Consider the following 57,671-nt stretch of genomic DNA (forward strand, 5'->3'; position numbering starts at 1 on the left):
GCCGGCGGAACGCTGGGCGTCGGCGGGCAGGGCGGCCGGCCCCCCGCACCGGGGCCGCGCCAGCACGCAGGCGCGGCCGAGGAGCCGGCGGCTGCCGGCGGACGGCCGAGGCCGCGGGGCCGGGCCCCGCGCCGCCCCACCGGGCGCGAGCGGCACGACGAGAAGATCACCGTGTACGTGTCCGCCGAAGAGCTGATGGACCTGGAGCACACCCGTCTCGTCCTCCGGGGCGAGCACGGCCTGGCGGTGGACCGCGGCCGGATCGTCCGGGAGGCCATCGCGGTCGTGCTGGCGGATCTGGAGCAGCGGGGCGAGGCCAGCATCCTGGTGCGGCGGCTGCGCGGGCGCTGACGCCCGGGGCCGCCCGTCGGCCCGTCGGAAGCCGCTCCGGCACTCCGGCGCGGCGGAACTCCGGCGCATCGGGCCCAGCGGCACTCCGCCGGCCCGGTGGGGCCTGCCGGGGTCGTCGGGCTCCGTCTTCGGGGCCGCCGTCGTCGGCGCTCACCGATGTCCCGTGAGTGGTCCGGGCTTCCGGACGGTGCCCCGGTCGCGGCCGGGCCGACCCTGGACCGCGTCCTGGCGGCTCCTGAGCCACCCCTGAGCGGCGCTGAGCGGCTCCCGGGCCCCTGGGGGCGCCCCGGCGCGCGGAGGGCGCCTGGGGGCGGCCGAGGGCCCGGAGGACGGGCGCGCCGACCTCGTCGGCCGCCGGTAGGCCGGTAGGGGCGTGGAGCCCCCGTCGAGCGTTCCGGGGCCCGGGGTGGGTCCGGGATGGGTCCCCGGCGGGTCCGGGGTGGGCTTGCGAGGGGTCCGGCGGCCGGTGAAGTACTCCCGGCGGCGTGCGCGGCGGGTGCGGCGTGTCGGTGAGCCCCCGCACGGAGCGGGCGGTGGCACCGGGTGAAGATGGACCGCCATGTCGAGTACGCCCGAACCCTCCGCCGTCGCCGGGACCGCCCGGTCGGTCGAGGCTGTCGCCGCGCCTGCCGCGATGGCCACCGGGGCAGGCGCCGGGGCGGGCGGCGGTGAGCCGCAGGGTGGCTTCCGGGTACGGCTGCACAACTTCGAAGGCCCGTTCGACCTGCTGTTGAGCCTGATCGCCAAGCACAGGATGGACGTCACCGAAGTGGCGCTGGCGACCGTCACCGACGACTTCATGGCCCACATCAGGGCCATGGGCCCGGACTGGGACCTGGACGTCACGACGGAGTTCCTGGTGGTCGCCGCCACACTGCTCGACCTCAAGGCGGCCCGGCTGCTCCCGGCGGCCGAGGTCGAGGACGAGGAGGACCTCGCCCTGCTGGAGGCCCGGGACCTGCTCTTCGCCCGGCTGCTCCAGTACCGGGCCTACAAGCGGGCGGCTGCGCTGTTCGGCGACCGCTGGGCTGCCGAGCTGTTCCGCCGGCCCCGGTCCGTCGGCCTGGAACCGCGGCACGTCCGGCTGCTGCCCGAGGTCGTGATCGGCATCGGCGCCGAGCGGTTCGCACAGCTGGCGGCCCGGGCGATGGTCCCCAAGCCGAAACCGGTGGTCTACGTCGACCACATCCACACACCGCCGGTGAGCGTGCGCGAGCAGGCGGGCCTGGTCGTCGGGCTGCTGACCGTGCTGGGGGAGGCGACCTTCCGGCAACTGGTCGCGGACGCGCCGGACGACCTGGTCGTCGTCGCCCGGTTCCTGGCGCTGCTGGAGCTCTACCGGGAGCGGGTGCTGGCCTTCGAGCAGCCGGAGGCGCTCGGGGAGCTGGTCGTGCGCTGGGTGGCCGAGGCGGACCGCGGGGCGGTCGACGTGACGGACGAGTTCGACCGGCCTGCCGGTGAAGGGCGGGCTGCGGACGTGCGGGCCGCGGACGTGCGGAGAGAGGAGGGCCCGCGATGACGGTCGGGGCCGATGACGGACGGCGGGTGCCTCGGCGGCCGCTCGGGGTGCCGGGGCAGCCGCGGGCCGAGGAGTGGCTGGAGCCTGCGCCCACCGTCCCGGTGGAGCCCGCTGCCGGGACGGAGGGGCGGACGGTGGACGGAGCCCCGGCGGGTGCCGGCCCGGTGACCATCGGCGGCCTGGCGGGTGCTGGTACTGGTGCGGGTGTGGCGGCGGGTACCGGCTGCGTCGGCGGTGCACCTGTCGAGCCGGTCGTCGTGCACCAGAAGTCGGCTCCGTCGACTTCCGGTGCGGCGGAGCGGCCCGGCCCGGAGATGCCGGGGAGCCCGGACGGGCGGGACGGAGTCGTCGGCGCTGAACCGTGGCGGTCCGTGCCGACGGTTCCGACGGCGGACGGGCCCGGACTGCGGGCGGAGCTGGAAGCGATCCTGATGATCGTCGACGAGCCCGTCGGAGAGGTGCACCTGGCGTCCGTGCTGGAGCGGTCGCGGGCGGAGGTGGCGGCGGCGCTGTCCGGGTTGTCCGCCGAGTACACCGCACAGGGCCGGGGCTTCGACCTTCGACTGGTGGCCGGTGGCTGGCGGTTCTACAGCCGGGCCGTGTGCGCACCGGCCGTCGACCGCTTCGTCCTGGACGGCCGGCAGGCCCGTCTGACACAGGCCGCGCTGGAGACGTTGGCGGTGGTCGCCTACCGGCAGCCGGTGTCCAGATCGCGGGTCTCAGCCGTCCGCGGTGTGAACTGTGACGGCGTGATGCGTACCCTGGTACAGCGAGGACTGGTGGAAGAGGCCGGATCCGAGCCCGAAACAGGTGCGATCCTGTATCGGACGACGAACTACTTCCTGGAACGGATGGGGCTCCGCGGCCTGGACGAGCTGCCGGAGCTTGCTCCCTTCCTGCCCGAGGTCGACGACGTGGAAGCGGAGTCCCTGGAGGGCACGATGATCGCGGAGGCGGTCGCCGCCGCTGCCGTGCAGGCCGTGGACGGCAGTGGCGAGGCCGGTCGGGCTGCGCCTGATCGGTAGGGGGCGGTGAGGTCGGCCGAAACGACCGCACATCCCAGACGGTAAACGACGTACGGACACTTTGATGCGTAGCAGTGGCAACGGCAGGAACAGCAGCGGCGGCGGCAGCGGTCGCGGCGGACAGGGCGGGGGCCGGGGCGGCTCCTACGGGGGCAGCGCCGGTCGTAGCGGGTCGGGCTCGCGCGGCGGTTCGTACGGCGGTGGGTCCGGTGGCGGGTCCGGTTCGTACGGCGGCTCGGGCGGGGGCTCCGGCGCGGGCTCGTCGCGTGGCGGCGGCTCGTACGGCGGGGGCTCCGGCTCCTCGCGCGGTGGCGGCTCGTACGGCGGCGGGTCCGGTGCGGGTTCGTCGCGCGGTGGCGGCTCGTACGGCGGGGGCTCCGGCTCCTCGCGCGGTGGCGGCTCGTACGGCGGCGGGTCCGGTGCGGGTTCGTCGCGTGGCGGCGGCTCGTACGGCGGGGGCTCCGGCTCCTCGCGTGGTGGCGGCCCCTCGCGCGGCTCCGGCCCCTCGCGCGGCGGTTCGGCCTCGCGCGGTGGTTCGTACGGCGGCGGGTCCGGGCGTGATGACCGTCGCGACGACCGTCGTGACGACGGTCGCTTCCCCGACCGGCCGCTGCGGCCGGAGGAGCGGAAGTACGACCGCCCCGAGTTCGGCGGCGGCCCCAACGCCACCCCGGCCCGCGGCGGCTTCTCCGGCCGTCGGCCCAACCCGGCCCCGCGCCCGCGCCGCGAGGGGCAGGGCGCCCCGGGCGACCCGCGCCGCCAGCCGCAGCGCTCGCGTGAGCTGCAGGCCCGGATCGAGGACGCGGTGCTCGCCCGGCACGACAAGCCGGCCGTGAAGCTGCCCAAGACCTTCGGCGAGCCCGAGGGCGAGCGACTGCAGAAGGTGCTGGCGCGTGCCGGCATCGGCAGCCGGCGCGCCTGCGAGGAGCTGATCGACCAGGGCCGGGTCGATGTCAACGGCAAGCGGGTCACCGAGCAGGGCAAGCGGGTCGACCCGGAGAAGGACGAGATCAAGGTGGACGGCCTGACCGTCGCCACCCAGTCGTACCTGTTCTTCGCGCTGAACAAGCCGGCCGGCGTGGTCTCCACGATGGAGGACCCGGACGGGCGGCAGTGCCTCGGCGACTACGTGACCAACCGGGAGACCCGGCTGTTCCACGTCGGCCGCCTGGACACCGAGACCGAGGGCATCATCCTGCTCACCAACCACGGTGAGCTCGCCCACCGCCTCACCCACCCCCGGTACGGCGTGACCAAGACCTACCTGGCCGCGATCCAGGGGCCGATCCCGCGCGACCTCGGCAAGAAGCTGGCGCAGGGCATCGAGCTGGAGGACGGGTTCGCCCGTGCGGACAGCTTCAAGGTGATCTCGAACGTCGGCAAGAACTACCTGGTCGAGGTGACCCTGCACGAGGGTCGCAAGCACATCGTCCGGCGGATGCTGTCGGAGGCCGGCTTCCCGGTCGAGAAGCTGGTGCGCACCCACTTCGGTCCGATCGCGCTGGGCGACCAGAAGTCCGGCTGGCTGCGCCGCCTCACCAACCCCGAGGTCGGTCAGCTGATGCACGAGGTCGGTCTGTAGACCGGTCGATTTCGGTGAGGTGCGTGCCGCTCCCGCGGGCGCCCCTCGCCGAGCCGGTCCGCAGAGTCCGCACCGGAGACGGTGGACCTGTGGACGGGTCCCCCTCGTGACGTGTTTCCGTGAGGGCCTCCCCGCCGTTCGGCGGGGAGGCCCTCACGCCGTTCGGCGGGTCCTGCTGTGAAGCGGGCCGCATCGTCCGGTGATCGTCTTGTCAGCGTCATGATCCGTGGCCGAAGATTGCCACCTGTCCGCGATCCGCCGAGTGGCGGGACTGCGCCACCGGCGCAGGGGCGAGAGGCGAACGGGGAGCGACGCCGTGTCCGATGCACCACTCAGCGCTCTGGGGCTGGCCACGCCGGACGGACGGGTCTACGCGGCGTTGGTGGCCAATCCACAGTCGACGGCCGAGGACCTGGCCGCCCTCTGTGACCTGAGCCTCCAGCAGAGCGTCCGCGCGCTGGACCGGCTGGCACAGCAGGGCATGGCCACCCGGGCCCCGGTGGACCGCCACCGCTTCCTGCCGGTCGCGCCCGACGTCGCGATCGGCACCCTGATAGGCCACCGCGAATCCGAACTGCGCCACGCCAGGGCCGAGATGCACCGGCTGATGGACGCCTTCCGGGAGGCCTCGCGGTACACCGACCCGGCCCACTCGGTCGAGGTGCTGACCGGTGGCGAGGCCATCGCGCAGCGGCTGGAGCACATCACCGAGACCAGCCAGTACCAGGTGCGGGGCTTCGACTGCCCGCCGTACATCCAGGACCCGGTGGCCAACATCCCCCTCCAGCGGCAGCGGATGAAGGAGGGGCTGCGGTTCCGGACCGTCTACGACCGGGAGGCGGTGGCCTGGCCCGGGCGGCTGGAGAAGAACATCCTGGCCGGGGTCGCGGACGGCGAGGAGGCGCGGGTCCGGCCGGTGCTCCCGATGAAGATGATCATGTCGGACGACCGGATGGCGATCATCCCGATCAGTGTGGGTGACAGCGTCCTCGACGCCGCCTACGTGATCCACCCCTCGGCGCTGCTCCAGGCGCTGGACACCCTGTTCGAGGCGGAATGGGAGCGGGCCGTCCAGTTGCAGGCGGCGATCGGCGCCACGGAGGAGACACCGGAGCCGGAGGCCGACCACCGCAAGCTGCTCGGGCTGCTGGCGGCCGGCCTCACCGACGAGTCGATCGCCCGGTCGCTCGGCTGGAGCGCCCGGACCACCCAGCGGCGCCTCCAGAGCCTGATGCGCGAGCTGGGCGCCACCACCCGCTTCCAGGCCGGCATGGCGGCCCGGGAGCGGGGGTGGTTGTGACGCGGCCGGGTGGGGCGCGGTCGGCTGCGCGGCGGGTGGCCGGGCCGCGGCCGGGGGCCGGTCAGGGAACCCCCGGCCGGGACGTCGCCGGCCGGTGAGCCGCAGGCCGGTGAGCCCCCGGCCGGTGAGCCGCAGGCCGGGGCGTCAGCTCCAAGGGGTGAGGCCCGCCCAGCGGCCGTCCGGCCCGCGTTCGACCTTCTCCAGGCCGACCACCGCCGTCCGGTTCAACCGGCCGTAGATGTGCGGGAACAGCACGCCGGGGGAGGCCCCGGGCGGCGGTGCGCCGTGCGGGGCCTCCCACTTGACCATCGGTTCCACCAGCGACTCCTCGATCAGCAGCACCATCAGCGGTTCGGGGGCGTCGGCGTAGAAGGCGTTGGCCACGGCCAGCACGGTCTCCTCGTCCGCCGAGCAGTGGATGAACCCGTCGGTGAGCAGCGAGGCCGTGGCGTACGGCCGGCCCGGGTCGGCCAGCCAGTCGTCCAGGGGAGCGAGGTGCAGGATCATGTTCCTGTTGTACCTGAGCGGACGTCATGGCGACGGTTCGCGCGGGTCGGCCGGGTCGCGGGCGGTCGGACCGAACGAGGCCAAGCCAAGGGGGGCCGGGCCACGGGTGGTCGGGTCGCGGGCGGTCGGGTCGCGGGCGGTCGGGTCGACGGCGGGGCCGGGGACGCGGGGCTCACAGGCCGGCCACCTTGGCGGAGGCCGAGATCTCGTACACCAGTGTGACGGCCCGGCGGGCGCCCGGGCCGAGCGGGACGTCCCAGCGGACGATGCCCTCGGAGTCGAAGGCGTCCGGGGCCGGCGAGCACTCCTCCTTGCGCAGCCGCACCTCCACCGCCGACACCTCGGAGACCGGCACCCGTTCGCGCACCGCGACCAGCTGCTCGTCCCGCTCCTCCGGCCCGGAGAACCGGGAGAGGTAGAGCCGGACCGTGCGGGTGGTGACCGAGCGCTGGCCGAGGCCGGCGGTGGACTGCCGCTCCTCCGTCTCCCGGACCACCCGGTAGCCGTCGGAGCTGCCGAACGAGAGCTCGGTGTCGGCCCCCGTGGCCGTGAACGGCAGCTCACCGCGCCCGGTGAAGCCGCTGCCCCGGACCAGCTCGACCGGCCCCGCGAGCAGCGCGTGCCCGGCCGCGTTGCGGAACCTGACCACCTGGGTGACCAGCGGCGACAGCTCCGGCGCGCACGCGTACTCGCTGCGCGCCGGGCCCGTGAAGGTGCCCAGCGGCACCCGGTGCGCCCGCCCGTCGGACGGCACGGTGGCGGGTGCCGGGGCGGGTAGTACCCGCACCTCCCCGCCGTCGTCCACGCCCGGCACCGCCCCGGACGGGCCGAGCGTGGAGACCTCCTCCTCACGCAGTTCGACGTCGACGGTGCGCCGCTCCTCGGTGGTGCGCTCGCGCAGCATCAGCAGGTCCTCGACGAGCGCGGGCGGTTCGGCCGCCAGCGCCGAGCGTGCGGTGGAGAAGGTCAGCCGGGCGCCGGTCCAGTCCTCCCCGGTGCGCTGCCAGACCACCGCCTCCGACTCCAACCGCAGCTCGCCGTCGGTCAGGGTCGCCCGGTAGGAGGGCCGCCAGAGCGCGCACGGCACCAGGTGGCTCACGGTCAACCGGGCGGGCCCGGCCGCCGCGGCCTCGACGGTGAGGTCGAGGTGCGCGACCAGCTCGGCCGGCTGCTCCTCGGCCTGGTCGAGGGCGGTGAGCGCCTGGGACCGCTGCTCCTCCAGTTCGCGCAGCCGCGAGCGGGTGGCCCGCAGCTCCTCGCCGTACCGCTCCCGTTCGGCGTCCACCCGGGCCAGTTCGCGCGCCCAGCGGGTGCGCTCGACCTCGCCGGCGCCCGCGCCCTCGCCGACCTCGCGCAGCAGGTCGGCGGAGAGCTGGGCCAGCAGGCCCAACCGGGCCTCCAGCCGTTCGAGCAGCCTGCCCTCCGCGCGGGTGTGCTCGTCCAGCCGGTGCAGGCGGTGGCGCAGTTCGGAGTCGTCCGGGCCGGGCGGCAGCGGTGAGCGTGGGGTCCAGGCGCGCACGACGCGGGCGTCCAGGACACGGACGCCCGGGGTGTCGGCCTCGGCGCGCAGGGTGCGGTCGACGGCCAGGGCGGTGAGCGGGCCGAGGCGCAGCCGCTGGATGCCGGGCGCCAGCTCCAGGGTGATGGTGCGCTCGACCTGGCTGCGGTCCTCCAGGCAGGTGACGGCGGTGACGGGGAGAGGGTGGACGGTGGCGGCTCCGGTGCCCCCGGGGGCGGTGACGGCGGGGACGGTTTCGGCAGGGGCATTGAGGGCGGGGGCGTTGACGGCGGTGGCGTCGGCCGCGGCGGGATCGATGGCCGTGCGACCGGGGGCGGGTGTCCTCGGGAGGGGGGTGTCGGTCATCTCGTTCAGTTCCTCCGGTTTCCGCCGACGATGGCCTTTCCGGCCGGGATTCTGATCTGGTAGCCGCCGTCGAGCTCGGCCCGGCCGCCCGGCGGCAGCTCGACCCGCCACAGCCGGCTGCTGGGCGGGCACTCCGGCGAGGGCTCGGTCGGGGCTCGCCAGTCGGCCCGCTCCTCGATCCGGATCTCGGAGTCGGAGCTGACCGGCACCCGTTCGCGGACCTCGACGGTGACCGGGCGGCCGAGCCGGTTGGCCAGTTCGACGTGCACCCGGTGGTCGAGCACGGTGCTGCTGTTCAGCATGCCTGCGGTGGACTCGCGAAGCTCGGTGCGGCGCGTCACCTCGACGGACTCCGCGACGCCGATACCGAGTCGGCTCACCCCGCCGGGGGCGAGGGTGGGCAGGGCCGCGGTGAGCAGGAAATCATCGTCGACGGTCACCTCGACCGGGCCGGCGAGCACCGCCCGGTCGGTCGGGTTGGAGACCAGCAGGGTGGCGTAGACCTTCTCCTCGACGGCGGGGACGGTCACGTACTCGGGACGGACGGACACCGGGATCTCGTCGATCGTGACGGTGTGCCAGGTGGCGTCCGAGGGGATGTCGGCGGGCGCGGCGGCGTCGAAGCGGTGGTCGAAGGAGCCGGCCGACACCCGCGGGGGCACAGCGTGCCGGGGCAGCGCCAGATGGTCGATGCCCGCGACGAGGTGGCCGACACCCGGCCGGGCGGAGGGCCGCGGCGCGGACCGCTGCAGGGTGCCCCGGACTCCGGAAGCGGAGTCCGGACCCAGCAGGACGAGCGCCGGGTAGTCCAGCAGCAGGGCGTCGGGGACCGGCGGACCGGCGGGCGCCCCCGGGCCGCCCTCCTCGTACCCGCCGGCGGCGGCCGAGTCGAACCGCAACAGGACGTCGTCGCCGGCGTCGAGGCCCTCCGGTGCGGCGGCCCGTCTGCGGCTCGCGCTCCCGCCCCGCGCCCCGCGGGCACGGGAGGCGACCGGAGCCGGCGGGGGCGGGGGTGCGCCGTACCCGGCGAAGCCGAGAGCCGGCGGGGCGGCGTGCGGTTCGTCGTAGGCGGAGAGGAGGCCGCCGGCCGGGGCGGCTCCCGGGGCGGCGGGCGCCGGCGGAGGCAGCGCGACGGCCGGGGCGACCGGACCGGCGAGGCGGGGCCGCGGGGCGGTTCCGGCGATCAGTGGGCGCGGCAGCCCGGGGCGCGGGCCGACCGCGTCGTAGCCGGTGAACAGGTCGGCCAGGCCGCCCGGGGGCTCGCGCCAGCCGGAGGGCGGCGGGGCGGGCTGGCTGCGGCCGATCCGCAGCGAACGCAGCTTGGGCAGGTCGGTGCGGCGGTCCAGGTCGGCGGTGGAGAGGGCGAGCCGGACGCCGCTCCAGTCCTCGCCGGTCAGCTGGGCGACGGAGGCCCGCAGGACCAGTCGGCCGGTGTCGACCCCCTGCGCGTACGACAGCCGGTAGGAGGGCACCCAGCGGGCGGTCCGGACGGTGTACTCCAGCTCGATGTCCAGGTCGGTGGCGGTGGCGGTGGCGGTGCTGGTGGGGGTGGCGGTGCCGGGGGTGTCGTGGTCGCTGCCCGGGGGCGTCGCCGTGAGGGTGAGCAGAACGGTCGCCGAGACCTCGACCGGCCGGGCCGGGCCGGCCGTGGACGAGCGGTTCAGTTGATCGGTGAGCAACTCGGTCTCGTGATGGGCGAGTTCGATCTCGCGCGTCAGCTCCTCCGCGCGCTGCTGGAGCCCGGCGAGGCGTTCGTCGACGAACTCGGCCAGCTCCAGCCAGGCATCGGCAGGCGTCCGGCGGAGCGGTTCGTCGCGGCGCCGCTGCGGTGGGACGGCGCGCAGCGCGGCGGTCTCGGCGATGGCGGCGAGGATCAGCCGCTGGCGCTCCCGGACGGCGTGCTCGCGCTCCCGGGCCTCGTTCAACTTCATTCGGAGCTCGGGGAGTTCGCTGGGTTCGCGAAGTTCGGCGACCGGTTCGAGGCGGGCTTCCGTGACGGCGGTGCCGGCCGGGCCGGAGAGCACCCGGGCGCGCAGCGAGTGCCCTTCCAGGGCCGTGGGCAGCCCCGTCAGCCGGAGCCGTCCGCCCGGCGGTACGGCCACCCGGGCCCGGCGGCGGCAGACCGCGCCGACGGCGTGGACGACGACCGAGTCCAGCACGGACGGCACGGACGGCACGGACGGCACGGACGGCACTGCGGGGACGGTGCGGACGGGCGGTGCGGGCGGTGCGGTGGGCGCGGTGGGGTCGACCGGACCGGAGTCGGCCGGGTAGGACGGGGGGCTGGTGGGAGTGGAGGATTCCGGCCGTTCGCCGTGGTCCCCGTCCTGCGGTCGATGCTGGTCGCTGCTGTGCTGATCGTTCACCCGGCCAACCCCTTCGTCTCGTACCGTCGGCGCCGATCGCGCCAGGGCCTCCCCTTGGGCGGCCCATCCTGCCGTGCGTCGGCGCTCCCGTCCCCGGATTTCGCGGTGCGCGGCGTACGGGCGCCGTGGCGTGCGCTCCGTGGCGTGCGTGCCGTGGCCCGAGTGCCGGGGAGCCGGGCGCTTTCGCGCGGGTCGTGTGTGGGGACGGGCGGGAGGGCCGTCCGGTTGCGGTCGCGGTTGCCCTCGTGGCTGCCCTCCCGGTTGCCCTCGGGGGCGCGGTCGCGGTCGCGGTGTCCGTGCGGACGACGGGGATACGAGAGGATGGGGCGGACGTGTCCGACCGATCCGGCGCCGTCCGGAGCCGTTTCGTCCGGTGCGGTCCGTCCGGGCCGTCCCGGGCCCGTACCGCTCCGCCCGGTTCCGTTGTCCCGCTTGCCCGTTCGTTCTGCGAGGAGAGCCAACCCGCCATGCGCACAGCCGTCGTCGTCGGTACCGGACTCATCGGCACCTCCGCCGCGCTCGCCCTCACCGGAAGAGGTCTGACCGTCCATCTGGAGGACGCGGATCCGGACGCCGCCCGCACCGCCGAATCGCTGGGCGCCGGCATCACCGAACCGGCCGACGGTCCGGTCGACCTGGCGATCATCGCCGTCCCGCCCGCGCTGGTCGGCAAGGTGCTCGCCGACTGCCAGCGCCGCGAACTGGCCCGCTTCTACACCGACGTCGCCAGCGTCAAGGCCGGCCCGCGTGCCGACGTCACCGCGCTCGGCTGCGACACCGTCCACTACATCGGCAGCCACCCGATGGCAGGGCGCGAACGGTCCGGCCCGCTGGCCGCCCGCGCCGACCTGTTCGAGGGCCGCCCGTGGGTGCTCACCCCCACCGCGGACACCGACACCGAGACGCTGAACACCGTCCTCGAACTGGTCGCGCTCTGCGGGGCCATGCCGATCGTCATGGACGCCTCGGCGCACGACCGTGCGGTCGCCCTGGTCTCGCACGCCCCGCAACTGCTCTCCTCGCTGGTCGCCGCGCGGCTGGAGAACGCCGACGAGACCGCCATAAGGCTCTCCGGCCAGGGTGTCCGGGACGTCACCCGGATCGCGGCCTCCAACCCCGGGATGTGGGTGGACATCCTGTCCGCCAACGCCGGCGCCGTCGCCGACGTGCTGGACGAGGTGGCCAACGACCTCGGCGAGACCGTCGGCGCGCTGCGCGCGCTGCAGGCCGCCGAGGAGCGCGAGCGGCGGGGCGGTGCGGCCGGGATCGAGGCCGTCATGCGGCGCGGCAACACCGGCCAGGCCCGCATCCCCGGCAAGCACGGTGCGCCGCCCACCCGGTACGAGACGGTCGCCGTCGTCCTCGGCGACCAGCCGGGCGAGCTGGGCCGCCTCTTCGGCGAGGTCGGTGCGGCAGGCGTCAACATCGAGGACGTGGACATCGAGCACTCGACCGGCCAGCAGGTGGGATTCGTCCAGCTGTCGGTGGCGCCGGGTGCGGTGCGGCCGTTGACGGCGGCGCTGCGGGCCAGCGGGTGGAGCGTGCGGGACTGAGCCTCCCCCGGAGCGGCCCCTCCTCCGGGGAAGGGCGCCGACGAGCCCGCTGGTGGATACGTTCGTGCGGGACGAAGCCGGGTAGCGGGCCTTCCCGGGCGTGCCGCCCGGGAAGGGGCCGGCGGTGGCGGTGCGGGGCCGTTTCCACGGTTCGGCGGCGGTGCGGGCGCCGAGCGCTGTCCTGCTGCCGGGCCTGGCTGATGAGGACCTCGTCGTGGGGCCGGAGGAGGTCGGGGCGCTCCGGGCGTAGTGCGAGGCCGTCCGGTGGGCGCTGCCCGGGCTCGCGGCCGCTTGCGGCTACGACGCCTCGCCCCCGACGGTTCGCCTCGACGGTTCGCCTCGACCATGTCGAGGCGGAGGTTCGGCGGGCGGCGGGGGCCGACGACGACGGCGCGATCGTCCGGTAGACCGTGCCGGGTGCGCCGCCCGCGGACCGGGAGCGTCGGGCGGCGGTGCCGGGGCGGCTCTGGCCTGCCCGTGGACCGGCCCGGGCACCGACTGGGTCGGGGTCGGGCGGCGGTCCATTAACCTTGGGGGAGACACTCCCCCGGCTTCCCCCTGGTTCGGGTCGCCATGCGCAGAGATTCAGAGAGAGGTTCGTGCCGTGGATACTGCCGACCGAGCGCACGCCCCGGTCGTCGTTGCCATCGACGGACCCTCCGGCTCCGGCAAGTCGACCGTCTCCCGGGCGGTCGCCGCCCGGCTGGGGCTGAGCTTCCTGGACACCGGTGCGATGTACCGGGCGATGACCTGGTGGATGCTGGCCAACGACGTCGACGTCGACGACCCCGAGGCAGTGGCCGTCGCCTGCGGCAAGCCGGTGATCGTGTCCGGCACGGACGCGCACGGCCCGACCATCACCGTCGACGGTCAGGACGTCGCCGGTCCGATCCGGGGCCCCGAGGTGACCGCGCACGTCAGCGCCGTCGCCGCGGTTCCGGCCCTGCGGACCCGCCTGGTCGAGCTGCAGCGCGGCTGCGCCGAGGTCGCCGAGCGCGGCATCGTCGCGGAGGGCCGGGACATGGGAAGCGTGGTCTTCCCCGACGCGACCGTCAAGATCTTCCTGACCGCGTCGGAGACGGCCCGCGCCGAGCGCAGGGCGGCCGAACTGCGTGCCAAGGGCGTGGACGAGGCGACCATCACCGCGATGGCCGCCGACCTGGCCCGCCGGGATGCGGCCGACTCCTCGCGGACGACCGCCCCGCTCACCCAGGCCGCGGACGCGGTCCGGGTGGACACCAGCGAGCTCACGCTGGAGCAGGTGATCGACACGATCGCCGCCCTGGTGGAGGAGCGGGCCGGGTTCTCCGCGGTCTGACCGGGGCCGTCGGCCTCCGGGCCGACCGTCCGATCCACCCGGTGACGTCGTCGCCGGGTGATCACCACCGATGAACGGGTGCCGCACCGGCACCTGGACGAACGGGTGCCGGCACGGCACCCGGACAACAATCGCGCTGCCCCGGTGGGGCAGGTACGCACGGCACGCCCCTGGGAAGGGCCGGGCCGGGAAACGGACAACACGAACATGACCGCAGAGCACTCCACCGCCGGACACGGCGAGCTGGACGCCGCCGAGTACGCCGAGTTCATGGCGCTCGCCGCCGAAGAGGGATTCGACCCCGAGGACGTCGACGGCCTCGGCGACGGCAGCCACCTGCCGCTGCCGGTGCTGGCCGTCGTCGGCCGCCCGAACGTCGGCAAGTCGACCCTGGTCAACCGCATCATCGGCCGCCGTGAGGCCGTCGTCGAGGACAAGCCCGGCGTCACCCGCGACCGCGTCAGCTACGAGGCCAGCTGGAACGGCCGCCGCTTCAAGGTCGTCGACACCGGCGGCTGGGAGATCGACGTCCTCGGCATCGACGCCATGGTCGCGGCCCAGGCCGAGCTGGGCATCGAGACCGCCGACGCGGTGCTGTTCGTCGTGGACGCCACCGTCGGCGCCACCGACACCGACGAAGCCCTGATCAAGCTCATCCGCCGGGCCGGCAAGCCGACCGTCCTGTGCGCCAACAAGGTCGACGGCCCGTCCACCGAGGCCGAGGCCGCCTACCTCTGGTCGCTCGGCCTCGGCGAGCCGCACCCCGTCTCGGCCCTGCACGGCCGCGGTTCCGGCGACCTGCTCGACGCCGTGATGGCCGCGCTGCCCGAGGCCCCGCCGCAGACCTTCGGCGACGCCGCCCTCGGCGGCCCGCGGCGCGTCGCGCTGATCGGCCGGCCGAACGTCGGCAAGTCCAGCCTGCTCAACAAGGTCGCCGGCGAGGAGCGGGTGGTCGTCAACGAGGTGGCCGGAACGACCCGCGACCCGGTCGACGAGCTGATCGAACTCGGCGGCAAGACCTGGAAGTTCGTCGACACCGCCGGTATCCGTCGCCGCGTCCACCTGACCGCCGGCGCCGACTTCTACGCCTCGCTGCGCACCTCCGCCGCGCTGGAGAAGGCCGAGGTCGCGGTCGTCCTGGTCGACGCCAGCGAGACCCTCGCCGAGCAGGACACCCGGATCATCACGATGGCCGTCGAGGCCGGGCGTGCCGTCGTCATCGCGTACAACAAGTGGGACCAGCTCGACGAGGAGCGCCGCTTCTACCTGGAGCGCGAGATCGAGCGCGACCTCGTCCAGGTGCAGTGGGCGCCCCGGGTCAACGTCTCGGCGAAGACCGGCCGCCACATGGAGAAGCTCGTTCCGGCGATCGAGACCGCGCTGGAGGGCTGGGAGACCCGCATCCCGACCGCCCGGCTGAACGCCTTCCTCGGCGAGCTGGTCGCGGCGCACCCGCACCCGATCCGCGGTGGCAAGCAGCCGCGCATCCTGTTCGGCACCCAGGCGGGCACCCGCCCGCCGCGTTTCGTGCTGTTCGCCTCGGGCTTCCTGGAGGCCGGGTACCGCCGGTTCGTCGAGCGCCGGTTGCGTGAGGAGTTCGGCTTCGTCGGCACGCCGATCTCGATCTCCGTGCGTGTGCGGGAGAAGCGCAAGAGGAAGTAGTAGTAGTAGTCAGGCAGGTGTGCGGAGGCCCCGCCACCCGGGTTCGAGAACCGGGTGGCGGGGCCTCCGTTCGTTCGGCGGCGCGTGGTTCTGGTGGTGCTGGTGCTGGTGCTGGTGCTCGTTGCGGGTGTGGTGCTCGTGGTGCTCGCGCTGTGAGTGCCGCGTGAGGCGTCCCGGGGCGTCGGGCGATCGGCGTGACCGGGGTCAGTGCTGGTCGCCGCTGCGGCCCGGAGGCAGGGAGAGCATGCTCCGGTGGCGGCCGCCCGCGCCCTGGCCCGGCGCGTGGCCGAAGCCCGTGCCCATGACCGGTACGGGAGCCGGCACCGGCATCGGGTGCGGGACGGGCCCGAGGTAGCCGGCCGCGACCCAGCCCTGACCGCTCCCGAACTGGGCTGCGGCAGAGGCGGGTTGGGCGGGCACCGGTAGCGGTGCGGCGCCTTGGCCGAACCCGTGGCTCTGGGTGTGGTTGTGGTTCTGGGGGTGGCCCTGGGTGTGGCCGGCGCCCGGTGCGTGGCTGGTTCCGTCGCTGGTGGGGTCGGTGGTGTGGCCGGTTCCCGTAACGCCGGTGTGGCCGTGGTGGCCGGTGTGACTGCTCGGGTTGTTCTGGTTGCCGTGGTCCGCGGAGCCGCCCGTGCCGGAGTGGGCCGTGAGGCCGTGATGTCCGGTCGGATCGTGCGGGGCGTGGTGGCCGTGGTGGCCGGCGAGTCCCGGGCCGGTCTGCTGGCTCGGCATGAACTGGGGGATGCCGATCGACTGGCCCGCGTACGTCTGGAACGCCTGGTGCTGCGGCGGGTAGGAGCGGTCCGCGAGGACGGGGTAGCCGTCACGGACGGCGAAGCCTGCGAACTTCAGGTTCTCCTCGCCGGAGCGGTCGCCCGGCAGGGCGCGGAAGAGGCGCCGGTACTCGGAGTACAGCTCGTCGTAGATCGGCGTCGCCGAGTGCGGGTGCTCGGCGTCGTACGACGGGCGCATGCCCGGGATTGCGCGGGAGGCGGTGGCGGATCGACGGTGGGATGCGGGGACGTCGTAGCTGTACACGCAGGGCCCAACGAGCGAGTTCGCCGGTGGATGCGGGGTCCCCCGGCCCGGCCGGAAGGTGGCCTGTGCCGTGCGGGAGGGCACGTGAGGCGTGGCCCGCGCCGGGCGCGGAGGCAGGGCGCCCACGCCGGTTGCGCGCCGAGTGCGCACCGAGCATGTGCCGGGTGCGCACCTGATCGGGACGGCGCAGCGGTGCGGCGTACGCGCCCGGCGGGCGTGGCGAGGTACAGGCGTGGCGCGATGCGCGCGTGCCGGCCCGCGCCGGCCCGCGCCGGCCCGTGCAGGCCGGTGTCGGCCCGTACGGGCCCGGGCAGGCGGGCCGGGGCCCGGGCGGTGCAGCGGGCGTCCCACGGGCTGGGGAACGGGCCGTGGTCCGGCGCGGTGCACGCCTCGGGCCCGTCCCCGGATCCGCTCCCTGCCAGGGTCCGGCCCGGGTTCGGCTCAGGTATCGGCCAGGTCCGGGCCAGGCGTGGGCCAGGTGCGGGCTCAGGTCCCGGCGAGGGGGAGGGAGGCGGCGACCACCTGGCCCAGGGCGACCGCGCGCTCCAGCGCCAGGCGCAGCAGGTCCTCGCGCGGCTGCCGTCCGACCGTTCCGGCCGGGACGGCGTACATGGTCACCTCGCCGAGTTGGTTGGCGGCGAACCGCCAGGCATCGGTCACCTGGAGCGGCTGGTGGGCCTGCCACCAGCCGGTGCTCCCGCCGGCGGCGGCGGGCTGGAGGATCGCGTGCAGCTTGCCCATCGCGACCAGCACCGACCAGCCGGGCAGCTGGTCCGGCGTCTTGTCGAGGTCGGTGACCTGCTGGAAGCCGGCGTCCTGGAGGAGGTCCAGGAACTCGTCCTCGCCGCTGGTGTTGCCCGGGCGGCCGACCGGTCCGGTCGGCTCGACGACCAGCGAGGCGTGGCCGGTACTGCCGTGCAGCACCAGCCCGCAGGTGATGCCCAGGATGGCGGCCTGGCCGGGGGCGCTCGACGGGCCGGAGGGCTCGGGCCGACCGGACTCGGGAGCGGGCGCCGGGGCCGGCTGGGGGTGGCCGGGCGTACCGGCGGGGGCGTCGCCCCGGGCCTGGCTGATGCTGCGGACGGCGCCGACCAGCTGCTCCTCGGAGACCGGGACCACCTGGGAGGGGATGCAGCGGGCGTGGGCGAACGCGAGCACCGCGGTCTCCTCACCCACGAACAGCACGGTGCTGGTGGGCTCCTGGAGGGTGTCGCCGGGCGTGCGGCAGGAGGTGCACTCGTAGCTGTCGGGAGCGTGGGCGCCGCCGAGCAGGCGGTCGGCCTCGTCGTCGCCGATCTCGGACCGGACCTCGTCGCTGACGTCGAGCATGCGCGGCACTTGTTCTCCTTGTGAGGTGTCAGGGGCGTTGGCGGTAGGTGCTGGCAGTGGGCGTCGGCGGTGGTGCCGACGGGGGCGCCGGGGTGGTGCCGGCAGGGCGGGCGGGGTGAATCCATAGGGGTCGGGCGGTCGGGTCTGTTCGAGCCGGGGCAGGGGGCGGCCCCGGCCGCCCTTACCAACGGGCCCCTGTGTCAGGGGTCACGGGTGGGGGGTGCGGGTGACGGTAATTGCCCCTGATTCGACCGCGGAGCGTGGTCTCGTGCTCGCAATCTGTCGATCTCGATGGCGGGCCTGCCGGAATGAAACTGTGAGGTGGGACACGGGACAGTGATGTTTGATCTAGGAAATGACGGTTAAATCGGACAAATTGGACACGATTGTCCGGTAGTTACCGCCGGTAATGCCCGGCTGAGCTGGGCAGACCTCCGAGTGTTTGGATCCCTGGCGGCCGGCTCGTAGCTTCATTGGCGGTGCAACGAGCACCACCCGGGTTCACCCCCGACGCACAGCCCGCCGGTTCACCCGGCGCAGGCCGTGCCCACCGATCGACCGCTCGAACAGGTCGCCGGTGCGTGGGCGGTGGCCGGGGCGGCGCGGTACGTCCGACACGTACCCGGCCGCCCCACGGACGCGGCGAGCGAATCCCATCCCCTTCGAGGGCTTGGTTCCGCATGCCCGCCCGGGGCTGTCGAGAGGAACCTCATGACCTTCCGTAACGAGACCGCCGCTGCCACCACCTCCACCGCCACCAAGCGCAACCGCGTCCGGATGGCTGTCGTGGCGGGCGCCGCTGTCGCGGCCCTGCCGGTGGCCGGCCTCGTCACGGCCACCTCGGCCTCCGCCGCCTCCGTCTCCACCTGGGACGCTGTCGCCCAGTGCGAGAGCGGTGGCAACTGGGCCATCAACACCGGCAACGGTTTCTACGGCGGACTGCAGTTCACCTCCAGCACCTGGGCCGCCTTCGGTGGCACCGCCTACGCCTCGCAGGCCAACCTGGCCACCAAGGCGCAGCAGATCGCCGTCGCCGAGAAGGTCCTCGCCTCGCAGGGCCCGGGCGCCTGGCCCGTCTGCTCCGTCAAGGCCGGCCTGACCAAGGGCGGCGCCCCGGCCGCGGTCGACACCTCCGCCGGTGCGACCACCGCCCCCGCCGCGAAGCCGGCCGCGCCGAAGGCCACCGAGGCCCCGAAGCCGGCCGCGCCGAAGGTCACCGAGGCCCCGAAGACCGCCGCCCCGAAGGCTGCTGTCGCCCCGAAGGCCGTCGAGGCCCCGAAGGCTACCGAGACCCCCAAGGCCGCTGCCGCGCCGAAGGCCGACAAGGCCGACAACGCCGCGAAGTCCGGCAAGTCCTGGACCTCGAACGACGCCAAGCAGGTCAACGGTGGCAACTACACCGTCCAGGCCGGCGACACCCTGAGCACCATCGCCGCGGCCAAGGGCATCGACTGGCACGCCCTGTACGACAACAACGCCAAGGTCATCGGCGCCAACCCGAACCTGATCTTCCCGGGCCAGACCCTGACCGTCTGATCCGACGATCCGCTGTCCGCGCCGTAGGCCCGCCCCCGGCCTGCGGCGCCGGACCACCGGCCGTTCCCCCGCCCACCGGGCTGGGGAACGGCCGTCGGCGTTGCGGGCCGGGGGCGGTGCCGTTGCCGTGCCGGGCCCGTGAGGCGGACGCCCGGAGGCGGCCCGGACGTGAGCCGGATGCGGCGCGGACGTGAGCCGGATGCGGCCCGGAAGGTCGGTGCGAGTACGCGGAAGGTCGGACCGCCCGGACGCCCGGACGGTCGTACCGATCCGCCATGCACCACCGGAGGCGGCCTAGGGTCGACTGGTGTGCCATCAGGACAGCTCGACCCCCGTGACGTCCGAGGGAATGATCGGGTGACCGCCGGAGCACGCGGACCGACCGCGTCCGCCGCGCCTCCCGTCGTCCGCGTCGCCGCCCTGGTCGCCTGCGCCCTCTGCCTGACGGCGGGTACGGCGCTGCTGCCGACCGTCCGGGCCCGGGCCGCGGTCACGGTGGCGGACATGATCTGGGACGAGCTCGCCGCCTGCGAGAGCGGGGGCGACTGGCAGGCCGACACCGGAAACGGGTACTTCGGCGGGCTCCAGATCAGACCGTCGACCTGGGAGGAGGCGGGCGGACTGCGGTTCGCCGACCGCCCCGACCGAGCGACCAGACGCGCGCAGACCACGGTCGGGGAGGAGATCCTGCGCGGGCAGGGCTGGGAGGCGTGGCCGGGCTGCGCCCGCGAGATCGGGATGATCGTCGACCCGGTGGGGGAGCGGTCCCGCGTGGGGGAACGACCCCCGGCGGGGGTACGGCCCCGGTCGGGGTGAGCGGCCGGTGACACGTGCGTGCCCGCTGTCGGAGGTGTCGGAGGTGTGGGTGAGGATGGGGGAGTGACCCAGGGCGAGTTCTTCGGCGGCCTCTTCGACCCCGCCTCCGCGCGCGGACGGTCCGAGCCGGCACCGGGCGCGGTGCTCGTCCCCGGCTGGCTCGACGCGGAGACCCAACTGGGGCTGGTGGCGGCCTGCCGCGAATGGTCCCGTCCGCCGGCGGGCCTGCACTCCGTCCGGATGCCCACCGGCGGGATGATGTCCGTCCGGATGGTCGGGCTCGGCCTGCACTGGTACCCGTACGGCTACTCGCGGACCGCCGAGGACGGCGCGCCCGTCAAGCCCTTCCCGTCCGACCTCGCCCGGTTGGCCCGGCGGGCGGTCGCCGACGCGTACGGCGAGGCCGCCGCCGACATCCCCGGAGCGGTCGGCTACGAACCGGACATCGCGATCGTCAACCACTACCCGCACGGCGCGAAGATGGGCCTCCACCAGGACCGTGACGAGCGGACGGACGCGCCGGTCGTCTCGCTCTCGCTGGGCGACACCTGCGTCTTCCGGCTGGGGAACACCGAAACCCGCACCCGGCCGTGGACCGACCTGGAGCTGCACGGCGGTGACCTGCTGGTCTTCGGCGGCCCGGCCCGGTTCGCGTACCACGGCGTGGTGCGGACGCTGCCGGGGACGGCCGACCCGGAGCTGGGCCTGACCGGGCGGCTCAACATCACCGTGCGGCAGTCGGGGCTGTAGCGGACGGTCCTGGGCCCGGGCCGGGCCCTGTCCTGACCTCCGGGTCTGGGCGAGCCAGGGCCCGGCCTTGTCCGGACCCGGGGTCCGCCCGGGGCCGCCACCTGTCAGCCGACCGATACTGTTCGACCTCGTTCGAGTGAATCGGAGAGGCGGGCCCCTGCCTGGGGGAATGTCCCGGCTCGCTGAAGAATTCGAATGAGCTGGAGAATTCGAGAGAACGGGTGACGACAGCCGGACGGAAGACCTCCGGCCGGGTCGGCAGCCCGGAGAGGACGTGTCCCATGGGTACCCCCGTCGACGAGCTCGTCGCACTGCTGGATCTCGAGCAGATCGAGCTGAACATCTTCCGCGGGCGCAGCCCCGAGGAGGCGCTCCAGCGGACGTTCGGCGGCCAGGTCGCCGGGCAGGCGCTGGTGGCGGCGGGGCGCACCGTGGACGGCGACCGGCCGGTCCACTCGCTGCACTCGTACTTCCTGCGCCCCGGGGTGCCCGGCGTGCCCATCGTCTACCAGGTCGACCGGCTCCGGGACGGCCGCTCGTTCACCACGCGTCGGGTGCTCGCGATCCAGGGCGGCCGGTCGATCTTCGCGCTGACCGCCGACTTCCACGTCCCGGAACCGGAGAGCATCGAGCACCAGTTCCCGATGCCCGTCGTCCCGGCGCCCGAGGAGCTGCCGAGCGCGCTGGACGAGGTCGGATCCCGCCTGGGTGAGCTGCCCCCGTTCATCAGTCGCCGCCAGCCCTTCGACATCCGGTACGTCGACCGGCTGCGGTGGACCAAGGAGGAGCTGGCCGGCGTCGAGGCCCGCAGCGGCGTCTGGCTGCGCACCAACGGCGCGCTGCCCGACGATCCGCTGATCCACGTCTGCGCGCTCACCTACGCCAGTGACATGACGCTGCTGGACGCGGTCCGCGCGCCCGTCGAGCCGCTCTGGGGCACCCGGCACTTCGACATGGCCTCGCTCGACCACGCGATGTGGTTCCACCGGCCGTTCCGGGCGGACGACTGGCTGCTCTACCAGCAGGAGTCCCCGATAGCCCACGGCGCCCGGGGCCTCGCGCGCGGGGAGATCTACGACCGCAACGGGCAGTTGGTGGTGTCGGTGGTCCAGGAGGGGCTGTTCCGGCGTATCAAGGGCTGATGAGGAAAGGCCGACCCACCTCGGGTGCCACGTGGTGTGCCCCACGCCCCACGCCCCATGCCCCACGCCCCGCGCTCCACGTCCCGCCGGTTACGTGCGCATGGCCACGTGCTGTCGGACTGTGTGTTCAAGGGCTCATGTGACGGGCGTGCGACGGGCGTACTACAGGCGTGCCAAGCCGCCCGGCAACGGGAATGATCCACCCGGGTGTCGGATGTTTACGGGGGTAACGGAGAACGGACGGCCCGCCCGGCGGGCCCTGGACCGGAATGGGAGGGCGTGCCGATGACGGCGACCGCCGCAGAGGACTGGAAGCACTGGAGCGATCAGCGGACGGCGTCCGTGAGCGCACTGCACGGGCAGCTGTCGCTCACCGGCACGCACTGGCTCGAACCGGATCCCGCCGAGATCCCCGGCCTGCCGGGCCTCTGGTGGACGGACACCGAGGGCATCCGGTTCCGGGCGACGGCCGCCGACGGCATCACCGTCGCGGGCGCGGAGGCCCCCGTCGACGGTGAGGCGCTGCTCCGCCCGGACACCGACCCGTCGGCGGACACCGCCACCCTGGGTGAGCTGCTCCTGGTGCCGATCGAGCGCGAGGGGGAGCTGGCGCTCCGGGTCTTCGACCCGGCCGCACCCGGGCGGGCATCGTTCGCGGGCATCTCCGCCTACACCTACGCGCCGGAGTGGGCCGTCCCGGCGGTCTTCACCCCGTTCGAGGGCGAGGCCGCCCAGGCGCTGGTGGTCCCGAACGCCGACGGCAAGGAGCGCCGCCTGGCCGTGAGCGGCCGGATCGAGTTCACCGTCGCGGGCGAGCACCGGACGCTGACGGTGAGCCGTTCGGGCAACGGCCTGAGCGGCGTCATCGCCGACGCGACGAGCGGCCGGGACACCTACCGGTTCCGGTTCATCACCCTCCCCGAGCCCGACGCGGACGGGCACACGGTGTTGGACCTGAACCGCGCCTACCTGCCGCCGTGCGCCTTCGCGGACCACTTCATCTGCCCCTTCCCGCCGCCCGGCAACCGCCTGGACTTTGCGGTGGAGGCGGGCGAGAAGCAGGTCCTCACCCGCTAGTCCGTCCGCTGGTCCGTCCGCGGAACGACTGCAGTACGTCTGCAGTCGTTCCGCGGACGGTCCTCGGCGTGCCCCGCATCCCGTCCGGGCCGCCTGCTGGTCGGCGGGCCGAACGGGACGCGGGGCGTGGCCCGTGTGGCGTCTGGCTGCGCACCGGCGTGGCCCCGAAGCTGCACCTGACCGCCAAGTCCTGCCGGGCCCTTCTTCGAGGCGCGTCGCGCCGAGTCGGGCGCGACCTTCGTCACCTGGACGGTGCTCGCGGCCCGCAAGTTGGAGGGTCCGATGATCCAGGGGGCCCTCGCGCGGTACCTGGGCATCGAGGGCGTCGACCCTGTCCCGGCAGCTTGAGCAGCAGATGGAGCGGCGCGGGCTCGTGGTGTGCCGTCGCATCGACGAGGACCGGCGCGCGGCCACCGTCGAACCGGCCCCCGAGGGGGAGCTGTACGTCCGGATCTCGGCGGTCGCGGTGACCGGTCAGCAGGAGATGTCGAAGGGCCTCGGCGACGCCGGCGTCGCTCAACTGGTCGTTCTGGTGGACCGGCTCCTCGGCAACGTCGGAGTCGACTGACCCCGGTCGGTGGTCCCGGAAGAGCGGGGCGGAACATGGGTTTCCGTGTCGACCAATCATCCTGCCAATCAGCCCCCCGCCGACGCGGTCCCGGCCCCCACCCCGGCGGCACCGTCCCCCTCGGCGCCCGCCGACGCCGTGCCGGTCACGGCTCCTGCCGTACCGGCCGCGGCCCCTCCGTGGTACCGGCGGGCCGCACGCGGGGCCTTCGCCGACCTGAGCCCCCTGCGCGACAACGCCGACTACCGGCGGGTCTGGTTCGGCCAGGTCGTCTCCTCGGTCGGGCAGCAGATGACGGCCGTCGCCGTCTCGGTCCAGGTCTACGATCTGACCGGTTCGACCTTCGCGACAGGCCTGGTCGGCCTCTTCTCCCTCTTCCCGCTCATCGCCTTCGGCCTCTACGGCGGTGCGATCGCCGACAGCGTCGACCGCCGCCGCCTCGGCCTGATCGGTTCGGCCGGCCTCGCCGTCGTCTCCGCCGTCCTGGCCGCCCAGGCGCTCGCCGGCCTCGGCCTCGTGGCCGTCCTCTACGTCGCCGTCGCCGTCCAGGCCGGCTTCTTCGCGCTCGGCTCACCCGCCCGGTCCGCGATGATCCCGCGCCTCGTCCCCGCCGAACAGCTCCCCGCCGCCAACGCGCTGAACACCGTCAGCATGAACCTCGGCCTCACCGTCGGCCCCATGCTCGGCGGCGTCCTCATCGGCGCCTACGGCGTCCAGTCCGCCTACCTCGTCGACACCGTCGCGTTCGCCGCCACCATCTACGCCATGTGGCGCCTGCCGGCGATGCTCCCGCTCGGCGAGCGCAAGGGCCGGGCCTCCGTCCTCGACGGCCTCCGCTTCCTGCGCGACCAGCCCAACCTGCGCACCAGCTTCCTCGCCGACCTCGCCGCGATGATCTTCGGCATGCCACGCGCCCTCTTCCCCGCCATCGCGGTCACCTTCTACGGCGGCGACGCCCGCACCGTCGGCCTGCTGGTCGCGGCCCCCGCCGTGGGCGCCCTCGCCGGCGCCCTCTTCTCCGGCTGGGTCGGCCGAGTCCGCCGCCAGGGCGCCGCCGTCCTCGTCTCCGTCGTCGCCTGGGGCCTCGCCATCGCGGCCTTCGGCCTCGTCCGCAACCTCTGGCTCGGCCTCCTCCTGCTCGCCGTCGCCGGCTGCGCCGACACCGTCAGCATGATCTTCCGCAACACGATGATGCAGGTCGCCGCCCCCGACGAGATGCGCGGCCGCCTCCAGGGCATCTTCGTCGTGATCGTCGCCGGCGGCCCGCGCCTCGGCGACTTCGAATCCGGGGCCGTCGCGTCCCTCACCAGCCCCGCCGTCTCCGTCGTCACCGGCGGCCTCGCCTGCGTGGCCGCCATCCTCCTCCTCGCCGCCCGCCGCCCCGCCTTCCTCCGCTACGACGCCCGCCACCCCACCCCCTGACCCCACCCCCATACCTGGCAGCGAGCACCCCCCGACGTGCTGTATTGTTTTCCACGTCGCCGGGACACCGGCCGACAAGGTCGAGAAACCCGAAGCAGAGTCCCTCAGACTCCGCCCAGGGCCACGAGACCACGGGACGTGGCGCAGCTTGGTAGCGCACTTGACTGGGGGTCAAGGGGTCGCAGGTTCAAATCCTGTCGTCCCGACCAGCGTTTTCGCAGGTCGGAGGGCGCTTCCATCGGAATGATGGAAGCGCCTTTTTCGTGCGTGTCGCGGGTGGTGATCGCATGGTGGTCGCACCCTGATCGACCTGGGAGCCCAACCCGAGGACGGGCTGGGGTGGCCAACTCGCCGTAGATGGGCTGGAGTTGGGGCCGGATGGTCAACCGTGATTCTCCACCGCCCGGCGAGCTCGACCCTCCCGAATGGGTGACTCGCACCATCGAATTGACGACTGCCGTGCGTGATCGTCTCTGGTGGCGACCGTTTCACGCAGGTATGTCCCGATTCTTGGCTCCGGGTCCTTGTCCGTATGCCTCCCCAGTGATCGTTCCGGTACGACCACCATGCGATCACCAAAGACGGGGCGTGGTCGTTGAGCTGCAACGGCCCCTTCAGGGCGCGACAAAGAACCCCCCTGGTTCGCCCGCGAGGACGGTACGCCCCGATTGCCCGGAGCCGATCGCGGCCGTCAGCGCCTCGCTCCTACCTCGGCAGCGTATTCGCAAAGACCTGCCAGGAAGCGCTCGTACGGCGCCGATCGGAGAACAGTCTGTTCTTCACCTTCGTGACGCTCGGTCGGTGCCGCGATGCTGAGGCCGGAAACACGCAACCTTCGTCTGGGTCAGATCCTGTCGCCCGACATTCCGTTGGGGCCATACCAGGATCTGCCGCTGTCCTGTTCTCGGTCTTCGTCCGGATTGGGAAGGCTACATGGTGGCGCGGAATGCGGGCAGTTACGATCCGCACCGGCGGTTCAGTACCTGGAGGTGTCGCTGAAGTCCGCGGTCCGCGACTTGTGCACGCACTGCGCGTGGCCGGTTCCGAGTGAACATCCGCTCGTCGGCTTCGCTGAAACAGCGTCAGCTCTGATGTCATTGAGGGCATGGGCGAACGCCGGACACGATGACGGAGACCCTCCGGCGGAGCCGGGGAGCCTGAACTCGGACGTGATCGCGTCTGAGCGCGCGGTGGACTCGAGTGCTGTGCGTGAGCGCCGACGCCGGCACTGGCGGTACCTGCAGACCCAACTGCTGGAGAGTCACACGGTCACAGCGGCGTACCCGTGGCTCGAGTCGTGGGTGGAGCCGATGCGGGCCGGGCTCGCCGGAGCTGTCGACCACACACGGCGGAGCCTGGCCTCACTGTTGAATCAGGCGGAGCTGGTCGAGGCGGCCTGCGCTGCAGCCCTGCCCTCCCCCAAATTCTCGGGTGCGCCGGCTTTCGTTGGCCTCGGCACCAGCAGCCCGTGGTTGTTGCAGGAGGCGTGGGCCCGCTGGCAGCAGGAGTGCGCTGCGGGCTGGAGCGGGCTGGAGGCAGGCCGGAGCACGGCAACTTCCGTGCTCTATGCGGCGTTCGGGCGTCGCCGCCGAGGTCGTGCGGAGGCGCTCGAGGGGCTGGATCGCCTCGTGGACAACTGGAACGCCCAGGCGCGTGCTCTGGCCGCGCAGAGCGCCGCGTTTCCCCTCCGCCCGGTCACGGTCGATGTCCTCGCGATCGTTCGCGACAGCGTCACGGGCCGGGAGGAGGACCAGCTCACCCGGTGGGAGGCCGGTGTCATCGCCGTGTATCAGGTGACCGCGCACTGGCCGACCGGGAGTGTTGGCTTGCTGGCGCCCAGTCCCGTTGCCGCGCAGCTGCTCCGGGGTGGTTCCCTCGTCTTGGAGGCCGAAGACAGCGACTGCACCGGCTTGTGATTGCTGAATCGCGAGTCGGCGCGACAGCACAATGCCGGGCCTGGAACCGGCCACGAACGGGCCGGCTCCAGGCCCGGCATACGGGTTACGGACCCCCGCGAACTGGGTGATTTGTTGTCAGGCGGCGTGTCCGTGGCGGTAGGGCTGGCCGGAGTCGAGGTCGGCCTCAGCCCGAGCGAGGGCATCGGCCAGGGCGTTGACCGCTTCGTCTGCGGCGTGCTTGAGCAGATGTCCGTAGAGGTTGATGGTCGTGGCCAGCGTCGAGTGCCGCAGGGTCTTGGAGACCACCGCCATCGGCACACCGGAGGTGATCATGATGGTGGCCGCGGTGTGCCGCAAGTCGTGCATCCCAATCCGCGGCAGCCCGATCTCCGCCGAGCGCCGCCGCAGCTCCTTCAGCGCCTGCTGGGGCCGCAGGGGCGCGCCGTCGATACCGCCGAAGACCAGCCCTTCCATCGGTGCGCCCGGCGGGAGCAGCGCTCGCTGGTAGTCGGCCTGGCGGTGCAGGGCGGCCATGGCCCGCGGGTTGAGGCTGACCCAGTTCAGGCTCGCCTTGGTTTTCGGCGGTCCCAGGTGCAATTCGTTGTTGCCAACCGCGGCCAGGGTCCAGCGCACGTACAACTTGCGCTCCATGAAGTGCACGTCCGGCCAGTGCAGGCCGAGTGCAGGCCGAGTGCCTCGCCTCGCCGCAGACCGGTTCCCAAGATCAGCTCGAACAAGTCTCCGAGCTGGTCCGCGTAATGCTGGGCGTTGTGGCGCAGGAACGCTGCAGCCTGCAGCGGGGTCCAGCACAGGCGCTCGGGCGCGGCAGGCCGCGCCACGATCGCATGCCGCGCCGGGTTGTAGGTCAGGCGCTTGCTGGTCACGGCGTGGCCGAGCGCGCTGCGCAAGGTGGCGCCAATGCGGTACACGGTGACCGGTCCGCGCCCTGCGGCGAGCTGGTCGGTGCTCCAGCGTTCGATGTGCCGGGCCTTCAGGTCGACCAGCCGCATCCACCCGAACACAGACAGCAGATCGTTGTGGACGTACGCCCGGTAGTTCGCGTAGGTAGAAGCCTTGAGGGTCCTCTCCTTCAACGCGAGCCACTCAAGCAGGTAGGCGCCCACGGTGATCTTCGGGTCTTCGAACACCCCGGTCCGCTCCGCACCCAGCACCAGCTCCAGCTGGTGCTGCGCTTCCTCCTGCGAGCGGTACCCACTGCGGCGGCGGGTCTTTCGGCCTTCCTCCAGCGACGGCAGGTCCACCGCATATGCCCAACTCCCGTGCCCTTCCTCCGTCTTCAGTCGTGGGCAGGACACCCCCAGCTGTCGTCGGCTCTCGTCGCGGCAACCACAACGCCGGTAAACACGGCCGCGGGCGGTGGGCAGACTGTCGGTCATCAAGATTCCTTCGCTCAGGTGATCCTGAATCGACAAGTGCCCACCCGCCGCGGAGACCATGGGACTCGAGGAGCGGCGGGCGAAGCGCGCGGCGGGCGCGCGAAGCTCGCGACGGGGGCACGGATCCGGGCGGGGTAAACCAATGCACCCGTTTGCTGACAGGGCATACACCGCCTGGCTACCGGGCATTCGGCGATGTGCGTCGTTGAGCGACGGCAGCCCGAAGCCTCGATTGCCGGACTGCAGGCATGGTCGGCGGAGAAACGCTACCGATGCGACATGGGTACGCCAGTGAGACGGCCGGCGACGGTGCGGTCATGGTTACCGGGGCCGGAGGCGGGGCCGCAGTCGGCGTGGGAGCACGGGCTTCTGGCCTGGCTTCGGAAACGATTGCCGTGGAGGTTGGCCGGGCCGGGCAAGTGCTCAGTGCCAGCGGGACGGTCAGCCCGAGAGCCGCTACCGGTTCACCCGACCGTGAGCCGAGATCGCCTGCCCTCAATGGACCAGCGGCACCTGCGGCCAGCCGTCCTGGTCATCATGAGGGGCCAGAATCACGGTTCAGCCGCCGCCCACATCCGAGCCCCGGGTCTCGAAGAGAGTAGTTCCGCCTCTGCCGGTTCCTCAGGGGCTCGGCGGACCGGGGCTCCAGCCAGCGACGCGCAGGACGGATTCCCCGAGCGTCGTACCGCGTGATCATCGCCTTGGGACAAGGAGCGGTCAGTACTGGAAGCCGTGTTCCGTGGAGCGGGAGAGGTCGGCGGCTGTATCCGTTAGCGTTGGCCACGACGGACGGCCGAGGACACCAGGGTGAGGTCTCTTACGTGAACGTGGCGCCATTGAGCCCGGAAGACCCGGTGGAACTGGGCGGGTTCCACCTTGCTGGACGCATCGGCCACGGCGGGATGGGGCAGGTGTATCTCGGCGAGTCGCCGGCCGGGGAGGCCGCGGCGGTCAAGGTCATCAAGCCGTCGGTAGTCGACTCCGAGACGCGGCAGCGCTTCGCTTTGGAAATCGAGGTGCTCAAGACGGTATGGGGCCCGCGTATCGCCGCCTTCATGGATGCCGACACGGAGGCCGAACGGCCATGGCTGGCGACGGAGTACGTCGAAGGCCCTGACCTGCGGAAGCTGATCGAAAGCCAGGGGACTCTGTCCGGACTGTTCGCGGCCTCGCTGTGCGCGACGCTGGCCGAGGCGCTGGCAGGCGTGCACAAGCAGGGGCTGCTGCACCGCGACCTGAAGCCGGCGAACATCCTGCTCGGACCGAACGGCCCGAAGATCATCGACTTCGGACTGGCCGTCTTCGCCGAATCCAGCGCCTCGCTGACCGCTCCCAACATGATCGTTGGCACACCGGCATGCATGGCCCCCGAACAGGCCAACGGCGAGAAGCCACTGACGGCGGCGGTGGACGTGTACGCCCTTGGGGCGGTGCTGGTGTTTGTGCTGACTGGGCACTACCCCTACCACGCCGACAACCTGCACGTGATGTTCCACCTGATCACTGACCCGACCAAGGAACCAAGCCTGTCCGGGGTGCCGGAGGAACTCGTCCCGCTGGTCACAGCCATGCTGCGTCGGCCTAAGGAGCAGCGGCCGAAACTCCTGGAGGTTGTACAGCAGTGCCGGGCGATCATCGAGGCAGGAGGTCTGACGGTCGCTCAGGCACGGCGGCGGTTGACGGCCCTGACCGCGGCCGCGGTGGTTGAGGCAGCCGTGGAGGATGCTCCGACGGAGATCGTTACGGCAGTGCAAGAGCGACAGGAGTGCGCTGCGGATGACGTCCCGGACGGCTATACGCCCACGCTCAGGGATGCGACTTGGCCGACTAGGATTGAGATCGAGGGAGTTCCCGAGTCGCTGATCGAATCCGCTGTCAAGTCGACCCTGCCTCCGAAGTCACAGGCACGGTCGGCCGCAGCACGGCGGGTGGCGAATCAACTGCGCGAGGCTTATGCGCAGCACGCCGCGTTCTGACCTAGGGGAAGTTGCCGAACACAGATGCAGACCCGACGGTTCCTGGGCATGATCGGGCTATGGATCAAGTGAGTGACGGTGTGGCTTCAAACGGCGGTGGGAACCCGTCTCCGGGGCAGGACGGTCAGCGCAGCATCTACGACGGGTTCGAGACGTTCCGTCAGTGGGGCGAAGCCGACTACGAGACGGTCATGCGATACGGCATCGTCGTTCCTGACACCAATGTACTGCTGGACCTGTATCGGTATACCGAGCAGGCACGCGGGACGCTGTTGGCGCTGTTCGGCAAGCTGGAAGACCGCCTGTGGGTACCGAATCGGGTGTTGGACGAGTTCTGGCATCAAAAGCGGAACGCCTTGCAGGCGCCCGGCCGAACGACCGAGCAGGCAAAGGTTGCCCTGGGCAAGCAGCACGAGGCAGCCGCAAAGATCGTGCTGGAGTGGGCTGAGGGATTTGCTCTGCCCGACGAGGATCTGGACGAGATCACAGGGAAGCTCACTGATGGGTTCGCGGGGGCCATCGAGGGGTTGGGCCAACTCCTCAGCAAGCACACCAGTGCGGAGCAGAGCAACGACGATGGGGCTCCGGTGATCGATGAGCTGGCAAACCTGCTTGCAGGCCGGATCGGTGTTCCCTTCGAGCTGTCGGAGCGGAAGGAGTTGGCTGAGCGCGGGGCCGAGCGGATCAAGGCGAAGGTCCCGCCGGGCTATATGGACGAGAAAAAGGGTCAGGCGGCAGTGGGCGACTTCTACGTCTGGGAGCAGGTGCTGCGCGAGGCCGAGCGCCGCAAGTGCGATGTGCTGCTGGTGACGGGGGACAAGAAAGAGGACTGGTGGCGCAAGGAGAACAACCAGCCGTGCGCTCCACGTCAGGAGCTCATCGAGGAGTTGCGGCAGCGCGCCGGCACCCGGCTGTTCATGTTGACGCCAAGAGACTTCACTACCCGAGGGGCGAAGATCCTCAGAGTCGAGTTGCCGATGGGGTCCATCGCAGAGATCGAACGGGTTGACCGTCTGCGCTCTGTCGAGGAGGAGACAGAGGACGCTGTGGCTGCACCGACAGCCGCCGACACCTCACTCGGCGACTGGAACGCCGAAGCTTTGCGGGAGATGCTACTGAGGTTGGAGATCGAAGGTTTCAATGAGCGGGCCGCGGTGATTCGATGGGCTGCGGACCATGACGGCTCCGTGGATCGGAATACCGTCATGGAAATCTGTGGCTACGACCAGGACGGCAAGCTGAACGCCTTCACCCGACCCCTCGGTCGCCTCACCAGGGAACTCCGCGACGAAGGGCTTGTGGCGGATGATGTGGCGCCGCTGTTGCGAGCCGCCTACGACTCGGCTGTCAGCTACGTCCGTGCCAGCGGGTTCCAACTGCATCCCTCGGCTGTTCCGCTGGTACAGCGGCTCGCTGAGGAGTCAGGAGACTGACGTCGGCTTCAGTGTGCCGCGGCGCCGGCCTGTCTGGGCGCCGATCAGGGAGCGGCCCTTGGAGTCGCGGTCGCAGTGGATGTACTCGGTTGTATCCAGCTTGCTGATGATCGACTCCGAGTGAGTGGTGACCAGGAACTGGGTCCGGTACTGGACCTCGCGGAGCCGCTCCATGATCAGGCCCATGGCATCGGGGTGAACTCCATGATCCAACTCCTCGATCGCGGAGAGTGAGCGGGAGTGAGGGTCGTGCGCCAGGCCGAGCAGTGCGAGCAGCCGCACGGTGCCGAAGGAGGCATCACGGAGAGCGGTGACGCCGTGGAGGCCCCGTTCGGTGAGGACCACGTGTACACGGTCGGGCCGGTCGGCGCCAATGACGTCCACATCCACCACGGACTTCACGACAGTCTTCATGTCGGCGACCAGGTCCTTCCAGGCGGTCGGCTGGTGCCGCTTCAGGCCGTAGAGGAAGTCGGCGAGATTGCGGGCGTCGGCGGCAAGTCGAGGGACCTCGTCCGTGACGGCCCAGGGTTCACGTGCCAGTCGGACGTCGATTTCAAAGACGCGCGCATCGGAGAGCAGTTCGCGGAGAGGGGCGACGAAGTCGCGTTCAAGCGGGCCGAGTAGAAGGTGCCCGTCTGGCTCCAGCACGCTCTGCATAGCTCCGAGAGGCGAAGGGGACGGCGGCAGACTGTTCCATCCGGGGCCTGTCGCAGTGACAGTCCTGCTGTCGACCGTCAGGACGGCCACTGCGCCGTCGCCTGCATGCCGAGTGATCGACTCGGTGCGCCAGAGGACGGATCCCTTTGAGGGGTGCCGTCGATGTCGGACCACGAGCTCGTAGCGATCGGGGTCAGCTTCGGACGCGCCCTGCGTCCAGATACCCTCCAGGCAGATACGCATCTTGCCTGGAGGGTGTTCCTTACCTCGGAACGCCACGCTTTCGTACCCCTGATGGTCAGCCAGGGCCTGCTCCAGGCTGGAATGACAGACCTCTGCCAGGAACTTGATGATGTCCATGACGTTGCTCTTGCCGACCGCGTTCTCGCCGACCAGCGCCGTCAGTTGGCCGAGGGGAAGATTCACTTGGGCCAGTGAACGGTAGTTCTCGGCTGCGATGCGAAGAAGCCGATACTTCAACTGATGCACCAATCAGGCATGGGTGGACGGGGGCTGATCACGGAGCTGAGGTGCACCCGATCGGGTTGACGCTATCGCAGGGCGGCGAGGTGGTCGGCATGGTTGGTGGAACGGATGTCACTGCGGCTGGCCAGACGTTGGCGGAGCCCAGCGGCCAGCTGCGATCTCGGCATCGAGGCAGGACTGGAAGTGGGCGTGGGCTGCGCGCATCTCGACTGGGCGGTCGGCTTTGTAGAAGGGAGCGACGTAGCCGGCGGGGGGTGGGGTGATGGTGGGGGATGCGAGGTGGTCGAGGAGGTCTAGATAGTCCTGTTTGATCTGCCCATGACCGTAGACGTTGAAGTTCTGGGCGATCCGACGGCCGGTGGCGTCGAAGTAGGTGGCCGACTCGTAGTCGTCGAGGATCGGGTAGCGGGACTTGTAGATCGCGATGAGCTGGTCAGCGGTGATGCCGAGCCAGACAGCGACGAGCGCGTCGAGTTCGACGAGGGCGGCACGGCGTTCGAGTTCGGTGCGGAGGGGGGTGGCGTAGGTCCAGGTGGGGGTGAGGCCTTCGGCGAGGGGGTTGAGGTGCGGCCAGTTGGGATTAGCCCAGTCTTCGTAGCCTGCCCAGCGGGGGTCGAAAAGTTCGGACCAGAGAGAGGTGTAGTGGATGGTGAGGGCGTTCAGGCGGAGGGCGCGGACGAGGAGAGCCGACGCGAGGGGGTGGCCGGGGTCGGGGGCGGGCATCTTGCGAGCCTCGGCAACCTGGAGGTCTGAGCGGCTGGTGATACGCAGCAAGTAGTCGAGGGGCAGTGACGCCCAGAAGCCCGCGTTGAGAGCCGTCATACGGTTGTCCGGCAGGGCCGTCGAGTACACGGCGTGCACATGGGCCGGGCCTGGCGGAATGAGAACGGCATGCAGGCAGCGGCTGCTGTCGAACGGGATCATCTTCCGCCATGCCAGACGAAAGTACGAAGTGGACGGTCTACCGTGCCATGAGTCCTGGGCCGCGAGATGCGTGATCTGGTCCGAGGCTCGCACGTAGTTGGTGACCGGGACGAAGTCCTCGGGCAGTTCCGCAGGGGCGCGCAGGTCCCAGTCCCTGTTACTGCGGCAAGGGATTCTCGGCTCCTTCGAGAAGGGGAGCGCTGCCGCGAAGTGCGGACCCTGGAGGATGACGTCCGAGAGCGACGAGACGCTCTGATTTCCCCAGCGAATCAGGCCGTCCTTCTTTGCGTTGGCTTCGTCGTAGCCTCGCGTAATCAACGGCTGGTAGTCGGCGAGACTGGTGTCGTACGTGGCCAGTGCCTCGATGGCCCCTTGTTCGCTCTGTAGAACGGGGTACAGCAGCGGGGTCTGATCCGCCGTGCTTCCCGAGCCGTTCAGCTTCTGCCAGCTGGCCAGCAGCTCTGCGTCCACACGCACCACCCGCTCGCGGTGCGGCCGGATGTCCCACGAACCGTTGTGCTTGATGCCGGGCGCCTCACCCTTCCCGTCATGGGCCAGCGAGTCGGGAAGCACCTCGGCGTCGCGGAGCTCGCTGAGGTGCAGGAAGTCTGGCTCCTGCGGTGTCCCATAGATGTGCATCCCGAACTCCTGGGACCAGTTCAGGTCATCGAATGCCCAGCGGGACGAGTTCACGAAATGTGCATGTACCCGCAGGTGCTGGTATGCCTCCGCTCGGATCGTGCCCTCGCGTGCGCCGCCGAAGTGCGTGTCCGGGTGGATGAGTCCCGCGCTGCCGTGCCGCGCCAGATGCGCCCACACCTGTGCCATGAACGCCCGGTACAGGTCCCCCTGCGTCCCCACCAGCAGTGGGTACACGACCGGGCTTCCGAGCGTCGCCGCCGAGCCGGCGTGAACCGCCAATTCGTTGAGGAGATAGGCCTTGTTGCTGTTGTCAGCGCTGAGCACCTCGTCCTTCCGCAACCGCCACTCCGCCGCCCCCGGTTTCTCAGCGAGCACGAACCATGGCTCCAGCTCCGCCAGCACCAGGTCCTCCTGCCAGCGCGGCCGTACCCACGGCGGGTTCCCCACCTGCAGGTCGTACCCACCCACTGCGAACACCTGGGCGAATTCCAGCTCCCAGTGGAAGAACCCCTGCCGTACCGCCACATCCCGGGCCACCCCAGCCCAGGGGAACCGGGACTCCAGCCAGTACGAGCGGTCCATTCCCATCAGATCAGGCAGCGCGTCCTCATACGGCGTCAGCTCTGCCAAAGTCTCGAACTGGCCCACCAACGAGTCAGCCGGCACGTCCTGGGTCCCGAGCAGAGACTCTGCGAAGTCGAGCCAGTCGTCCAGCTTCGCCAGCGGGATCACCGACCGCCGCTGATCGCGGATGGCTTCCTTGCGCCGCCCAGTCCTGCGCCGCTCCACCGACTCCCGGGTCATCTCCCCACTCTCGACCACCCCGAAGAAGTCCTCCGCCTCCCAGGCGACCAGTACCCCTGAATCCTCCAGTTCCTCCGCTCGCTCGGCCAGGCCCACCGACCGCGCGTACCGCTTGTGCGTGCCATCCAGCAGCGCGGCCTCCTGTACCGGCCAGAACCACAGCGCGCACCAGGCGTCCATCAGCGTCTTGAGCCGCCAGTACGGAGTGTCGACCGCCTCAAGGTCCGCCAGGACCTCCTCCCGCTGCACCGCCGCCTCCGGCGAGCGCAGCCGGCCCTCCTCGGCGCCCCAGACGTCGATCTTCCGCGAGATGTCCCGCTCGGAGATCTCCAGCCGTCGCACGACCAGGCCCCACAGGTATTCGGTCCGCCTGGCCAGCCCCTTAAGCCGTGTAACCTGCTTGGCATTCGGTGCCTTTGTGATGGCCCGTCGCCACGCCCCCAGAGCCTTCGCTGCCTCCGGGGCCAGCGCTCGCGCCTCCTTCTCCCCTGCGACCGAACCCCATTCCTTCGCCGGCAGCAAGAAATGGTGCACTGCCCCCTCCGACAGCGGTGTGCCCGCGACCGCATCCGAAAGCGGGAAACGATCCGGGGTCGTCCCCAGCCAGCCGCCCTTGGCGAGGCGGTCGGCCGGGTAGACCTCCCGGCGCCCGCCGATGAGCGAGTTGCCGCGGCGCAGGTGGAGGCCGAACCAGGGGGCTTCCATCCCCGGGTGCATGGTGTTGAGCCACAGCGAGACCTCGGCGAGTTCGACTGCCGTCGAGTTGAGGTCGACACCGTAGGAGTTGTGCAGGGCGATGTATGCCTTGGTGCGCTGCAACTCCAAGGCGTAGCGCTCGGTGTCAATGGCGAGGCCCAGCTCGTCCTGACGTCGCCTCAGGTACTCGGCCGCGACCTGATTGATGGCCTCGTTGAGGAAGGCCCCGGAGCCGAGCGCGGGCTCGCAAATCCGCCAGTCCAGCATCTCCCTCGCGGGGGTGACGGTCCCCTCCTGGTCAAGCCGGTGTTGCAGCGCCAGCTGCACCGTCACCTTGGTCAGCGATTCCGGGGTGTAGTACGAGGCAGATGTCTGCCGGTCGCGTCCGGACAGCCGGTAGACGAACGAGCCGGGCGCGTACCGTACCCGCCGTTCCTCCCCCGTGTCCTCGTCGCGCTGGCGGACGAAGACTTCGTCCGGGTACTCGTCGACCTTGGAGGACGGGACCAGCCAGGAGCCATCCTTGGGGTCACCTCCCTTGGCGACCTCGTACAGCTCCTCAGCTGCCACGAAGCCGCTGTAGGACATCAAGCCCTCGTAAACCGCGCCCAACTGGTTGATCCCAAGCTGGGCGTAGGAGATGAACCCGCCCCGCTCCCCACGTCGGCCTTTGGTGAGCATGAGTAGTCGCAGCACCTTGTAGAGGGTGGCGTTGCGTAGCCGGGTGTCGACGAAACGTTCCTCGCCGGTAGCGTCCGCGTCGTGGTGCGGGTCGGCCACGGCACGCTCGCCGATCAAACGGATCGAGTCCGGCTCGAAGAGCTTGGAGTGCAGGGGTTCAAAACGCAATCCGATGTCCTCGGAGGAGGACGCGGTCACCACCTCGTCGCCGTGGGTACGTCGGGAGCGGTGGCCCTCCTGCACCTGGCGGAAGAGCAAATCCAGCGACTGGTAGAGATACGTCCCCCGACGGGACGACTCACCCACCAGGTCTCGCTCGGCCACCAGTTCGCCGAGCCGTCCGAGCCCATAGCCCTGCTGATACTCGGGGTAGTCGGACGGGAGGATACCGAGTTCGGGGCGGGCTTCCGCATAGAGCAGGAAGAGAATGCGGTACAGGAATCGCAGCGACTCCACAGTCAACTGCTTGCCCAGCTCTGGAAGTTCATTGACCTCCTCTGGGCCGACACCCTGCTCGCGCAAGCGCTCCAGCACCTCATTGGCGATGAGTTCTACGCTCAGCCGCAGTCCGTCCCGGAGTTCGCTGGACACCCCGACCGCATGCTTGGTGGACTTACCGACGAGCTCTGCCAGCGGGTTCTCGCCACCGGTCTCGGGAGTGCGCAGCGAGTCAGCGCCGAATAGCGCCGCCACGGTGTCGATCTCACCGCCAAGCTTGGTGTCGTTGCGCTCAAGGGCGGCATCCAGCGAGACCGCGAGGTAGCGCCCCTCCCCCCAGGTTGCACGGTCGGCGAGGACGACCACGCCGCCGACCAGGAGAAGCACGTAGCGAGGTGCTTCCTCGCACGCGAAGAGGAATGAGGCGAGCTTGGAGCCGGTGGCGATGGTGTGCTGACCATCCAGGACCAGCGGGACGAGCAGCCGTCCCATGCCGTCCGGGTCGAGAGCGTCGTCCGGTTCGGGCGACCAGCCGCAGTCAAGGGCGACCAGGCCTTTCTCCGCGTGGGCGACCGGCACCTCGTACGTCTGCTCGGCGCGTTCGACGGTGATGGTGCCAGGCTTGGCGTCGAATCCCAGGGCGCGCAGGACCTCGGCGTTCAGACCCTGGACGCGCGCTCGCCAGGCGGGCGCGGAGTAGGTGCCTGCGTCGTCACTGTCGGTGACGACCTCCACGGCATTGCGTTCCTCCTCCAGAGCGAAGAAGGAACGGGAGCGGAAGTAGGGGCGGCGCAGGGCACGCAGTCCTGCTCGCGGCGTAACCGGCAGCGCGTTCTTGGGGTGGTCGCCGTCCTGGTCGGCCACTTCCTCGCGCCGCTTCCACTGGGCCAGCAGTCCGGCCCGAAGGTCCTTGGGCAGGACCTCCGCGAGATAGTGCGCGGAGAAGTAGTCACCACGGTTGACCAGGGAGTCGTACGTCATCGGGCAGCACCTTCGGAATGTGGCACGAAATGCAGTAGAGGCAGGGTTAGCGGCGAAGCCAGGAGCTGATGCCGCATCAGCCGGCGGGGGCCAGGACAGCCAAGACCCGCAGCATGGGCCTGCCTGTCGTCAGCAGCGAATCGGCGAGGGACGCCAAGCGCTCTTTCGCACGGCCGCCTCCCGTGGGCCCTCCGCTGGCCAAGGTGGGCTGCTCCCAGTTACCCAGGCGCAGTTTGTAGTGCTCGATAGGGGCGCGCAAGGGCTCGTCCCAGGCTTCGCGATGGCGTTCGAGGAAGGTCTCGGCGGCCGTCAACACGTCCGGGATCGCCTCCGCAAGGCGACCTGTGTCGTACCCGCGCATCGGGTTGGCCATCGCGGGGCCGACACCGGATCGACGCAGTATGGCCACCATGTCATCGTCCACGGCGCCGTCGGAGGTGATGGCCATCCACCTGACGACGGTGGGGCGGCCGAGGGTGTTGGAGTAGATGCCCTGGACCAGGTAGGTGGTGCGTGCAACGTCGGCGGTAATGACGGGGGCCTCCTGACGGTCGAGCTGTACCAGGACCTTGTCCGTCAGCCATTCCACCACCGGATGAAGGTCCGTCAGCAACGAGATGTCCGGCCAACTGGAGGTTCCGGACTGTCGGGCACGCTGGAGACTGTGCTCAGCCAGCCGACGGTTGAGAGTGACCAACAGGCGTTCGCGCAGTCGCTGCTCGCGGACGTAGTCGAGCGGCAGGGCCTTCAGCCGGTGGATCAGATCGGCGGGGGGCCGGAAGGAGATGAGGCCCGAGTCGGGGTCGGTGGACAGGTCGAAGCGGTCCCGGGCGTCGGGGAAAACCTCACGCAGAGCCTCGTCGAAGAACTCCCGGGTGGAGCCGAAGAGGCTGGGGACGTTGGCCTTGGGCACGGCTCCGTGCTCGCCGCCGGGTTCGTCCCCGACCGCGCCGAAGAAGTCGGAGAGGAAGTCGTCCATGCCGTCGCCATCTGCCTGACCGGAGTCGCGGGCATCCAGCGAATCGTCGACGCTGCGGCCGCGCAACAGGTCGTGGATGAGGGACTTCTCCTCGGCTTCGGCCCGGTAGAGGCCGGAGACGGCCTCGGCGGTGCCCAGTGCCCGGTGCGCCTCGTCCTCGCGCTCCAGCAGGCGTTCGGCGACAAGAGTGTCGTCCTTGGCTCCCTCCGTCGCGCTGATCATGATCAGGGCGCGGAACTGTGGCTGGTGCTCCTGTCCGTAGCGGTCGATGCGGCCGTTGCGCTGCTCGATGCGGATGAGTGACCAGGGCACGTCGTAGTGAATGAGCTGGTGGCACTGGCGGTGCAGGTTGACGCCTTCGGAGGCGACATCGCCGGTGAGGAGGATGCGTACGGGGGTGTCGGCCAGGCCGAAATCCTCGACACACTGCATCTGCTGCTCGTCGGACAACCCACCGTGCATCACCCGCGCGGCCTCGTCGCCAGCCCGCCCCTTGAAGCCGAGCGCGGCCGGCAGGACGCGGCGCAGCCACTCCAGGGTCTGTACCCGTTCAGAGAAGATCACGACACGGGTCTCGGATCCCGGCTTGACGCCGATGGTCTTCAGTTGCTCGACCAGGGCGTGGAACTTGCCCGAGTCGGACTCCGTCATCGGTGCGATCAACTCCCGCAGTCGGTGCAGAGCCTCACGTTCGACGGCCGTCCCGGCCTCCGTCGGCTCACCCTTCTTCTCCAAGGTCTTGATGCGGGCCGAGACCGTCGCGTTGAGAGCTTCGTGCGAGGAGAGAAAGGACTTCAGCAGCGTGTAGGGGAACAGCGGAATGGCAGAGACCGACCTGGTGCCGTCGGTGGGCAACCAGGACGTGGCCAGCTCCGCGAAGACACGCTCCTCGGCCGGCGTGGCCGTGACCCGGACGGACTGGGAGGGTCCGCGGTCGGCCCACTGGCCCTTCATCTGGTCGCGGACCTCGGGGCTGACCTTGGTACGGCGGATGAAGAGGTGCTCGATGTCCTCAGCGCGGTAGGCCTCGGGGTCACGGATCGCAGCAGGGTCGAGCAGTGAGATGAGCTCGGCAAACGAACGGGCGTTGCCGTTGTGCGGGGTGGCCGAGGCCAGAATGAGGGCATCGGTGTGCGGGGCCAGAGTCTGGGCGAGCTGATTGCGCAGGGATCCCTTGTTGATCAGGTTGTGGGATTCGTCGATGACGACAGCGTCCCAGTTGATCCGCTCCAGGTGGTGCTTGTACTGGTCAGTGTTCTTCAGCGTGTCGATGGAGACGATCACCCGCTTGAAGTAGGTGAAAGGGTTACGGCCCGCTGGGATCTCGCGCTGGATGCGTTCGATACCAACGGAGTCCAGACGGATCAGCGGGATCGCGAACCGGGTCCACAGTTCCTGCTGGAACTGCTCCAGGACGTGTTGCGGGGTGACCACCAGAATCCGCTCGCCCCGGCCGCGCCGGATCAGCTCGGCCAAGGTGAGGCCAATCTCCAGGGTCTTGCCGAGACCCACCACATCAGCGATCAGTACCCGGGGCCGCAGATTGCGGCCGGACAGGGCCAGCTCGGCGGGGCGCTGCTGGTAGGGCAGAGGGTCGAGGAGGAACGAGTCGCTGAAGGCGAGGCCACGCTCGGACTGCGGCAGCGCGGTCTTGCGGAGGACGGCTTCCAGGAAAAGCCTGGAGCGACGGAAGTTCGGGGAATCGTCCCGGACCAGCTTTGTGCGGCGCGGGTCGAGCAGCTCGACCTGGTCCAGCGCGGTGAAGAACACAGCCTCCTGGTCGTGGACGAACTCCGAGGCCCCGACCGCGTCGATGCGCACACCGTCGAACTCAGTGCGGGTGGTGTTGCGCACCAGCCATACCTCGTCCCGGACGAGCACCTGGGCCCCGGGCGGGAACTGCTCGTTGCCGAGACCCTCCATCGTGGTCGCGCTGCCGTGCTCGGCGGTCACCCGCTGCCTCCTGAATCAATGCTGCCTTGCCTGCCTGCCGTGCTACCCGCGTACGTCCGCTCAAGCGATCAGTGGCACCAGGAACGGACTCGGGGCGCCGTGCCAGAAGATGGCGAGGGTATCGCGGGAGCGGGTGCTGGCGACAAAGAGCAGGGAGCGGGCGCGCTGGAGTTCGCGGCGGTAACGGGCTGGGTCGGTGTCGCGCAGACGGTTGACAGCGGCCCGCGGGACCAGGCCGTCGCTGACACCGGCGATGACCATGCGCTGGTACTCAAGTCCCTTGAAGCGGAACATCGTGCCGATATGCACGCCGGCCTCGCTGCGGGGGCCGTCCGGGCCGATCTCGACGGGCTTGATTCCGGCCTCGGCGAGGCTATGAGCAATCTGGCTGGCCATGTCGTTGGTGGGGACGCAGATCGCGATCTGCTCCAGTGGGATGTCGTCCCAGGAGGAGATGCGTTCCACGATGGCCTGCCGTTCGGCGTCCCAGTCGGCGGCGGGGTGTAGCTCTGGGGCGCCGCCGCTGAGCACCGAGCGGTAGCCGTCGAGGGTCTCGGCGTTGCCGTCGAGGTCGTCGAAGCTCTCGCCGCGCAGGACGCCGAGTGCGGAACCGAGGATCTGACGGGTGGTTCGGTAGCTGAGTGTCAGTTTGGCGGAGCGGCCTCGGATGTTGATTCCGAGGCTTCCCAGTGTCACCTGGTTGTCGTAGATGCGCTGGTGGGTGTCGCCGACCAGGAAGATGTCGTTGCGCTCGTGCCCGGTCATCGCCCGGAGCATCTTCCAGTGGGCAGCGTTGAGGTCCTGGGCCTCGTCCACGACGATGTGGCGGTAGCGGTAGCGCAGCCATCCGCCTGACCCCGCCTGAACGTGGATGTTGCCGAGGCCACCGCCCTGCTCGGTCTGCTGCTCGATGGCGAGCATCCGCTGCTCGCGTTCACGCTCCAGACGGGCAGCCCGCTCGGCGACCTGACGCCAGGTCTGCTTGCCCAGTCGCTCCAGGCGGCTGGTGAAGGCCTCCGCGAACTGCCAGATCTCTGCCCGCTCGGCGCGGGAGACGGTCTTGCCGCGGCCTGTCCGACGGGCTTGGAAGTACTCGGCCCGGCTAGTTACCACCTGCCCGAGGATGACCTGGGACCACTCGTCGTGCAGGAACTGGGCATCCCAGCCGTCGGCGTCCAGCTCGTCCAGCATCAGTCGCCATTCGCGCAGCGCCTGGTTGTCGTCAACGATTTGCTTGGAGCTGCCCGGTTCGGCTTCCCGTACGATGCGCAACGCCAGTTGGTCCAAATGGGTCACTTCGACCCGGGCCAGCAAGTCCTGGCCGCCAAGCTCCAGCAGCCGTGAGCGTAGGTCGGCGGCGAGGTTCTTGTTGAAGGTGGTCAGCAGAACCGGTTTGTTGTGGCCCGGAGGCAGGGCGGCGACCAGGTGCTGGACCCGGTGCAGGGCGACGATGGTTTTGCCGGTGCCGGGTCCGCCTCCGACGCGAGCCGGGCCCGAGTAGTCGCGCTTGACGAGCTTGGCCTGGGTGGGGTGTAGGAACACCTTCCAGCGGCCGAAGTCGCCGCCCTCCAGGGCCTGACGCAGCGCCTCGTCGGTGGTGGTGACCATAGTGGCCGGACGCTCGGCTGCGGCCTTGAAGTCCTCGGTGTCGACCGGGGCGGTCGCGGCTACCGGGGTGGTGATCTGGTCCAGGACGTCGTCATAGGACTTGCCGTCGAACAGGGCGAGCAGGACCTCGCCGGTGAGCTGCGGGGCGTACTCGATCAGCCCGAGCAGTTGGTCCTCGGCGGTCAGGCCGTGGACCACGGGGATGAGAGACTCGGCAACCCCCAGCTCACCGAGTTGCTGCTCGGTGAATGCGGCGAAGAGCGGGGCCGGTACCGCAGGGGGCGCGACGACGGGTGCGGGCGTCGTGGGCGGCTGCGGGACCATAGGCCGGCGAAGCAGGCTCTCCTCGACCACCTGGAGGTCGACGTACTCGATGCCACCGGTGATCTGGTTGATCCCGTAGCTGAGCCGGTCCAGATTGTTGTAGACGTCCTTGCGGTGCTTGACCGAGACAACAAGCCAGTCGTCGTCGGCCAGGTGCAGCAAAAGCGCCCGGTACTCGTCGTTTACGCGGGCCGACCACAGCCGGCTGTCGCCCTTGAGCTGCTTGAGATTCAGCCCAGTGGCCCGCGGGTTTTCCTTGAACTTGTGCTGGAAGTCGTAGATCGCGCCCTTGACCGACCGGGGGAGCTTGAGAATCTCCTTGTCGGCTTTGTCCAGCAGCCGCAGGGTCACTCCGGTGGTGGTCATCGCTGCTGCTCCCCCTGGTTCGGACCGTGGTTCGGATGGTGACTACTTCCGTGCAGCAGTTCTACCAGCTCATCGACGGTCCACGCGGCTACGGGGCGGACGTCCCAGCCCTGCTCGGTGAACGCCCGGTCGCGGTCGGCAGCCTCGTGATCGGCTTCACCATCGGGCTGGGGCCGCGGCGCGAGGACGATCGCGACCTTGTGCCGCGCCCAGGCCAACTCGGCCTGCCAGCCGCGATCGTCGAGCTCGAAGCCGCCCTCGGGCAACGGGGCACCGCGCTCGGCAACGGCCTCGGCGAACTCGGTGAGGCCGGGCTCGTCGTGTTCCAGGTACTCGATGGCCTGGTCCCATCCCGGGTCGCGTGGCTGTGGTGCCGTGATGAGGACCGGAGTAGGCGCGGGTGAGGGCGCTTCGAGGAGAGCTCGCTGCTCGCTTGGGGCCTCCGGGAGCGCACCGGAGTCCTGGACCAAGTCCTCAGCAACCACTCCCGTCAGCGGGACGGTTAGCCGGGTGGAGCTCATCCAGCCCAAACCACCGGTCACCGCGAGGACCTCCGGCGAGAAGCCGGGCAGCTGAGTGGTGGTCAGCTGGGCACTGTCGCCTCCGCCGTGGTCCAGGAACTGCAGCAGATTGCTCCAGTACAGCCAGGACTGCCAGCGGCGCTTATGGCCAGGATCGCCGGCAACGGCGCGGTCACTGTCATCGAGGACGGTGATGGCAGTCCAGATCGGTGGCTTGTGTCGGCCGTCAGCGACTGCCACCACGCATCCGCCGGAGGCATCGGTGCTGGTCAGCAGCTGGACCGGGCCGCGCGGACCGGTGGGAATGCCGCCGTGCAGGGCGTCGGTCAGCTGGTCGCCGACAACCGCTGCGGCCAGGGCCGCGCCCGCCGTGCCGACTCCGGTCAGCCCAGCGATGGCAGCTTCTGCTCGCCACAGCCAGCGTTCGTTGTCGGGGTCCCGCAGGTAGGCCAGCAACAGGTCACAGGGATTGACCCAGACGGTCTCGGCGAGCTCCCCGGGCAGTCCGCCGCGCATGGCGGAGTACCAGTTGCGGGCCTTGCCTTCGCCCTGACTCCGGTCCGGATAGGGCAGCCAGGCCCAGTCGCCGCCAGCCGGGGCGGTGTAACCGGCGTCGCGCACGCGGATGGTCCAGGCCTTGACGTCCTGATAGGTCAGTTGGAAGACCCGCAGTCCTTCGGCCCGAAGCCGCCCGCGCTTGACGGCGTCGTCTGCGAGACGGTTGTGGCGTTCGCTGGCGTGGAACTCGAAGCCGTCCAGGTAGAGGGCGATCCGTGGGCTGCGTTCGACATCAGTGCGCTCGAACAGGACATCCGGGCGGGTGCCGTCCAAGGTGCGCTGCTGAGAGACCTTCCAGCTCACCGTGCCCCCATTGGCACCGGTAAGGCGCAGACCGAGCGACTGGGTGCCGCTGGTGGTGGTGTAGGCGGTGGCCGCGGCCTTCTGCTCGCGCTGCTTGGCCCACTGCTGGAGTGTGTCCAGGAACATCAGCTCCAGGTCACTCTCGGCCTGCTGCTCCATGGGGATGTGGTGGGTGGCCGCGATGGGCGTGGTCTTCCAGCCGGAGCCGTCATCGCCGCTGCCGAGCAGGTCAGCGAGCATCTGACGGACCTCGTTGCGGCTGACCTTGTCGTAGTCCCCCGCGGGGACGCGGCGCAGCAGGCAGCGGTGGCAGCCGTCGAGACCCTTCTCGATGCAGGGGCAGTTCTCGATGACCTCGCGGGCCAGCAGCAGTACCTCGCGGAAGCCTTCCGCGCTGGCGAGCCGGTGCAGGTAGCCGGTGCCGCCAGGCAGGCGGTCGTAGACCACCAGGAAGCGTCGCGGCCAGTCGGAGTCGGCGCTGTCGGGCATGGAGACGGCGGCGATGTCGATGTGGTCGGGGTCGCCGCCATAGCGGGCGGCGATGCCGGTGAACAGGGCGGCGGTGAAGGAGGCGAGCCGTTCCTTGGCGCGGGCCACGGAGGCCGGTAGCAGGATCCGGACCGCCTCGGTCACCAGCTCGTGGGCCAGTAGAAGGGGAACATCCTCGCCTGCACTGGTACTGGCCCTCTTCGTGGTCGGAGTCGGAGAGGTGCTGCGGGTCCGTCGGCGCGGGCACCAGAGCAGGTGGTGGGCGCTGGCCTTGGTGCTGGCGGCGAGGGACTCGGTCAGGGCGTTCTGTGACTGTTGGACGACCGGCTTGCCGTCGGCGGTCGCACCGCCGCAGCTGGTGCAGACGTAGAAGGGGTTGATGTGGACGTCGATGCCAGCCAGGGGTGTAGTGCTGCTGCCGTCCTGCCGGTCCAGGCCGAGGTTAAGGGTGCGGACGACAGCCCTTCGGGTGAAGTCCACGCCGAAGATGGCGTTGTTGTGTCGCCAGGAGCCGGGGACAAGGTGGACGGGGTCGATGTCGACGGTGGTCAGCTGCGCGTAGCGGCGCTGGTCCCGTTCCTCCTTATCGTCGCGGACCCGGGCGTCGTCGCGCTTGTCACGGGCGATCACCCGCTTGGGTTCCAGCACATAGGCGACACACCCTGCGTCAGCGATCTCCCGTCCGCCGCAGCGCGGGCAGGCGGAGGCGTCTGTGAGGGCGTTCTCGGTACGGGTGTAGCCGCAGCCCGGGCACATTCGCCAGACCGACCAGGCCCGGTGCTCGGGGCTGCCGATATCCAGGGCGCGAACGACGTGCTTGTAGCCGTTGACATAGAAGGTGTTGCCCGGCGCCAGCTCGGTCAGGGACAACTTGCGCGAGCGTTCGTAGGTCCGGGTCTCGCCGTGGTAGCCCTTCTTGGGCGGCGTCGATCCGTCGGGGGCCGCCTCGGTGTTGTCGGCTCCGTCGGGCTCCTCGGTCCAGTACAGGGTGGCTTCGAGGGAGGTGACGGTGTCGGCGAGGCTGTAGTTGGGCAGCAGGCCCAGTTCCACCATGGCATTGTGCGCACTGTTCTGGCTCAGATCGCGCAGCAGGTCTCCGGTGGCGCGGCGCTCGGCCAGGAGTTCCTTGCGCTCACGGTCCTGCTCGGGGTCGGTGCGGATCAGACCGTTCGCTGCCTGGTCGATCGCGGCGATTCGCCGCCGCAGGTCGTCGCGCCGCGCGGTCCAGCTCTCCTCGGCTTCCTGGAGTGCGCGCTGAATCCCGCGCGTCGCATACCCGCGCAGTTCGTCCGCGGCATGAGAGAAGATCCCTGCGGGAAACAGCTCGAGGAAGCGCTCCACGAGTACCGCGCCGTGGGTGAGCGCGGCGTCGGCCAGGTCCTGGCACCAGCCGGAGGCGCCGAACAGCGCGGAGGCCAGCCGCGGGGCGGGTGGCAGCGGCTCAACGTCGGCTGTGGTCAGCAGGCCGCCGGCGGCCAGGTCGAGCAGGTGCGCGGTGTACTGGCGGCGCAGGATCTCAACGGCGGACAGATAGCAGCCGGGCGGGGTGATCTCACCGGCGATCATCTCGCGGGGCTCGTCCAGGTAGTACAGGTCCCGGGCCCGGCGCCCGCCGAACGCCACCACCAGGGCGTTGCCGGTCTTCCGGCCGGCTCGCCCGGCCCGCTGGACGTAGTTCGCCGGGCCCTTGGGCAGCGAACCCAGCAGGACCGCGGAAAGATCACCGATATCGATGCCTAGTTCAAGCGTCGGTGTGCAGGACAACACGTTGGGGTCGGTGTAGTGGTTGGCCTCGCGGAAGGTCCGCTCGACCCGCTCGCGCTGAGGGCGCGTCAGCATGCCGGTGTGTTCGGCGGTGACCACCCGGAAGGTGCCGCCGGTCAGGTAGAGGTGGCGGTAGTAGTCGTCGCGGTAGTCGCGCGGCCGGGCGCCGCCAAAGCCCGAGGTGGTGCTGCTGCCCGAGGCCGGCGCACCGGGCTGCGGCGCCGTCAGCGTCCCGGAGCAGCGGTAGCGCGGGCAGGGGTGCCCGTACCAGCGGGTCCGCCGTTCCGGGGGCACGACCTGCTGCCAGCCGCAGGCTTCGCAGCTGACGAAGGCCTTGTTCACGGACTCGTCAGCTAGCAGCCGGACGGCGATGTGCCCGGGCTGCAGCCCGTAGACGCGGGTGGCCCGGTCCTGCGCGGTGCGCACCGCCAGGACGCGCTCCTCGGCCAGGAGTGGAAGCAGGCGCCGCAGGTACTCGCCGGCCCCGTCAGCGCTCAGGCCCAGGCAACGCCGGGCCCAGTCCTGGTACCAGTTCTGACGCCCGGTCACCGAGTCGAAGATTGACTTGTCCTTGGGTGCCTCCATCAGGAACCGCGGCGCGGCCAGCCCGTCCGGGAAGGCCGGCATCCCGTCGGGGCGGCCGCCCCAGATCTTGAAGCGGGTCACCCCCGCGTCCTTCATCCACGGCTCCAACCAGCGGTGCCGTACTCCGCCACGCTGGCGCACTCGCTCCAGCAGGCCGCGTACGAAGGCCAGGTAGCGCTCCGGGGTCGGCAGCGGGCCAACGGCCACCAGCTGGCCCGGCAGGGCCAGGTGCAGGTCTCGGGCCAGATCGGTGATCCTCTCCGGGTCCTCGATCAGAACCTCGGCGGCGGCGGTACGGGTCAGTTCCAGAGTGCGGCCCTGACGGGACCGCAGACCGAATTCCATCACCGTGGCGAAGGCCAACCGCTCACCGATCAGCTTCCAGGTCCGTACATCCCCGGTGCCCTTACCGGAGAGCAGCCGGTCCACCCCCGCCTCGTCGTAGAGGTCTGGCGGCACGACCGCGGCCAGTGCGTCCGGATCGTCGACGGCGTCCAGCACGTTGCCGATCAGGTCGTTCAACGGCAGCGGCTCACCCGAATCCTCCATATTGTGTGCCAGCAGCGAGCGCATCGAGAAGGTGAAGGAGCGGTTGGCGATGTAGCCGGCCCGGTGGGCGGCATCCTGGGTGGAGTCGTTGAAGAGAAGCGTCTTGCGTTCTTCGGGGACAAGCGCGATGTCGCCGCCGGTGAACAGCTGGGTGACTGAGGCCGCTGCGAGGGCGGCCAGCCTGGTGCCGAGGAACCGCATCGAGTTGTCACTGCCGCAGGCCGGGCAGCGCTCGTCGGTGGCGGCCCGGTCGGCGCTCTTGGGATCGGTGATCGCCAGGGCGAACCATGCGTCCTGCAGCTCGGCCGCGTCCTTGGGCGTGGGCATCCGGTAGCTCTGTCCTGCACCGTCCAGGACCAGGACTGACAGCGGGTCCGTTCCACTCCCGGAGGGAGCCTTCGGCGCCGAGAGCGCGTCCAGAGCTTCCTGCGCCTCGATGGGGGTCGCGGAGATGAAGTAGCGGATCCGCCGCTTGTCGCGGCCCACGCTGGCTTTCCAGATTTTGTCCTGCGCCACGACCAATTGCTGCGGATCAGCTTCTGGTGACAGCGCGGCCCATCCGGACCGGCCACAGGTACGGCAGTAGACCGCTGGCAGGTGCACCTCGGCCGCGCGCAGTACCGTGTCGGACCCGGGGATCGGCTGCGGCCGACGGGAGTCGCCGACAAACCAGTTGTTCGATGACCCTTCGGACTCGTCGCTGGTGATCGGAGGAGCGGCTGCGAGGGCAGCACGGCGCGCGGCGGTGCGGTCGTCCTCGTACCAGCGGAACTCAGGAGCTCGGCCGACCCCGCGCAGCACCCGGCCCACCGGACGGACCCACAGATGCACCTCGATGTGCAGCAACGGGCGCGGGCGCTGCTCGTCCGATTCCGGATCTCGCGCAGCTGACAGCAAGGCCACGAACCGTGACAGTGCCTGTAGGGCCAGCCGTGGGTTCTCGCGTGCCGTACGACCCCAGACATAGCCGAAGCGGCTCAGCCGGTCACGAAGCTCCCACTCGCTGAGCGGCTCACCGTTCAACAACGACAGCACGCCCTGGGTGAAGTCATGACGCCTCAGCATCCGCCCCATTTGGAACGGGGTCAGACCTTTGCGCCCCAGAAGCCGTTCGGCAAGCGCATCGAGGTCGAGACGATCCGGGCGGGACTCCACACCGGGTCCACCGGAGCAGGCGACGACCTCCTCCGGGGACGGCGGGTCGGGCAGCTCGTAGTCCACCGCACCGGTGAACTGCTCGGCCGTCATGCGCTCTTCGCCGATGACCGAATCGGCAGGAAACGTCATACCGAAGACCTGCGCCGCGACATCGCGAATCCCATCGGACGCCCCCGCCTCCGAGCCGACGGGTGCACCGCCCTCGCCCAGCGTCGCCGAGGTGGCTACCGGGCAGATGGACCCCAGCGGGCGGTCCTTTTCACTCTTCCCGGTGACCGCCGCCATCCGCCGCAGCAGCATCGCCACGTCCGTCCCCTGCGCGCCGTCGTAAGTGTGGAACTCGTCCAGCACGACGAAGGCCAGGTCCGAGTCCACCCACAACGGGCGGTCCTCGGCACGCTGCAGAAGCAGGTCGAGCATCTTGTAGTTGGTGATCAGGATGTCCGGCGGCGTGCGTCGCATGTCCTCCCGGCGGGTCATCACTCGGCGGAAGTCCGTGTCGGGACGGTCGCCGATGTAGAGCCCGGCGGTCACCTGGGCGAGGTCGGGATGGGCCAGGTAGTCGCCGATACGGCCAGCCTGATCGGTGGCCAGCGCATTCATGGGGTACAGCAGGACGGCCTTGACTCCGGTCCGGCCCAGCGCCCGCTGCCGACGGCAGTGGTCCAGGATAGGAACCAGAAACGACTCGGTCTTGCCCGATCCGGTGCCGGTGGTGATCAGGGTCGGCCGGGCCGGGCCGTGCAGCGTGCTCAGCCGCTCGAACGCCTTCGCCTGGTGCCGGTACGGCGTGAAGCCTGGAGTCCATTCCAGGTGCTGCCGCCACGCCTCGTCCGCAGCATGGAATGGTGCCCGGATCCGCAGGAAGGGGCCGCGGAAGATGCCGCTCTCCGGGTCCTCCAGAAAGCGTTCCAGCGAGACTCGCGTGTCCTCGTCGGTCAGCGCGTAGGTGGTGGTGAGGTACTGGGTCAGACTGCCCCGCAACTGTGCGGCAGCCAGCGTCGGCCTCACAACGATCTCCTTCGGTGCCATACCTGATCAGGACTGTTGACCAAACCGTATAGCCAAGCGAGGACGACGTCTGTCGAAGCACGTCACTCGCGCCTGGGCATTCGTTCCAGGAACGCGGCCCACCCCGCTGGTCTGTGCAAGGGAACGCTCAGCGTGTGATCCACTCGCCAGCTGGGTGTGGCGGCAGAGCGCACATGACAGCGCGCGAAGTTCAACGGCTCATACGTGTGCAACCACACCAGGTTCCGCTCGATCGACCACCACCTTCTGCTGATGACCAGCGTGAAGTTCTCCTATGAGCGCGGAGAACAACAGCGTCGAGCTCGGCGTCGTCTTCCTCGGAACCCAGCGCTCTCCCATGAGCGCGCCCGGGGCCGGACTGCTGGCAGCCTTGACATTGCAGAGGCTGGGCCCGCGTCCAGGGGACTGCGGCTTCCAGCTGGCGAGCGAAACGGCAATGGCGTCGATGCCGCTGCTGGATGCAGCCTGAGGACCGCCGCAGCCGGAGCGCCTGGGTCGCTGGCGCTCCGCAGGGAAGGGGTATCTGCCAGCCGCCTCCGATACCCCTTCCCCGTGCCAGCCACGGGAGACCTTCCCGTCCTTGTGCTGCTCTCGAAGTGTGCCCGGTAGACCGAGATCCGTGTGATGTCGGTGGGCGAGCCAACCTGTGTCAGCGATCTCCCAGCGCACTGTCGGTGCGAGCGGTTACGGTACGGACCATGCGCTGGCTCGGGGAAGGAGCGCACGTTGGACATACCCTTCGACGAGGTCGATGGCAGAGCCGCGTCCTCGATGCCCGGTCCCGGGGACTTGTCGGTGTTCGACCGCACGTTTCCGGCGCGCGTTGCCGTGCTGATGCGCTCCCGCCCCATCGCGGAAGCCGCTGCGAGCTCCGCGCGCCAGGACTGGCCGGACGCCACCTACGATGTCGCGACATTCGCTCTCGCTGCCATCGACCTGATCATCGCGCAGCAGGGTTTCGAGGACGAGGCCACCTACCCGGCGGTGACCGAGGGGCTCGCGGCGCTCGCCCGCCGGGCCGCGCCCGGCCGTCCCGCGGATGAGCATCTCAAGGTCGCCAGGTACACCCTCGACGCGCTGCTCAACCGAGCCCAGCGCGAGGCGCCGTTCACCTACCGGATCAGCGACTACACCAGCGAGGACGGAGCTCACCAGCAACGGCAGGTGCAGTTCCGGCTGCTCATCGAGCGCGAAGACCCCGTACGTGGTGAGGTCGTCCTGAACGCGACCCGGGATGCGATCAACGCCCTGATCGGCGGCCTGGAGTTCGACGTCGAGGACGAACAGGTCGCCAACGAGCTCATGCTGGAACGCCAGCTCGCCAAGGGCGCGTTCGCCGCAGCCGAAAGAGCCGCCGTCCGTGCCCGCCTGCTCTCAGTCTCGCTCGCTGACGATCTCAACAGGCTGATCAAGGACACGCGCCGGGACCTGCGGTCCGTGATGGACCAGTGGGCCAATGACGTCCCGGCACGCCTCGATGCGGCACGTGAACACATCTCCGGCCGCCTGGAGTCGGAGCACCGCCTCCTGCTGAAGGTCCGCGAATCGCTCGATTCCGAGGACGAGCAGGTGACCGCTGCGGCCGTCCGGATCGCGGGAATTCTCACCGAGTGCGCGCGCCGGCACGAGGCGCTGCACCGTCAGGTGATCACCGCCCGCAGCGTCTTCCTCGATGAACAGGACCGGCAGGCGTTCCGGCCTCCGGCCTTGGGCTACCTGCCAGACCTTGGCCAGGAAGTGCTCACCCCGCTCCTCGGCCTCGACACGGAGACCGCCCTCCTGGTGGTGGACCGATGGCTGTCCGACATCACCGGACCAAGGCCGCCCAAACTCCCGCGGCTGTACCGGCTGATCGACGATCTGTGGGCCGCCCGTGGCCCCCTGGACGACACGCGCGATCTCGGCGACACGGACGAGGAGGTCGGCGACGCGGACCCGCAGACCATCCCGCCCGAGGTCATCACAGCGGCCCAGCACATCGTCGCGCGGACCGGCATGCCCACGCGACTGTCGACCCTGCTGGCCAGCGCCCTGACCGGCGAAGAACCCGCTGATCCCCGGCAGCGCCAGCAGACCGCAGAAATCCTCGCCCTCACCGCGCTGTGGTGCTACGCCCCCGAGGACCTCGAACCCGGCCAACCGGTCTCCGCCGACCTTGCGGCACAGATCCTCGGTCCGCGCGCGGCAGCCGACACCGACGGCCTGCCCCTGCGCCTCGCCGGCTGGGACGGCGACGATCTCATCATCGCCGCACACCCGGACGCCCTCGAGACCGCAGACCCCACCCCGGTCACCTCCCTCCACCGCTCTGCTCAGGAGAGCGCATGACGCTGACACAGACCGACCACACCGACCTGGGCACCCTCATCGGGTACGCACTCCAGCCCACGCAGCGCCCCGGCCGCAGCCCCGAGTACCGCCGCCTGCTCGGCCGCTACCGCAGCGAGCCGCAGTTCCGCACCGCCGCCGACGCCGTCCTGCACGGCCTCGGCGCCCGGGTCCTGTCCGACGGGGACTTCGGCCTCGTCCTCGGTGTCGAACCGGAATCCCCGTTCGCCTTCCGCGTCACCGACATGCCGAACGCCGGGACGCGAACCGGCCGGCTGCTCGCCGGGCTCGTCCTGGTCGGGATAGCCGCCTACGCCTACCCGAGCCCGGCCGAACTCGACGAGGAGCGCATCCGCCGTGTGCCGGACACGGAGTTCGAGCAGTGGATGCGAACCCTCTGCGAGCGCCTGCAGGTCGTCGATGCCGCAGGCGAGACCATCCCGGAGGAAGGCCTCGACGAAGCCTGGCGCGTCTACCACGAACTGCCCTCCACCCTGGTAGGTGACCGCGGACGCGGTTCGGGACGGCTGTCGCCCAAGTGCACTCTCTACTGGGTCCGCAACACCCTCGGTTGGCTGGTCGAACAGGGCATGGCCCGCACGGATGGCACCGACGGCGCGTGGATCCTCACCGAACGGTTCCGCGTCCAGGTCAAGGACATGGCCAGCGAACCCGCGTACACCTTCCTCGCCGCCCTCGCCCGCAGCGAAGGCCCTGCGACCGCAGCGGTCACCTCCGGCAACGACGACCACACGACGGAGGAGAAGTGACCTACCACCTCGCGGCCCTGCGCCTGCACTCCATCGGCGAACGCTCCGCCCGCTTCACCGACGTCACCCTGGACTTCACCGCCCCGCACGGCATCGTCGCCACCCCGGACGACTCAATCGTGTGGCTGCGCAACGGCGGCGGCAAGTCCTCGCTGCTCTCGCTCTTCTACGCGCTCATGCTGCCCAGGGCGACCGACTTCATGGGCCGGGCCGTCAAGCGCAGCCTGACCGACTACGTCGACTCCGGTGACACCTCCCACACCGTTGCCGTCTGGCACCCTGCCACCTCGCAGACCCTCGATGGTCGGCCCGACCGCGTCCTGGTCACCGGTGTCGTCTACGAGTGGGCCGACCTGCGCCGTCCCGCCGATGCCGACCGGGCCCGCGACAAGCTCGACACCACCTTCTACGCCTTCTACGCGGTTCCCGGTGTCATCGACCTGGAGCGGCTGCCGATCTTGGACGAGACCGAAGCCCCCCGGCGGCGGGCGACGTTCATCGCCAAACTCAAGGAGGCCGCAGCAGCCCATCCCCACGCGATGGACCTGGTCACCACCGAGCGGCAGCATGACTGGACGACGCAGCTGGCGAACCGGGGCGTGGACCCTTCACTGTTCCGGACCCAGAAGCAGATGAACCACGTCGAGGGCGGCGTGGACGAGCTGTTCAAATTCTCCTCCGCCCGCGAGTTCATCGACCTCCTCATCGACCTCACGGTCTCCCCGGACGACGCGACCAACGTCGCCGAACGGCTCTCCTCCATCGCGTCACTGCTCGCCACCAAACCAGGCAGGGAAGCCGAGCGGGCGTTCTGCCTGGATGCCACCACCGGGCTGGAACGAGTGACAGTCGCCCATCAGGACGTGGAAGACTCCCAGATCACACTCGGCCGCGCCATCGCCCAAGGCGCCACACTCGCTGCCGCGTTCAGCACGACGGTCACCGAGGCGCAGGCCGAACAGGAGGCCCTCGCCGAGCACAAGGCCAGTGCCGAAGCACGCAAGTCAGCAGCCGAGACAGAGCGCGGCGTCGCCTACGATCTCGTCTACCTCTACGAGAAGCGCGCAGCCGAGCTCCGGATCGCCGATGCGCGAGACCAGTTCAATGAGGCCGATCGGGCGGTCACCGAAGCAGGTGCTCTGGTGGCAGCATGGGAGGCCACCGAGCGCCTGGCGGCCAGAGCCGAAGCTAAGCAGGCCCTCGACGTCACCCGGCGCGAGGCCGAGGACGAACGCGCCCAAAGCGAACCACAGCGCCGCGAGCACGACGAGCACACCGCGCGCCTTCGGCACCGGCTCACGGGCCTCGCCGAGGAACACGACGCGCGTGCCAAGACCGCCGACGATGACGCCACGGAAGCGGCCGAGAAACGCGAGGGTCACCTCCGCGCGACGGCGGATGCGCGAGGCGCGGCATCAGCGGCCGACAAGGACATCGCCAGGGCTCGCGCCGATCTCGACCGACTGGCCGCGGATCTTCGCGCGGCGGTCCGCGAGGGCGCACTGCCCACCGAGGCCACCGATCCGGCCGCCCACGACACCACCCTCAAGGTGCAACTGGAAGGGCTCGAGGGTGTCCTGGGGGAGATCCGGGCACGACGCGCCCAGCGGCCGGCCCTCCGCACCGAGCTGACCAACAAGATCGCTGTCCACACCGGCGAACGCACCCGACTCGACGGCGACCGCTCCACCCTGACCAGCGAACGCGAGACCCTCACACGCCGCGCCGACGAGCTCGCGGCGAACCGTCGCATCCAGGACCTGATCGAAGCCACCGACGACTCGCCGGTGAACCTGTGGGCGGAGGCCGACATACTCACCAGGCGGCTCTCGAACGCCATCGTTGACGTGGACGTCGAACTGGTCCGCCTGGAAGCGGAGCACCTCGACGACAAGCGCACCCTCGACGCTCACACACGGACAGGCCTGCTGCCCACGACACTGGACGCCGACCGCGTCCGCAGCACGCTCGCCGAACACGGCATCACCGCCGAAACAGGCTGGCAGCACCTGGGGACCCTCCTCCCGGAAAGCCGCCTCGCCGAAGCCCTCACCGACCCTCACCTCTCGCGAATCGGCATCGGCGTCGTCATCCCGACCGAGCAGCAACAGGCAGCCGTCACCGTTCTCGCCTCGGTCGGTGCCACCACCACAGCACTCGTCGGCGTCTACACCTCCCAGGCCGCCTCCGCCATCGCCGCTCACGGCCCGCAGGCCGCAGCCGCCGAGAACCCAGGGCCTGCCTGGACTGGACTGCACCGCGGGCTGATCGACGCTTCGTCCACCGACACGACCATCCGCCAGGTCACGGCCCGTACCGAGGCCCACACTGCCAAGCAAGCTGCCCTGACCGAGGCCAGGAGAGCGGACCGCCGCCTCCTGGACGCGGTCACCTCGTTCGTCGAGGAGTGCCCGGCCGACCACCTGCCGGCTCTCAGTCACCGCATCAACGACCTCGACCAGGCGATCACCGCCCACGACACCGCCCTGGGCAACACCAGGCAGGCGCTCGACGAGCTGAATCGCGCCGAGGCCGAGGACAGCGTCCTCCAGGACACCACTCAGGCCGATATCACCCGCATCGAAAAGGGCCGCACCCGACTCGCAGGCCTGGCCGAGCGGACCACTACCGCGGCAACCTGGCGAGACGACCTGCGCGACGCCGAAGGCCGCCGCGCCGCGGCAACCGAGCTTGCCGAACAACTCGAGGAACTGGCCAACACTGCCTTCGAGACAGCAACCCACAACAGGACGCTCGCCGAGAAGGAGCGGGAAGCCGTCGGCACGCTGCGCTCCGAGGCCGGCTCACTGATCTACCTCGACACCGAGCCGACCGTCGACGACGACCGACAGGCCCCGCTCGAAGCGCTCCGCAAGCGACACCGCGACGCCCAGCGTGCGTGGGAGGTCCAGGCCGCCCAGTCGGTTCTCGCCGAGCGCGAGAAGACACTCACCGAGACGATCGCCAAGGAGAACGCCGCCCTCACCCGTATTCCGCCCCAGACCCAGGCTCATGCGGCCGAGCTGCTGCGCACTGCGGATGGCCAGACCGCCGAGCAGCGTTCAGCAGCCCTTGCCGTCGCCCGGACCTCCGAGCGGGACGCGATCGACCAGCGAGGGCGGGCCGCCTCCGACATCGAACGGCACACCAACGCGCTCACGACCGTCGCGAAACGGCGTGCTGACCCGCCACGCCGTGCCCTGCCAGCCGAGCCGAGCAGCGCCGAGCACGCAGACGCCCTCGCCGCCGAACAGGAGCAGATCGGGCAGAGCACCGGCGAACGCAGGTCCGAAGCCGAGCGCGAACTCGCCGACCTCGAGAAGAAGAACAGCGAACTCAACGGCACGATCAGCTTCTTCAACCTCCTCACCGACGGCCTCCCCGAACCGGATCCGGACGGCGCGGCGGCGTTCACCGGCACCACGGCCCAGGCGCAGGAGCGCAAGCGCGACATCACCGCGCGGATCCGCACAGCCGAGCAAGGCAGCACCGAGGCAGCCGCCACCCGGACCAAGGCCGTTGCCGCCCTTCGAAGCCTCGGAGCCAAGTACCCCAACGTCGCGACGCCCGCCAAGGACCGCGTCCTCCACGACGCCGAGGAGACCCTGGCCAAGAACTCGCAGCAACTCGCCACCCAGCTCGCCCTGCGCGCGGACATGATCGACGGCGAACTCGCCGGCATCGCCAAGGACCAGGCGATCGTCACCAACTCCCTCGCCCGCCTGGTCGCCAACACCCTCGACACTCTGCGCAAGGCCGAGCGGTACTCGCGCGTCAACACCAAGACCGGCGGCTGGGCCGGCAAACAGATGCTGCGCATCGCCTTCGACGCACCCGCCAGCGACGCGGACCTGCGCACCTACGTCAACCGCGTCATCGAACGGCGGGTCACCCAAGGCGTCAAGCCTGAAGGACTGCCCCTCCTCAAGGAAGCTGTTCACGAGGCCGTCGGCCCCCGCGGCTTCACCGTCAAGGCACTCAAGCCTGCCCGCGACACCGTCGCCACCACCGAGGACATCACCCGCCTCGGCAAGTGGTCCGGAGGCGAGAAGCTCACCGTCTGCGTCGCGCTCTACTGCACCATCGCGGCACTGCGCGCCGCCAACGCCGGCCGCAAGGACCGATCCGGCGGGGTGCTGCTGCTCGACAACCCGATCGGCCGCGCATCCCACGGCGACCTCGTCCGCCTCCAGCGTGCCGTCGCGGCAGCACACAAGGTCCAGCTCATCTACACCACCGGCGTCAAGGACCCCAACGCGATCTCGCTCTTCCCCAACGTCATCCGCCTCGACAACCGCCCGGGCCGTACCCACAACCGCCGCTACATCGTCCCCGACACCCCCGCTTCCAGCAGCGAAGCCACAACCGGCTACATCACCGGAGCCCGCGTCGCCCACGACGAGACGGCGAACACCGACGGCGAGACGCCATGACCCGACCTCTCATCGACATCCTGTCCGCTCATATCGCCGAGCAACAGGGCCAGCGCGTCCAGGTCGACACCCTCCTGCGCCACGCAACCTCCGCCGACCCCACACTGCTCGGCGACCCGAGCGCACGAACCCGGCTCGCCGAAGCGCTCACCGAGCTCGCCACTGACGGCGCCATCCAACTCCCCAAGACTCCCACCGGCTGGGACCATC

The 57,671-nt window shown here is 70.6% G+C and carries 34 protein-coding genes, 1 tRNA gene and 1 pseudogene (1 of these 36 running past the window's edge); 24 read left to right on the forward strand and 12 right to left on the reverse strand.

Annotation, left to right across the window (positions count from 1 at the left end):
• The 5 genes and pseudogenes from ABZY91_RS12550 to ABZY91_RS12570 form a co-directional block, all read left to right on the forward strand.
• A pseudogene (locus tag ABZY91_RS12550) lies at window positions 1-351 on the forward strand (hypothetical protein); the annotation flags it as partial.
• Between the two features lie 559 nt (window positions 352-910).
• Window positions 911-1,870, forward strand: coding sequence for a segregation/condensation protein A (locus ABZY91_RS12555; protein ID WP_355401911.1), 960 nt, complete (start codon window positions 911-913; stop codon window positions 1,868-1,870).
• 371 nt (window positions 1,871-2,241) lie between these two features.
• A complete protein-coding gene (scpB, locus tag ABZY91_RS12560; protein ID WP_355401913.1) occupies window positions 2,242-2,895 on the forward strand; it encodes an SMC-Scp complex subunit ScpB in 654 nt (217 codons plus the stop codon).
• 64 nt (window positions 2,896-2,959) lie between these two features.
• Window positions 2,960-4,477, forward strand: a complete 1,518-nt coding sequence (locus ABZY91_RS12565; RefSeq protein WP_329882802.1) for a pseudouridine synthase — start codon at window positions 2,960-2,962, stop codon at window positions 4,475-4,477.
• A 316-nt stretch (window positions 4,478-4,793) separates the two neighbouring features.
• Entirely contained in the window at window positions 4,794-5,777 is a 984-nt protein-coding gene (locus ABZY91_RS12570) for a helix-turn-helix domain-containing protein (protein ID WP_329882803.1), read from the forward strand.
• Between the two features lie 144 nt (window positions 5,778-5,921).
• Here ABZY91_RS12570 and ABZY91_RS12575 read toward each other — a convergent pair whose 3' ends face one another.
• From ABZY91_RS12575 to ABZY91_RS12585, 3 genes are all read right to left on the reverse strand, one after another.
• The gene (locus ABZY91_RS12575; protein ID WP_329882804.1) at window positions 5,922-6,284 is read right to left on the reverse strand and encodes a DUF952 domain-containing protein; all 363 of its coding nucleotides are present in this window, start codon (window positions 6,282-6,284) and stop codon (window positions 5,922-5,924) included.
• A gap of 172 nt (window positions 6,285-6,456) precedes the next feature.
• Window positions 6,457-8,148 carry a DUF4139 domain-containing protein gene (locus ABZY91_RS12580; RefSeq protein WP_355401915.1) on the reverse strand — a complete coding sequence of 564 codons (1,692 nt, stop codon included), beginning with the start codon at window positions 8,146-8,148 and terminating at the stop codon, window positions 6,457-6,459.
• Window positions 8,149-8,153: 5 nt separating this feature from the next.
• The gene (locus ABZY91_RS12585) at window positions 8,154-10,514 is read right to left on the reverse strand and encodes a DUF4139 domain-containing protein (protein WP_355401917.1); all 2,361 of its coding nucleotides are present in this window, start codon (window positions 10,512-10,514) and stop codon (window positions 8,154-8,156) included.
• Window positions 10,515-10,981: 467 nt separating this feature from the next.
• Between ABZY91_RS12585 and ABZY91_RS12590 the strand changes: the two genes are divergently transcribed.
• The 3 genes from ABZY91_RS12590 to der all read left to right on the forward strand — a co-directional run bounded on the left by ABZY91_RS12590 (window position 10,982) and on the right by der (window position 15,047).
• The gene (locus ABZY91_RS12590; protein ID WP_355401919.1) at window positions 10,982-12,067 is read left to right on the forward strand and encodes a prephenate dehydrogenase; all 1,086 of its coding nucleotides are present in this window, start codon (window positions 10,982-10,984) and stop codon (window positions 12,065-12,067) included.
• A gap of 604 nt (window positions 12,068-12,671) precedes the next feature.
• The gene (gene cmk / locus ABZY91_RS12595) at window positions 12,672-13,385 is read left to right on the forward strand and encodes a (d)CMP kinase (RefSeq protein WP_329948040.1); all 714 of its coding nucleotides are present in this window, start codon (window positions 12,672-12,674) and stop codon (window positions 13,383-13,385) included.
• 207 nt (window positions 13,386-13,592) lie between these two features.
• On the forward strand, window positions 13,593-15,047 hold the full coding sequence (gene der, locus ABZY91_RS12600; RefSeq protein WP_329882810.1) for a ribosome biogenesis GTPase Der: 1,455 nt from the start codon (window positions 13,593-13,595) through the stop codon (window positions 15,045-15,047).
• A gap of 204 nt (window positions 15,048-15,251) precedes the next feature.
• Here the strand turns inward: der and ABZY91_RS12605 are convergent, their stop codons facing one another.
• Window positions 15,252-16,019 (reverse strand): hypothetical protein, encoded by a 768-nt coding sequence (locus tag ABZY91_RS12605; RefSeq protein WP_355402012.1) that lies wholly within the window; start codon window positions 16,017-16,019, stop codon window positions 15,252-15,254.
• Window positions 16,020-16,571: 552 nt separating this feature from the next.
• Entirely contained in the window at window positions 16,572-17,423 is an 852-nt protein-coding gene (locus tag ABZY91_RS12610; protein ID WP_329882811.1) for a hypothetical protein, read from the reverse strand.
• A gap of 702 nt (window positions 17,424-18,125) precedes the next feature.
• On the opposite strand from ABZY91_RS12610, the gene ABZY91_RS12615 reads away from it, so the two are divergent.
• The 9 genes from ABZY91_RS12615 (at window position 18,126) to ABZY91_RS12655 (ending at window position 26,641) form a co-directional block, all read left to right on the forward strand.
• A complete protein-coding gene (locus tag ABZY91_RS12615; protein WP_355401922.1) occupies window positions 18,126-18,950 on the forward strand; it encodes a transglycosylase family protein in 825 nt (274 codons plus the stop codon).
• Window positions 18,951-19,307: 357 nt separating this feature from the next.
• Entirely contained in the window at window positions 19,308-19,766 is a 459-nt protein-coding gene (locus ABZY91_RS12620) for a transglycosylase family protein (protein ID WP_355401924.1), read from the forward strand.
• Window positions 19,767-19,829: 63 nt separating this feature from the next.
• Complete coding sequence (locus ABZY91_RS12625; RefSeq protein WP_329948037.1) at window positions 19,830-20,516, forward strand: alpha-ketoglutarate-dependent dioxygenase AlkB; 687 nt, start codon at window positions 19,830-19,832, stop codon at window positions 20,514-20,516.
• Window positions 20,517-20,797: 281 nt separating this feature from the next.
• Window positions 20,798-21,658, forward strand: coding sequence for an acyl-CoA thioesterase II (locus ABZY91_RS12630; protein ID WP_329882815.1), 861 nt, complete (start codon window positions 20,798-20,800; stop codon window positions 21,656-21,658).
• A gap of 285 nt (window positions 21,659-21,943) precedes the next feature.
• Window positions 21,944-22,735, forward strand: coding sequence for a DUF1684 domain-containing protein (locus ABZY91_RS12635; RefSeq protein WP_355401926.1), 792 nt, complete (start codon window positions 21,944-21,946; stop codon window positions 22,733-22,735).
• 355 nt (window positions 22,736-23,090) lie between these two features.
• The gene (locus ABZY91_RS12640; protein WP_355401928.1) at window positions 23,091-23,303 is read left to right on the forward strand and encodes a hypothetical protein; all 213 of its coding nucleotides are present in this window, start codon (window positions 23,091-23,093) and stop codon (window positions 23,301-23,303) included.
• A gap of 216 nt (window positions 23,304-23,519) precedes the next feature.
• Window positions 23,520-24,725, forward strand: coding sequence for an MFS transporter (locus tag ABZY91_RS12645; protein WP_329882834.1), 1,206 nt, complete (start codon window positions 23,520-23,522; stop codon window positions 24,723-24,725).
• A gap of 132 nt (window positions 24,726-24,857) precedes the next feature.
• Window positions 24,858-24,934: transfer RNA gene (locus ABZY91_RS12650), tRNA-Pro, on the forward strand.
• A gap of 960 nt (window positions 24,935-25,894) precedes the next feature.
• Entirely contained in the window at window positions 25,895-26,641 is a 747-nt protein-coding gene (locus ABZY91_RS12655; protein ID WP_355401930.1) for a hypothetical protein, read from the forward strand.
• 117 nt (window positions 26,642-26,758) lie between these two features.
• Here the strand turns inward: ABZY91_RS12655 and ABZY91_RS12660 are convergent, their stop codons facing one another.
• Window positions 26,759-27,256: a tyrosine-type recombinase/integrase gene (locus tag ABZY91_RS12660; RefSeq protein ID WP_355401932.1), complete on the reverse strand. Its 498-nt coding sequence runs from the start codon at window positions 27,254-27,256 to the stop codon at window positions 26,759-26,761.
• A complete protein-coding gene (locus ABZY91_RS12665; RefSeq protein ID WP_355401934.1) occupies window positions 27,184-28,020 on the reverse strand; it encodes a site-specific integrase in 837 nt (278 codons plus the stop codon). The genes ABZY91_RS12660 and ABZY91_RS12665 overlap by 73 nt, the downstream gene beginning before the upstream one ends.
• An 821-nt stretch (window positions 28,021-28,841) precedes the next feature.
• Between ABZY91_RS12665 and ABZY91_RS12670 the strand changes: the two genes are divergently transcribed.
• Complete coding sequence (locus ABZY91_RS12670) at window positions 28,842-29,996, forward strand: serine/threonine-protein kinase (protein ID WP_355401936.1); 1,155 nt, start codon at window positions 28,842-28,844, stop codon at window positions 29,994-29,996.
• Window positions 29,997-30,055: 59 nt separating this feature from the next.
• Complete coding sequence (locus tag ABZY91_RS12675; protein WP_355401938.1) at window positions 30,056-31,429, forward strand: PIN-like domain-containing protein; 1,374 nt, start codon at window positions 30,056-30,058, stop codon at window positions 31,427-31,429.
• On the opposite strand, the gene ABZY91_RS12680 is transcribed toward ABZY91_RS12675, so the two are convergent.
• The 5 genes from ABZY91_RS12680 to ABZY91_RS12700 all read right to left on the reverse strand — a co-directional run bounded on the left by ABZY91_RS12680 (window position 31,418) and on the right by ABZY91_RS12700 (window position 49,909).
• Window positions 31,418-32,578, reverse strand: coding sequence for an AAA family ATPase (locus ABZY91_RS12680; protein WP_355401940.1), 1,161 nt, complete (start codon window positions 32,576-32,578; stop codon window positions 31,418-31,420). The two genes, ABZY91_RS12675 and ABZY91_RS12680, sit on opposite strands and share 12 nt — an antisense overlap.
• Window positions 32,579-32,686: 108 nt before the next feature.
• Window positions 32,687-37,741, reverse strand: coding sequence for a class I SAM-dependent DNA methyltransferase (locus tag ABZY91_RS12685; protein ID WP_355401942.1), 5,055 nt, complete (start codon window positions 37,739-37,741; stop codon window positions 32,687-32,689).
• A 76-nt stretch (window positions 37,742-37,817) separates the two neighbouring features.
• Entirely contained in the window at window positions 37,818-40,643 is a 2,826-nt protein-coding gene (locus ABZY91_RS12690) for a DEAD/DEAH box helicase (RefSeq protein WP_355402008.1), read from the reverse strand.
• Window positions 40,644-40,733: 90 nt separating this feature from the next.
• A complete protein-coding gene (locus ABZY91_RS12695) occupies window positions 40,734-42,971 on the reverse strand; it encodes a UvrD-helicase domain-containing protein (protein WP_355401944.1) in 2,238 nt (745 codons plus the stop codon).
• Entirely contained in the window at window positions 42,968-49,909 is a 6,942-nt protein-coding gene (locus ABZY91_RS12700; RefSeq protein WP_355401946.1) for a DEAD/DEAH box helicase, read from the reverse strand. The genes ABZY91_RS12695 and ABZY91_RS12700 overlap by 4 nt, the downstream gene beginning before the upstream one ends.
• A gap of 295 nt (window positions 49,910-50,204) precedes the next feature.
• On the opposite strand from ABZY91_RS12700, the gene ABZY91_RS12705 reads away from it, so the two are divergent.
• The 5 genes from ABZY91_RS12705 to ABZY91_RS12725 all read left to right on the forward strand — a co-directional run.
• Window positions 50,205-50,399: a hypothetical protein gene (locus tag ABZY91_RS12705; protein ID WP_355401948.1), complete on the forward strand. Its 195-nt coding sequence runs from the start codon at window positions 50,205-50,207 to the stop codon at window positions 50,397-50,399.
• Between the two features lie 257 nt (window positions 50,400-50,656).
• Complete coding sequence (locus ABZY91_RS12710) at window positions 50,657-52,258, forward strand: hypothetical protein (protein WP_355401950.1); 1,602 nt, start codon at window positions 50,657-50,659, stop codon at window positions 52,256-52,258.
• Window positions 52,255-53,028: a hypothetical protein gene (locus ABZY91_RS12715; protein WP_355401952.1), complete on the forward strand. Its 774-nt coding sequence runs from the start codon at window positions 52,255-52,257 to the stop codon at window positions 53,026-53,028. The genes ABZY91_RS12710 and ABZY91_RS12715 overlap by 4 nt, the downstream gene beginning before the upstream one ends.
• A complete protein-coding gene (locus ABZY91_RS12720; RefSeq protein WP_355401954.1) occupies window positions 53,025-57,461 on the forward strand; it encodes a hypothetical protein in 4,437 nt (1,478 codons plus the stop codon). Before ABZY91_RS12715 ends, ABZY91_RS12720 begins: the two co-directional genes overlap by 4 nt.
• Window positions 57,458-57,671, forward strand: the 5' portion of a protein-coding gene (locus tag ABZY91_RS12725) for a hypothetical protein (protein WP_355401956.1). The gene runs 836 nt beyond the window's last position; only the first 214 of its 1,050 coding nucleotides appear in the window; the start codon lies at window positions 57,458-57,460; its stop codon lies off the right edge, out of view. The genes ABZY91_RS12720 and ABZY91_RS12725 overlap by 4 nt, the downstream gene beginning before the upstream one ends.

It is taken from the genome of Kitasatospora sp. NPDC002965, assembly GCF_040611255.1.
Lineage (GTDB): Bacteria > Actinomycetota > Actinomycetes > Streptomycetales > Streptomycetaceae > Kitasatospora.

Excerpts from the sequence above, each read along its gene's own strand:
- ABZY91_RS12555 (WP_355401911.1), top strand. The coding sequence starts at position 911 with ATGTCGAGTACGCCCGAACCCTCCGCCGTCGCCGGGACCGCCCGGTCG.
- ABZY91_RS12565 (WP_329882802.1), top strand. The coding sequence starts at position 2,960 with ATGCGTAGCAGTGGCAACGGCAGGAACAGCAGCGGCGGCGGCAGCGGT.
- ABZY91_RS12575 (WP_329882804.1), bottom strand. The coding sequence starts at position 6,284 with ATGATCCTGCACCTCGCTCCCCTGGACGACTGGCTGGCCGACCCGGGC.
- ABZY91_RS12580 (WP_355401915.1), bottom strand. The coding sequence starts at position 8,148 with ATGACCGACACCCCCCTCCCGAGGACACCCGCCCCCGGTCGCACGGCC.
- ABZY91_RS12590 (WP_355401919.1), top strand. The coding sequence starts at position 10,982 with ATGCGCACAGCCGTCGTCGTCGGTACCGGACTCATCGGCACCTCCGCC.
- der (WP_329882810.1), top strand. The coding sequence starts at position 13,593 with ATGACCGCAGAGCACTCCACCGCCGGACACGGCGAGCTGGACGCCGCC.
- ABZY91_RS12605 (WP_355402012.1), bottom strand. The coding sequence starts at position 16,019 with ATGCGCCCGTCGTACGACGCCGAGCACCCGCACTCGGCGACGCCGATC.
- ABZY91_RS12615 (WP_355401922.1), top strand. The coding sequence starts at position 18,126 with ATGACCTTCCGTAACGAGACCGCCGCTGCCACCACCTCCACCGCCACC.
- ABZY91_RS12630 (WP_329882815.1), top strand. The coding sequence starts at position 20,798 with ATGGGTACCCCCGTCGACGAGCTCGTCGCACTGCTGGATCTCGAGCAG.
- ABZY91_RS12635 (WP_355401926.1), top strand. The coding sequence starts at position 21,944 with ATGACGGCGACCGCCGCAGAGGACTGGAAGCACTGGAGCGATCAGCGG.
- ABZY91_RS12640 (WP_355401928.1), top strand. The coding sequence starts at position 23,091 with ATGGAGCGGCGCGGGCTCGTGGTGTGCCGTCGCATCGACGAGGACCGG.
- ABZY91_RS12665 (WP_355401934.1), bottom strand. The coding sequence starts at position 28,020 with ATGACCGACAGTCTGCCCACCGCCCGCGGCCGTGTTTACCGGCGTTGT.
- ABZY91_RS12675 (WP_355401938.1), top strand. The coding sequence starts at position 30,056 with ATGGATCAAGTGAGTGACGGTGTGGCTTCAAACGGCGGTGGGAACCCG.
- ABZY91_RS12685 (WP_355401942.1), bottom strand. The coding sequence starts at position 37,741 with ATGACGTACGACTCCCTGGTCAACCGTGGTGACTACTTCTCCGCGCAC.
- ABZY91_RS12690 (WP_355402008.1), bottom strand. The coding sequence starts at position 40,643 with ATGGAGGGTCTCGGCAACGAGCAGTTCCCGCCCGGGGCCCAGGTGCTC.
- ABZY91_RS12695 (WP_355401944.1), bottom strand. The coding sequence starts at position 42,971 with ATGACCACCACCGGAGTGACCCTGCGGCTGCTGGACAAAGCCGACAAG.
- ABZY91_RS12705 (WP_355401948.1), top strand. The coding sequence starts at position 50,205 with ATGAGCGCGGAGAACAACAGCGTCGAGCTCGGCGTCGTCTTCCTCGGA.
- ABZY91_RS12715 (WP_355401952.1), top strand. The coding sequence starts at position 52,255 with ATGACGCTGACACAGACCGACCACACCGACCTGGGCACCCTCATCGGG.